At 63.3% G+C, this 52,376-nt stretch carries 59 protein-coding genes and 1 pseudogene (2 of these 60 only partly in view); 23 read left to right on the top strand and 37 right to left on the bottom strand.

Annotation, left to right across the window (positions count from 1 at the left end; all coding sequences use genetic code 11):
* From AC1DNK_RS04815 to AC1DNK_RS04775, 9 genes are all read right to left on the bottom strand, one after another.
* Positions 1 to 363: the 5' portion of a Ros/MucR family transcriptional regulator gene (locus tag AC1DNK_RS04815; protein ID WP_112389884.1), read on the bottom strand. Its footprint begins 69 nt before the window's first position; 363 of the gene's 432 nt are visible here — the first part of the coding sequence; its start codon is at positions 361 to 363; its stop codon lies beyond the left edge, outside the window.
* Positions 364 to 800: 437 nt separating this feature from the next.
* Positions 801 to 1,130, bottom strand: coding sequence for a monovalent cation/H(+) antiporter subunit G (gene mnhG / locus AC1DNK_RS04810; protein ID WP_477939626.1), 330 nt, complete (start codon positions 1,128 to 1,130; stop codon positions 801 to 803).
* Positions 1,130 to 1,507: a cation:proton antiporter gene (locus tag AC1DNK_RS04805; RefSeq protein ID WP_477939624.1), complete on the bottom strand. Its 378-nt coding sequence runs from the start codon at positions 1,505 to 1,507 to the stop codon at positions 1,130 to 1,132. Before AC1DNK_RS04805 ends, mnhG begins: the two co-directional genes overlap by 1 nt.
* On the bottom strand, positions 1,504 to 1,977 hold the full coding sequence (locus tag AC1DNK_RS04800; protein WP_477939622.1) for a Na+/H+ antiporter subunit E: 474 nt from the start codon (positions 1,975 to 1,977) through the stop codon (positions 1,504 to 1,506). The genes AC1DNK_RS04805 and AC1DNK_RS04800 overlap by 4 nt, the downstream gene beginning before the upstream one ends.
* Positions 1,974 to 3,527: a Na+/H+ antiporter subunit D gene (locus tag AC1DNK_RS04795; protein ID WP_477939620.1), complete on the bottom strand. Its 1,554-nt coding sequence runs from the start codon at positions 3,525 to 3,527 to the stop codon at positions 1,974 to 1,976. Before AC1DNK_RS04795 ends, AC1DNK_RS04800 begins: the two co-directional genes overlap by 4 nt.
* 213 nt (positions 3,528 to 3,740) lie before the next feature.
* The gene (locus AC1DNK_RS04790; protein ID WP_477939619.1) at positions 3,741 to 4,118 is read right to left on the bottom strand and encodes a Na+/H+ antiporter subunit C; all 378 of its coding nucleotides are present in this window, start codon (positions 4,116 to 4,118) and stop codon (positions 3,741 to 3,743) included.
* Positions 4,118 to 4,537 (bottom strand): Na+/H+ antiporter subunit B, encoded by a 420-nt coding sequence (locus tag AC1DNK_RS04785; protein WP_112389877.1) that lies wholly within the window; start codon positions 4,535 to 4,537, stop codon positions 4,118 to 4,120. The genes AC1DNK_RS04790 and AC1DNK_RS04785 overlap by 1 nt, the downstream gene beginning before the upstream one ends.
* Positions 4,538 to 4,739: 202 nt before the next feature.
* On the bottom strand, positions 4,740 to 7,094 hold the full coding sequence (locus AC1DNK_RS04780) for a putative monovalent cation/H+ antiporter subunit A (protein WP_477939617.1): 2,355 nt from the start codon (positions 7,092 to 7,094) through the stop codon (positions 4,740 to 4,742).
* A gap of 60 nt (positions 7,095 to 7,154) precedes the next feature.
* Complete coding sequence (locus AC1DNK_RS04775; RefSeq protein WP_477939615.1) at positions 7,155 to 7,394, bottom strand: hypothetical protein; 240 nt, start codon at positions 7,392 to 7,394, stop codon at positions 7,155 to 7,157.
* A 171-nt stretch (positions 7,395 to 7,565) separates the two neighbouring features.
* Here AC1DNK_RS04775 and msrB point away from each other — a divergent pair, with 171 nt between their 5' ends.
* The 3 genes from msrB (at position 7,566) to AC1DNK_RS04760 (ending at position 8,925) form a co-directional block, all read left to right on the top strand.
* Entirely contained in the window at positions 7,566 to 7,976 is a 411-nt protein-coding gene (msrB, locus tag AC1DNK_RS04770) for a peptide-methionine (R)-S-oxide reductase MsrB (RefSeq protein WP_477939613.1), read from the top strand.
* Between the two features lie 86 nt (positions 7,977 to 8,062).
* Positions 8,063 to 8,305 carry a hypothetical protein gene (locus AC1DNK_RS04765; protein WP_477939612.1) on the top strand — a complete coding sequence of 81 codons (243 nt, stop codon included), beginning with the start codon at positions 8,063 to 8,065 and terminating at the stop codon, positions 8,303 to 8,305.
* Positions 8,305 to 8,925 (top strand): Shedu anti-phage system protein SduA domain-containing protein, encoded by a 621-nt coding sequence (locus AC1DNK_RS04760; protein ID WP_477939610.1) that lies wholly within the window; start codon positions 8,305 to 8,307, stop codon positions 8,923 to 8,925. The genes AC1DNK_RS04765 and AC1DNK_RS04760 overlap by 1 nt, the downstream gene beginning before the upstream one ends.
* Before the next feature lie 16 nt (positions 8,926 to 8,941).
* Here AC1DNK_RS04760 and AC1DNK_RS04755 read toward each other — a convergent pair whose 3' ends face one another.
* Positions 8,942 to 9,448, bottom strand: a complete 507-nt coding sequence (locus tag AC1DNK_RS04755) for an N-acetyltransferase family protein (RefSeq protein ID WP_477939608.1) — start codon at positions 9,446 to 9,448, stop codon at positions 8,942 to 8,944.
* Positions 9,449 to 9,575: 127 nt separating this feature from the next.
* Between AC1DNK_RS04755 and AC1DNK_RS04750 the strand changes: the two genes are divergently transcribed.
* On the top strand, positions 9,576 to 10,052 hold the full coding sequence (locus tag AC1DNK_RS04750; protein ID WP_477939606.1) for a cytochrome c family protein: 477 nt from the start codon (positions 9,576 to 9,578) through the stop codon (positions 10,050 to 10,052).
* Here AC1DNK_RS04750 and trhA read toward each other — a convergent pair whose 3' ends face one another.
* Positions 10,053 to 10,721: a PAQR family membrane homeostasis protein TrhA gene (gene trhA / locus AC1DNK_RS04745; RefSeq protein ID WP_477939886.1), complete on the bottom strand. Its 669-nt coding sequence runs from the start codon at positions 10,719 to 10,721 to the stop codon at positions 10,053 to 10,055.
* A 223-nt stretch (positions 10,722 to 10,944) separates the two neighbouring features.
* Between trhA and AC1DNK_RS04740 the strand changes: the two genes are divergently transcribed.
* Entirely contained in the window at positions 10,945 to 11,742 is a 798-nt protein-coding gene (locus AC1DNK_RS04740) for a polysaccharide deacetylase family protein (RefSeq protein ID WP_477939604.1), read from the top strand.
* Between the two features lie 57 nt (positions 11,743 to 11,799).
* Here the strand turns inward: AC1DNK_RS04740 and AC1DNK_RS04735 are convergent, their stop codons facing one another.
* From AC1DNK_RS04735 to AC1DNK_RS04720, 4 genes are all read right to left on the bottom strand, one after another.
* Positions 11,800 to 13,092, bottom strand: coding sequence for an NAD(P)/FAD-dependent oxidoreductase (locus tag AC1DNK_RS04735; protein WP_477939884.1), 1,293 nt, complete (start codon positions 13,090 to 13,092; stop codon positions 11,800 to 11,802).
* Positions 13,093 to 13,105: 13 nt separating this feature from the next.
* Positions 13,106 to 14,272, bottom strand: a complete 1,167-nt coding sequence (locus tag AC1DNK_RS04730) for an AI-2E family transporter (protein WP_112389869.1) — start codon at positions 14,270 to 14,272, stop codon at positions 13,106 to 13,108.
* A 185-nt stretch (positions 14,273 to 14,457) separates the two neighbouring features.
* Entirely contained in the window at positions 14,458 to 14,802 is a 345-nt protein-coding gene (locus tag AC1DNK_RS04725) for a hypothetical protein (RefSeq protein WP_477939602.1), read from the bottom strand.
* Complete coding sequence (locus AC1DNK_RS04720) at positions 14,795 to 15,055, bottom strand: hypothetical protein (RefSeq protein WP_477939600.1); 261 nt, start codon at positions 15,053 to 15,055, stop codon at positions 14,795 to 14,797. The genes AC1DNK_RS04725 and AC1DNK_RS04720 overlap by 8 nt, the downstream gene beginning before the upstream one ends.
* 167 nt (positions 15,056 to 15,222) lie before the next feature.
* Here AC1DNK_RS04720 and AC1DNK_RS04715 point away from each other — a divergent pair, with 167 nt between their 5' ends.
* Positions 15,223 to 15,984, top strand: coding sequence for an alpha/beta hydrolase family protein (locus AC1DNK_RS04715; protein ID WP_477939598.1), 762 nt, complete (start codon positions 15,223 to 15,225; stop codon positions 15,982 to 15,984).
* A gap of 5 nt (positions 15,985 to 15,989) precedes the next feature.
* Here AC1DNK_RS04715 and AC1DNK_RS04710 read toward each other — a convergent pair whose 3' ends face one another.
* Complete coding sequence (locus tag AC1DNK_RS04710; RefSeq protein WP_477939597.1) at positions 15,990 to 16,529, bottom strand: P-loop NTPase family protein; 540 nt, start codon at positions 16,527 to 16,529, stop codon at positions 15,990 to 15,992.
* A gap of 121 nt (positions 16,530 to 16,650) precedes the next feature.
* Complete coding sequence (gene pdxR, locus AC1DNK_RS04705) at positions 16,651 to 18,162, bottom strand: MocR-like pyridoxine biosynthesis transcription factor PdxR (protein ID WP_477939595.1); 1,512 nt, start codon at positions 18,160 to 18,162, stop codon at positions 16,651 to 16,653.
* 81 nt (positions 18,163 to 18,243) lie between these two features.
* Here pdxR and AC1DNK_RS04700 point away from each other — a divergent pair, with 81 nt between their 5' ends.
* On the top strand, positions 18,244 to 19,407 hold the full coding sequence (locus AC1DNK_RS04700; protein WP_477939593.1) for an MFS transporter: 1,164 nt from the start codon (positions 18,244 to 18,246) through the stop codon (positions 19,405 to 19,407).
* A 6-nt stretch (positions 19,408 to 19,413) separates the two neighbouring features.
* Here AC1DNK_RS04700 and AC1DNK_RS04695 read toward each other — a convergent pair whose 3' ends face one another.
* On the bottom strand, positions 19,414 to 20,409 hold the full coding sequence (locus AC1DNK_RS04695; RefSeq protein WP_477939592.1) for an aldo/keto reductase: 996 nt from the start codon (positions 20,407 to 20,409) through the stop codon (positions 19,414 to 19,416).
* Between the two features lie 97 nt (positions 20,410 to 20,506).
* Here AC1DNK_RS04695 and AC1DNK_RS04690 point away from each other — a divergent pair, with 97 nt between their 5' ends.
* Positions 20,507 to 21,436 (top strand): AraC family transcriptional regulator, encoded by a 930-nt coding sequence (locus tag AC1DNK_RS04690; protein WP_477939590.1) that lies wholly within the window; start codon positions 20,507 to 20,509, stop codon positions 21,434 to 21,436.
* Positions 21,437 to 21,455: 19 nt separating this feature from the next.
* Here the strand turns inward: AC1DNK_RS04690 and AC1DNK_RS04685 are convergent, their stop codons facing one another.
* From AC1DNK_RS04685 to AC1DNK_RS04675, 3 genes are all read right to left on the bottom strand, one after another.
* On the bottom strand, positions 21,456 to 22,796 hold the full coding sequence (locus AC1DNK_RS04685) for an NAD(P)/FAD-dependent oxidoreductase (RefSeq protein WP_477939589.1): 1,341 nt from the start codon (positions 22,794 to 22,796) through the stop codon (positions 21,456 to 21,458).
* Between the two features lie 123 nt (positions 22,797 to 22,919).
* A complete protein-coding gene (locus tag AC1DNK_RS04680; protein ID WP_112389860.1) occupies positions 22,920 to 23,186 on the bottom strand; it encodes a DUF2277 domain-containing protein in 267 nt (88 codons plus the stop codon).
* A gap of 97 nt (positions 23,187 to 23,283) precedes the next feature.
* Positions 23,284 to 24,144, bottom strand: a complete 861-nt coding sequence (locus tag AC1DNK_RS04675) for a VOC family protein (protein ID WP_477939588.1) — start codon at positions 24,142 to 24,144, stop codon at positions 23,284 to 23,286.
* A 280-nt stretch (positions 24,145 to 24,424) separates the two neighbouring features.
* Here AC1DNK_RS04675 and AC1DNK_RS04670 point away from each other — a divergent pair, with 280 nt between their 5' ends.
* A complete protein-coding gene (locus AC1DNK_RS04670; RefSeq protein WP_477939587.1) occupies positions 24,425 to 24,835 on the top strand; it encodes a universal stress protein in 411 nt (136 codons plus the stop codon).
* A 6-nt stretch (positions 24,836 to 24,841) separates the two neighbouring features.
* Here the strand turns inward: AC1DNK_RS04670 and AC1DNK_RS04665 are convergent, their stop codons facing one another.
* Positions 24,842 to 25,813 (bottom strand): alpha/beta fold hydrolase, encoded by a 972-nt coding sequence (locus tag AC1DNK_RS04665; protein ID WP_477939586.1) that lies wholly within the window; start codon positions 25,811 to 25,813, stop codon positions 24,842 to 24,844.
* Between the two features lie 173 nt (positions 25,814 to 25,986).
* On the opposite strand from AC1DNK_RS04665, the gene AC1DNK_RS04660 reads away from it, so the two are divergent.
* Positions 25,987 to 26,430: an RrF2 family transcriptional regulator gene (locus AC1DNK_RS04660; protein ID WP_112389858.1), complete on the top strand. Its 444-nt coding sequence runs from the start codon at positions 25,987 to 25,989 to the stop codon at positions 26,428 to 26,430.
* Positions 26,431 to 26,453: 23 nt separating this feature from the next.
* Here AC1DNK_RS04660 and AC1DNK_RS04655 read toward each other — a convergent pair whose 3' ends face one another.
* Positions 26,454 to 26,843 (bottom strand): DUF930 domain-containing protein, encoded by a 390-nt coding sequence (locus AC1DNK_RS04655; RefSeq protein ID WP_112517227.1) that lies wholly within the window; start codon positions 26,841 to 26,843, stop codon positions 26,454 to 26,456.
* A gap of 522 nt (positions 26,844 to 27,365) precedes the next feature.
* On the opposite strand from AC1DNK_RS04655, the gene AC1DNK_RS04650 reads away from it, so the two are divergent.
* Together AC1DNK_RS04650 and AC1DNK_RS04645 are read left to right on the top strand one after the other, a co-directional pair.
* A complete protein-coding gene (locus AC1DNK_RS04650; RefSeq protein ID WP_477939584.1) occupies positions 27,366 to 29,474 on the top strand; it encodes a S9 family peptidase in 2,109 nt (702 codons plus the stop codon).
* Between the two features lie 227 nt (positions 29,475 to 29,701).
* Entirely contained in the window at positions 29,702 to 30,226 is a 525-nt protein-coding gene (locus AC1DNK_RS04645; protein ID WP_477939582.1) for a DUF1697 domain-containing protein, read from the top strand.
* 29 nt (positions 30,227 to 30,255) lie between these two features.
* Here the strand turns inward: AC1DNK_RS04645 and AC1DNK_RS04640 are convergent, their stop codons facing one another.
* The 3 genes from AC1DNK_RS04640 to AC1DNK_RS04630 all read right to left on the bottom strand — a co-directional run bounded on the left by AC1DNK_RS04640 (position 30,256) and on the right by AC1DNK_RS04630 (position 33,613).
* Positions 30,256 to 31,668 carry a DUF1254 domain-containing protein gene (locus AC1DNK_RS04640; protein ID WP_477939581.1) on the bottom strand — a complete coding sequence of 471 codons (1,413 nt, stop codon included), beginning with the start codon at positions 31,666 to 31,668 and terminating at the stop codon, positions 30,256 to 30,258.
* 28 nt (positions 31,669 to 31,696) lie between these two features.
* Positions 31,697 to 32,737 (bottom strand): DUF1254 domain-containing protein, encoded by a 1,041-nt coding sequence (locus tag AC1DNK_RS04635; RefSeq protein ID WP_477939580.1) that lies wholly within the window; start codon positions 32,735 to 32,737, stop codon positions 31,697 to 31,699.
* Between the two features lie 114 nt (positions 32,738 to 32,851).
* The gene (locus tag AC1DNK_RS04630; protein ID WP_477939579.1) at positions 32,852 to 33,613 is read right to left on the bottom strand and encodes a sulfite exporter TauE/SafE family protein; all 762 of its coding nucleotides are present in this window, start codon (positions 33,611 to 33,613) and stop codon (positions 32,852 to 32,854) included.
* Between the two features lie 138 nt (positions 33,614 to 33,751).
* Between AC1DNK_RS04630 and AC1DNK_RS04625 the strand changes: the two genes are divergently transcribed.
* Positions 33,752 to 34,330, top strand: coding sequence for a hypothetical protein (locus AC1DNK_RS04625; RefSeq protein ID WP_477939577.1), 579 nt, complete (start codon positions 33,752 to 33,754; stop codon positions 34,328 to 34,330).
* Here AC1DNK_RS04625 and AC1DNK_RS04620 read toward each other — a convergent pair whose 3' ends face one another.
* Together AC1DNK_RS04620 and AC1DNK_RS04615 are read right to left on the bottom strand one after the other, a co-directional pair.
* Positions 34,331 to 35,251, bottom strand: a complete 921-nt coding sequence (locus tag AC1DNK_RS04620) for an EamA family transporter (RefSeq protein ID WP_477939575.1) — start codon at positions 35,249 to 35,251, stop codon at positions 34,331 to 34,333.
* 80 nt (positions 35,252 to 35,331) lie between these two features.
* On the bottom strand, positions 35,332 to 35,964 hold the full coding sequence (locus tag AC1DNK_RS04615; protein WP_477939574.1) for a TetR/AcrR family transcriptional regulator: 633 nt from the start codon (positions 35,962 to 35,964) through the stop codon (positions 35,332 to 35,334).
* A 225-nt stretch (positions 35,965 to 36,189) separates the two neighbouring features.
* Between AC1DNK_RS04615 and AC1DNK_RS04610 the strand changes: the two genes are divergently transcribed.
* Positions 36,190 to 37,143 (top strand): homocysteine S-methyltransferase family protein, encoded by a 954-nt coding sequence (locus AC1DNK_RS04610; protein ID WP_477939573.1) that lies wholly within the window; start codon positions 36,190 to 36,192, stop codon positions 37,141 to 37,143.
* Between the two features lie 13 nt (positions 37,144 to 37,156).
* Positions 37,157 to 37,351, top strand: coding sequence for a hypothetical protein (locus tag AC1DNK_RS04605; RefSeq protein WP_477939571.1), 195 nt, complete (start codon positions 37,157 to 37,159; stop codon positions 37,349 to 37,351).
* Positions 37,352 to 37,390: 39 nt separating this feature from the next.
* Here the strand turns inward: AC1DNK_RS04605 and AC1DNK_RS04600 are convergent, their stop codons facing one another.
* The 3 genes from AC1DNK_RS04600 to AC1DNK_RS04590 form a co-directional block, all read right to left on the bottom strand.
* Positions 37,391 to 38,842 carry an MDR family MFS transporter gene (locus AC1DNK_RS04600; RefSeq protein ID WP_477939570.1) on the bottom strand — a complete coding sequence of 484 codons (1,452 nt, stop codon included), beginning with the start codon at positions 38,840 to 38,842 and terminating at the stop codon, positions 37,391 to 37,393.
* 162 nt (positions 38,843 to 39,004) lie between these two features.
* The gene (locus tag AC1DNK_RS04595) at positions 39,005 to 39,328 is read right to left on the bottom strand and encodes a type II toxin-antitoxin system RelE/ParE family toxin (RefSeq protein WP_477939569.1); all 324 of its coding nucleotides are present in this window, start codon (positions 39,326 to 39,328) and stop codon (positions 39,005 to 39,007) included.
* Positions 39,328 to 39,585 (bottom strand): ribbon-helix-helix protein, CopG family, encoded by a 258-nt coding sequence (locus AC1DNK_RS04590; RefSeq protein WP_162702792.1) that lies wholly within the window; start codon positions 39,583 to 39,585, stop codon positions 39,328 to 39,330. The genes AC1DNK_RS04595 and AC1DNK_RS04590 overlap by 1 nt, the downstream gene beginning before the upstream one ends.
* A 132-nt stretch (positions 39,586 to 39,717) precedes the next feature.
* Here AC1DNK_RS04590 and AC1DNK_RS04585 point away from each other — a divergent pair, with 132 nt between their 5' ends.
* Both AC1DNK_RS04585 and AC1DNK_RS04580 read left to right on the top strand, forming a co-directional pair.
* Positions 39,718 to 40,245, top strand: coding sequence for a dihydrofolate reductase family protein (locus tag AC1DNK_RS04585; RefSeq protein ID WP_477939568.1), 528 nt, complete (start codon positions 39,718 to 39,720; stop codon positions 40,243 to 40,245).
* 54 nt (positions 40,246 to 40,299) lie between these two features.
* Entirely contained in the window at positions 40,300 to 41,805 is a 1,506-nt protein-coding gene (locus tag AC1DNK_RS04580; RefSeq protein ID WP_477939566.1) for a protein adenylyltransferase SelO, read from the top strand.
* Between the two features lie 101 nt (positions 41,806 to 41,906).
* On the opposite strand, the gene AC1DNK_RS04575 is transcribed toward AC1DNK_RS04580, so the two are convergent.
* The 3 genes from AC1DNK_RS04575 to AC1DNK_RS04565 all read right to left on the bottom strand — a co-directional run bounded on the left by AC1DNK_RS04575 (position 41,907) and on the right by AC1DNK_RS04565 (position 44,299).
* Positions 41,907 to 42,425, bottom strand: a complete 519-nt coding sequence (locus AC1DNK_RS04575) for a copper uptake system-associated protein (protein WP_477939565.1) — start codon at positions 42,423 to 42,425, stop codon at positions 41,907 to 41,909.
* Positions 42,426 to 42,436: 11 nt separating this feature from the next.
* On the bottom strand, positions 42,437 to 43,810 hold the full coding sequence (locus tag AC1DNK_RS04570) for a PepSY-associated TM helix domain-containing protein (protein WP_477939563.1): 1,374 nt from the start codon (positions 43,808 to 43,810) through the stop codon (positions 42,437 to 42,439).
* Between the two features lie 81 nt (positions 43,811 to 43,891).
* Positions 43,892 to 44,299 carry a hypothetical protein gene (locus AC1DNK_RS04565; protein WP_477939562.1) on the bottom strand — a complete coding sequence of 136 codons (408 nt, stop codon included), beginning with the start codon at positions 44,297 to 44,299 and terminating at the stop codon, positions 43,892 to 43,894.
* A gap of 207 nt (positions 44,300 to 44,506) precedes the next feature.
* On the opposite strand from AC1DNK_RS04565, the gene AC1DNK_RS04560 reads away from it, so the two are divergent.
* The 3 genes from AC1DNK_RS04560 to AC1DNK_RS04550 all read left to right on the top strand — a co-directional run bounded on the left by AC1DNK_RS04560 (position 44,507) and on the right by AC1DNK_RS04550 (position 48,043).
* Positions 44,507 to 44,830 carry a hypothetical protein gene (locus tag AC1DNK_RS04560; RefSeq protein WP_477939559.1) on the top strand — a complete coding sequence of 108 codons (324 nt, stop codon included), beginning with the start codon at positions 44,507 to 44,509 and terminating at the stop codon, positions 44,828 to 44,830.
* Between the two features lie 231 nt (positions 44,831 to 45,061).
* Entirely contained in the window at positions 45,062 to 47,401 is a 2,340-nt protein-coding gene (locus AC1DNK_RS04555) for a glucose/quinate/shikimate family membrane-bound PQQ-dependent dehydrogenase (RefSeq protein ID WP_477939557.1), read from the top strand.
* Positions 47,402 to 47,548: 147 nt separating this feature from the next.
* Positions 47,549 to 48,043, top strand: coding sequence for a hypothetical protein (locus AC1DNK_RS04550; RefSeq protein WP_477939556.1), 495 nt, complete (start codon positions 47,549 to 47,551; stop codon positions 48,041 to 48,043).
* An 84-nt stretch (positions 48,044 to 48,127) separates the two neighbouring features.
* Here the strand turns inward: AC1DNK_RS04550 and bla are convergent, their stop codons facing one another.
* The 3 genes from bla to dmeR all read right to left on the bottom strand — a co-directional run bounded on the left by bla (position 48,128) and on the right by dmeR (position 50,350).
* Complete coding sequence (gene bla, locus AC1DNK_RS04545; RefSeq protein ID WP_477939554.1) at positions 48,128 to 49,015, bottom strand: class A beta-lactamase; 888 nt, start codon at positions 49,013 to 49,015, stop codon at positions 48,128 to 48,130.
* Positions 49,016 to 49,093: 78 nt separating this feature from the next.
* Positions 49,094 to 50,059: a CDF family Co(II)/Ni(II) efflux transporter DmeF gene (gene dmeF, locus AC1DNK_RS04540; protein ID WP_477939553.1), complete on the bottom strand. Its 966-nt coding sequence runs from the start codon at positions 50,057 to 50,059 to the stop codon at positions 49,094 to 49,096.
* Between the two features lie 18 nt (positions 50,060 to 50,077).
* Entirely contained in the window at positions 50,078 to 50,350 is a 273-nt protein-coding gene (gene dmeR, locus AC1DNK_RS04535; RefSeq protein WP_112517249.1) for a Ni(II)/Co(II)-sensing transcriptional repressor DmeR, read from the bottom strand.
* Positions 50,351 to 50,465: 115 nt separating this feature from the next.
* Here dmeR and AC1DNK_RS04530 point away from each other — a divergent pair, with 115 nt between their 5' ends.
* The 3 genes and pseudogenes from AC1DNK_RS04530 to AC1DNK_RS04520 all read left to right on the top strand — a co-directional run.
* Positions 50,466 to 51,110: a MarR family transcriptional regulator gene (locus tag AC1DNK_RS04530; protein ID WP_477939551.1), complete on the top strand. Its 645-nt coding sequence runs from the start codon at positions 50,466 to 50,468 to the stop codon at positions 51,108 to 51,110.
* Positions 51,111 to 51,152: 42 nt separating this feature from the next.
* Positions 51,153 to 51,869: a hypothetical protein gene (locus tag AC1DNK_RS04525; protein WP_477939548.1), complete on the top strand. Its 717-nt coding sequence runs from the start codon at positions 51,153 to 51,155 to the stop codon at positions 51,867 to 51,869.
* 151 nt (positions 51,870 to 52,020) lie between these two features.
* Positions 52,021 to 52,376, top strand: a pseudogene (locus AC1DNK_RS04520) (redoxin family protein) (its annotated part continues 118 nt past the right edge of the window); the annotation flags it as partial.

The following is a 52,376-nucleotide window of genomic DNA, read 5'->3' as shown; positions in this document are numbered from 1 at the left end:
ATAGGCGGGAGCGACCATCGGGTAGTCGGCGGGAAGATCCCACTTCTCGCGGTATTCTTCCGGCGAGAGACTGTGATGGGTCATCAGGTGGCGCTTCAGGGACTTGAAGTTGCCACCGCATTCCAGGCAGGTGATCTGCTCGTCCTGAACGGACTTGCGGACAGAAACAGCAGGCTTCTGCTTTTCTACGATCGCTGCGGCGGGCTGTGGTACGGACGTGTTGCTGAGGGCGGAATGCACGTCGGAAATCAGATTGGCCAAGTCGGTGACCGGGACTACATGATTGCTGACATAGGCCGCCACGATGTCGGCCGTCAGCTCTACCAGCAATTCCGGCCCAGTGCCGGTCGCGGTATCCGTCATATTTTATATCTCCTGTTCGCATGCGTGGATGATCTTTGTGCCAAAAAGCACAAGATCGCCTTCGTAGAGGCTAACAGTAGAAGTCCAGCTTACAGCAGCATGTCCTAAAACGCGAATCCACCCCTAGATTCTTGCCGCCGAAATCTGTCCCAATACTGCCTGAATCCGAATCATACGTCGCACTCTTCGACCGCAGCCTTAATTAGACATTGGATATCAACGTTAAGGATGGAAAAAGCGAAACGATTCTAATTCGAAATCAGAACTCTACTTGCAATTCAATTAGCATCGTTTGACCGAAAGTCCAATTCTTATTTGCGTGATCTCTACGTAAAAAATTGTCCGACATTAAGATTTTGCAAGCAAGCATCCGACTTTAGTCCATAAGCAGAGACAAAATTTGCGTAAAATTGCTTAAAGCCCTGTATTTTATACTCTCATCGTTTGCGCATATCGTCACGTACGGAAAATACCGACAAAGCATGTCCGGTGGCATGTGCGGCCCTTGCAAGCAGATGCGCAGCAACCGGAGCGGTCAGAAGCAGAAAGGCTATCCCGGCCACAGCTCGCGTAAAAATTGATAAATCCCCGGAATGGACCCCGGCAGCGAGCAGCAGGAGGCTGGCACCGACCGTGCCGGCCTTGGAGGCGGCATGCATGCGGCAATAGACATCAGGCAGCCGCAGAACGCCGATGGCCGCAGCCAGCGTGAAGAATGCGCCTGCCAGCACCAGGACGGCAACGATGATCGCAACGGCATAATCCATCACCGCACCCTCCCCGGTTTGGCGGCTTTCACTTTTGTCTTCGGTTTTGCGGCCTTGCCCTGCTTCGGAACCGCGTCCGGCTCCGGTTGCCCGGCCGGCAATCCCCGCGACAGTACGAAGCGGGCAAAGGCGACGGTCGCCAGGAAGCCGACGAGGCCGAGCGAGACGGCGATGTCGATGTAGAGCGCGAAACCGGTCTTGACCGCGACCACGGCGATGAAGCCGATGGCGATGCCGGTCAGCATGTCGAGACCGGCGATCCTGTCGGGCAAGGTCGGCCCGGCGGCGATGCGCCAGGCGGTGAGCAGCAACGACAGACCAAGCACGGCCAGTGCCGCATCGGCCGCAAGCTGGATGATGACGGCGGGCTCGATCACCGGAAGGCCTCCATGATCTTGCGCTCGAAGCCTTCGGCAATCGCCTTGCGGGCCGCCTTCGGATCGGAACAGTCGAGCGCATGGACATAGAGCGTCTTGCGGTCGTCGCTGACATCGACCGACAGCGTGCCGGGCGTCAGCGTGATCAGGTTGGCGAGCAGGGTGATCTCGAAATCGCGATCGACGGTCAGCGGGAAGGCGAAGATGCCGGGCTGTATCCGCATCTTCGGCCGCAGTACCGTCAGCGCCACCGCCGAGGCGGACAGTGCGAGCTCCCGCAGGAAGAGCAGAGCCAGCGACAGAACCAGCCGGAAGCGGCGCAGATAGCCGCTGCCGCCGAAGGGTTCGCGGACAACCGCGAGAACAGCAGCGCCGAGCACGAAGCCGAGCAGCAGATTGTGCAGCGAAGCGCTGCCCGATACGGCGGCCCAAGCAATGGCGAGCAGCAGGTTGAAGACGAAGGCGATCATGGTGTGCGAGCCTCCGGGAAGACCGAATGGATATAGGCGGTCGGATCGGCAAGGTTTTCGGCGGCCTGCTGCGTCAGCGACAGCAGCTGCTCCGGCAGCACGCCGAAGAGCGTGACGAGCGCCGTCAGCGCAATCAGCGGCGCGGCGGCGGTCCAGCCGACCGCCACTGGCGCAAGCGGAGCCGCCGCCGGACGCCAGTAGGCGAGCAGGAAGAGGCGGCCGAAGCAGATCGTCGACAGGAAGCCGCCGGTCAGCAAGACTGCCGCCAGCCACCAGGCGCCGACATCGAGCGAGGCCTTGACCAGCATCAGCTTCGGCCAGAAGCCGGAAAAGGGCGGCAGGCCGGAGGCGGCGAAGAACAGCATCAGCGAGACGGCTGCAAACCAGCCGTTTGCGCGGTAGAGGCCGCCGAGCGATACCAGCGAGAAGCCGCCGCCGAGGCGCCCGGCAATACCGGCTGCCAGATAGAGCGCGGTCATCAGCACGATCGACTGCAGCGCATAGAAGATCGCGCCGCTGACGCCCCCCGGCGTGCCGATCGAGATGCCGATCAGCATGCTGCCGATGCCGGAGATGACGGTATAGCCAAGCACGCGGCGGATATCGCTCTCGGCCAGCGCCCCCAGCGCGCCCGACAGGCCGGTGGCAGCGCCGAGGATGGCGATCAGCAGACTGAGCTCCTCGCGCTCGACCGGCATCAGCATGATCATCACGCGGATCAGCGCGTAGATGCCGACCTTGGTGAGCAGGCCGGCAAACAGCGCCGACACGACGGTTCGCGGCGTGTGATAGGAGGCGGGTAGCCAGAAATTGACCGGAAAGGCGGCGGCCTTCATGGCGAAGGCAAACAGGAAAAGAGCTGCCAGCGTCATCAGCGGCGCGCCGTCGCGCAGGCCGGCGGCCTTTTCGGCGATATCGGCCATGTTGAGCGTGCCGAAGATGGCATAGAGATAGCCGACGGCCACGAGGAACAGCGTGGTGGCGATGAGGTTCAGCACCGCATATTTCATCGCTCCGTCGATCTGCCTGCGCTCGGAACCCAGGACCAGCAGGCCGAAGGAGGAGATCAGCAGCACCTCGAACCAGACGTAGAGATTGAAGACATCGCCGGTCAGGAAGGCGCCGCTGACCCCGGCCATGAGCAGAAGCAGCAGCGGGAAGAAGCCGAAGCGGCGATGCCCGGCATCGGTATCGGACAGCGCATAGAGACTTGCCGCCAGCGCCGCGATCGCCCCCGCCAGCGCCATCAGCACGCCGAAGAGGTCGGCGGTGAAGGCAATGCCGAACGGCGGCAGCCAGCGGCCCATCACCATGGTGACCGGGCCTTCGGCGATGACCTTCTGCAGGAGCAGTGCATCGATGACGACGAGAGCCGTCAGGCCGGCGATGGCGATCGGGGCATGGAGATGGATGCGGGACCGTAGCGCAAGTAGCAGGGCGCCGAGCGCGATGCAGAGGGCGACGGGAAGGATGACCAGCCAATGGGCCGCCGGAACGGGGGCGGTGAGCATGGCGGTGGAGAGGTCGAGGGTGGTGGTGGGGGTGGCCATCTTAGGGGGTGGCTCCCTTGAGTGTCGAGGGTGAGATACCCCCCTCTGCCCTGCCGGGCATCTCCCCCACAGGTGGGGAGATTGGCTGGGCGCGCCCGCCCGCTCCACCTTTGATGATTAGCGAGAAGCGAACCACTGGTCGATCTCCCCCCTTTAGGGGGAGATGCCCGGCAGGGCAGAGGGGGGTAGCCACGCGCAGAACGCTCTCCATCCTCAATACCCCACAGGCGGAACCGGCTCGTCGCGCGGCTCGGCCAGCCGCATCTCGTCGGTATTGTCGGTGCCGGTGTCCTGGTAGGCGCGGCAGGTCAGCACCAGCAGGAAGGCGAGGAAGGAGAAGGAGATGACGATCGCCGTCAGGATGAGGGCCTGCGGCAGCGGATTGGCGGCGCCCGCAGGAAGGGTGTCGAGACCGGCAGGGATGATCGGCGGCACCTCGCGGGTCAGGCGGCCGGCGGTGAACAGCAAAAGGTTGACGCCGTTTCCGAGGATGGCGATGCCGAGCATGATGCGGATCGAGAATTTCGACAGCATCAGATAGATGGCGGCCGAGAAAAACAGGCCAGAGAGGATGGCGACAAGCGGCTCCATCAGTCGTCCTCCCTTTCTTCCAGCGCCAGGGCGATGGCGGTGATGGCGCCGAGCACGACGAAATAGACGCCGATATCGAAGAGCATGACCGAGGAGAGCGGCACTTCCAGACCGAGGATGGTGGGATAGATCCAGAGCCCGGTCATGAAGGGGACGGCGGCGGCGATGGATATCAGCCCGGCAGCCGTGGACATCAGCAGTCCGGCACCGGCGATTGCCAGCGGGTGGATACGGATGGCGCGGCGCACGGCCGGCACGCCATTGGCGATGCCGTAGATCGCCAGCGCGGAAGCCGCGATCAACCCGCCGATGAAACCGCCGCCGGGCTCGTTGTGGCCACGCAACAGGATGAAGACGGAAAAGAGCAGCATCAGGGCCGTGAGGAAGGGGGCGATGGTGCGGAAGATCAGGGTGTTCATGGGTGGGTGCCCTCGCCTTCCCTTCTCCCCCGCGGGGAGAAGGCGCCCGGCAGGTCAGGCGCAACTTGTTGCGCCGGGGATGAGGGGGCCGCGGGCTCGAAGCGATTGATGAAGCTGGGCAGGGCCTTACCGGGTAGCCCCCTCATCCGGCCCTTCGGGCCACCTTCTCCCCGAGGGGAGAAGGGGAAAACTAGCACCACCATCACTTCCCCCTCCCCGGCCGCTTCGGCTGTGGCCGGGCGCCGCCTGCCCGCATGCCGATCAGGGCGATGATCGCCAGGGCGGCGACGGCGACGACGGCGATTTCGCCCAGCGTGTCGGTGCCGCGGAAATCGACGATGATGACGTTCACGACATTGGCGCCGTGGGCGATGGTCTTCGAATAGGTGTTGAAGAAATCGGAGAGCGTTGCATCGAACGGCCCCGCGGTGGCGCGGATAAGCAGCAGCGTCAGCCCCGCACCGCAGGCGAGCGCGATCGCCGCATCGGCAAAACGCTGGCCGGGCGGGCGCCGGTCGGCGGGCGAGAGCCTGAGCCGGGTCATCACCAGCGCCAGGATGACCACACTCAATGTCTCGACCATGAACTGGGTGAAGGCGAGGTCGGGGGCGCCGAACAGCAGGAAGATCAGCGCCACGGAGAGGCCCTGGATGCCGAGCGCGGCAATCGCCGTCAGCCGGTCGCGCGCCACCAGCACGGCGCCGAGCCCCGCTGCAGCAAGAAGGAACACCGCCCATTCATAGAGGCGCACGTCGCGCGGCCAGACGATCGCCTGTGGCCATTCGCCATAGACATAGAGCGGCACCAGCAAGATCGCCGCCAGCAGCACGAAGGTAGTGGTGACGTAGATTTCGAGCTTTCCCGGCTGCAGCAGCCGGGTGACGCGATGCGAGAGGCGCACGAGGCCCGAGATGAAGAGATCGAAATACCAGTCCGGCCCCGGCCCGGCAGCGCGGAAGAAGGCATCCGTCCATCGGCGGCAGCGGTCGAGCTGCCAATAGATGGCGATGCCGAGCGCGATGGTGACCACCGACAAAAGCAGGGGCACGCCGATATGCGGCAGCAGCGAGATGGTGATTTCCACCGGCCGGTGCTCGATCGCCGAGGCCATGGGGATGGAGATGTAGCGATGAACGGCGGGCGCGAAGATGGCCGCGGCAAGGCCGAGCAGCGCCAGAAGCGCCGGGCCGAGCCAGAGCAGCAACGGCGCCTCATGGGCGATCTTCGGCGTGGCAACGGGCGTGCCGATGAACGGCTTGAGGCCGACGGCGAATGCAATCGCAAACATCAGCACATTGCCGAAGATCGCAACCGAGGTGAAGACAATGGAGCGCAGATCGCCGAGCGCCAGGGCGGCATAGATCTCTTCCTTGGCGAGGAAGCCGAAGAAGGGCGGCAGACCGGCCATCGAAATCGCGGCGGCAAGGGCTGCGGCGCAGGTGAGCGGCATGGCCGGTCCGAGACCGCTGAGGCGGGTGACATCGCGGGTGCCGGTCTCGTGATCGAGAATGCCGGCGACCATGAACAGCGCGCCCTTGAACAGCGAATGGGCGACCAGATAGAGCACCGCCGCCTCGATCGCATATTCCGAACCAAAACCGGTGAGCAGCACCAGGAGGCCAAGCGAGGCGACCGTCGTATAGGCGAGCTTCAGCTTCAGATCGGTCTGGCGGATGGCGAGCGCCGATCCGGTGACCAGCGTCATGCCGCCGAAGAACGGCAGCAGGATTTCCCAGGCGGGCGTTTCGCCCAGCAGCGGATGAAGGCGGAGCAGCAGATAGACGCCTGCCTTCACCATGGTTGCCGAGTGCAGGTAGGCAGAAACCGGGGTCGGCGCCTCCATGGCATTCGGCAGCCAGAAGTGAAAGGGAAACTGCGCCGACTTGGTGAAGGCGCCGCCGAGCACGAGGAGCAGCGTTGCCAGATAGAACGGGCTCTGGCGCATCAGATCGCCGGCTTCCATGATCAGCGACAGCTGGGTGACGCCGGTGATGTTCCAGATGAACAGGAGCCCCGCCAGCAGGCAGAGCCCGCCGCCGCCGGTGACGACGAGCGCCTGAAGCGCCGCGCGCCGGGCTGCCTCGCGCTCGTGGTCGAAGCCGATCAACAGGAACGAGGTGATCGAGGTCAGCTCCCAGAAGATGAAGAGCATCAGGAAGCTGTCGGACACGACGAGACCCAGCATCGAGCCCATGAACAGGAAGATGAAGGAAAAGAATCGGCCCTGATCTCTATGGCCCTTCAGGTACCCCCCGGCATAAAGCACGATCAGCGTGCCGATGCCTGTGATCAGCAGCGCGAAGGTGAGCGACAGGCCATCCAGGAACCAGGAGAAGCTCAGATTGTAGCTCGGCACCCAGACATAGCCGCCGGTCGCGACTTCGCCCGCGGCGATCTCCGGCAGGAAGCGGGTGAAATGCAGGAAGGAGAGCAGCGGAAAGAGCGCCAGGGGCCAGGCGGCTTTGGCGCCGAAGATGCGGACGGCAAGCGGTGCGGCGGCAGCGCCGATGAGCGGCAGGCACAAGGCAAGGAATGTCAAAGCCGTGACATCGCCCATGCGCCCTCCCCTTGCCAGAACCCTAGAAAATTCCGGAAAAACCGGGTGCGTCGCCAAGATTTAGGTCAATCGGCGGCGGGCCTCAAGCCTTTTCGGGATGGGTGCACAGGCAAAGCGCGGCCCGGCAGCGGCATGGATCAGCGGCAACAGAAGAACCAGCGGCCAGAACAGGCAGGCAGCCAGCCCGGCGATCCGCCAGGGGCCGAAGCGGTCATGGTTCACCCAGCCCTCCAGCGAGGTGGCGGCCATGCAGAGCGCAGCGGCAGCGGCATAGGCAATGACGAAGATAACGGTCAGCACCTCCAGATCCCCCTGTTGCGCCGTTACCCGACAGAATAGGCGCGGGAGCGGCCAGCCGCAAACCTGCAATAGGGACTAAGCTTTTCAGGCTACCCTTGATCCGGCCCGATTTCCGATCCACATTCCGCAGGTCGAAATTTGTCTTCTCCGGCGCCGAAGGAGCAAGCCCCCATGTCCGACACCGACAGTTTGAAGATCGATAAGACCGACGACGAATGGAAAGCGCAGCTGACGCCGGAGCAATACCGCATCACGCGGCAGCACGGCACCGAACGCGCCTTTACCGGCCCCTACTGGGACCGGTTCGAGACCGGCCTCTACCGCTGCATCTGCTGTAATGAGCCGCTGTTCCGCTCCGACACCAAATTCGACGCCGGATGCGGCTGGCCGAGCTATTTCGAGGCGGTTTCGCCTGAAGCGGTGAGCGAGTATCGCGATACGTCCTATGGCATGGTGCGCACCGAAATCCGCTGTTCCAATTGCGATGCCCATCTCGGCCACGTCTTCCCCGACGGCCCGCCACCGACAGGGCTGCGGTATTGCATCAATGGGCATGCGATGGTGTTCGAGCCGGAGGGGTGATCAGCGGCGGCGGCCGATAAAACATAGTGAAAAGCAGAGATCTTCGTTGTATAAAGATCGGCATGAGTACTGATGGGATTTCAAAAATGAAATTGCAGAAATTTCTGGTCTCTGCGACGGCCGAATTACAGGTCGCGGAATTGTCTCCTAGAGACAGGCTGGCACTTGAATCGCTGATGACTGACGAGCCTGCTCAATCGGATGCAACGAGAACGCCAAAGGGGCATTTCATGTCCCGGCTGTCGTCGGGCAAGCGCGTCCTTTGGGACAAGCCGGCAAACGGACAACCCAAAATCCTCAGCATCGTCGATCCGTCCTACACGAACTAATGAGCCTCTTCAGCGACTTTAAGCTCGACCTGGCGAAGGCGGAGCAGGAGCTCACATCGTTTAGAGCCTGGCTTGCCCAAGAGAGATGGGCGGCAGAGATGAGGATCGTCGCCGAGATCCGTTCCCGGCCCAACATGATTGGGCTGCTTGGGCCGACGGCAGCAATCCCGGCGCCCGACCTGATCCGCTGGGAACTGGAACTGGGTGGTGTTTTCCGCACCGATCTTGTTATCGGCAACAATGCGCACCGGGCATTCGGCCCGATCGAATTCGAAGGCGCGAACGAAACCAGCATCTTCAGCAAGAAGCGCACCGCACAGTACCGATACTGGTCGGCCGAAATCGAACATGGCTTCAGCCAAGTGATCGACTGGGCCTATTTCGAGGCCGACAAACCCGGAGATGCGGCCCTTCATGACAATTTTGGCGGGCCTATCAAGAAGAGCACCTATCTGGTGATCTGCGGACGCGACCATGGCATCGACGGCAAGCTGGAAGATGGACGTTTTAGCTTCCGGCGCCGGTATGTCCAAATTCAGGGCATACAGGCGTCGATCTACACCTACGATCAGATGGCAGCCGGGATGGCCGACAATCTGGAAGCTTGGAAAACCGTCTAATCGGTCTTTTTCGGACTCACTCCGGCACCCGCAACTCCATAAACGTCAAATCCAGCCAGCGGCCGAACTTCTTGCCGACTTCCCTGAAGGTGCCACCGTTGCGGAAGCCGAGCTTTTCGTGGAGGGCGATCGAGGCGGTGTTGTTGGCTTCGATCCCGGCAATCATCACGTGGATGCCGTTTTCGGAGGCGCGCTTGATCAGCGCCTGCATCAACAGCTTGCCGATGCCCGCGCCCTGGTTGTCCTTCTCGACATAGACGGAATGCTCGACGGTGTAGCGGAAACCGTCGAAGGCGCGCCAGTCGCCATAGGAGGCGTAGCCGGCGATCTTGCCGTTGCGTTCGGCGACCAGCACCGGAAAGCCCCTCGCCTTGCGGGCATTGAACCATTCGACGCGGTTTTCGAGATCGACGACCGTCTCGTTCCAGATCGCCGTCGTGTGCTCGACCGCGTGGTTGTAGATGTCGCGGATCGCAGCAAGGTCGGCTTCGGTGGCGTCGCGAAGGGTGACGGCGTCGGTCATATCATGTTCCATTCCGGCGGATATTGCAGGACCGATACGCTGGCATTCCGGGGATGTAAACCCGGAGATTTGCCGCGACTGGGATTGCGGTTTGCGCTAGTCTGCGGCGATCTCTGAGGGAGCCTTCATGCGCCTGTTCTTCGTTCTTCCGCTGCTGCTTGCAGCGGCGCCCGCCCTTGCCGACGGCTGGAAGCCCTATGCCAATCCGCGTTTCGGCTATGTCATCGATCTGCCCGGCGATTTCCGCACGGTCAGCGAGGCCGACAATGGCGATGGCATCACGCTGCAATCGAAGGATGGCAAGGCGACCCTGCTGGTGTTCGGCTCCACCGTGACCGAAGGCACGCTCGGCGAGGATGTCGCCAACCGGAAGCAATCGGAAAAGGACGAGGGCTGGACGATCACCTATGAGAAATCGGCCAAGGACTGGATGAGCTATTCAGGCACCCGCAAGGACCGCATCCTCTATGTGCGGGCGGTCTCGCTCTGCCAGGGCGCCGGCGGCTATTTCACGCTCGAATATCCGAAGGCGCAGGCGAAGCTCTACGACCCGACGGTTGCCCATCTGGTCAAGACGCTTTCGGGCCCGCCGCACTGCCGCTGATCAGAGATTGGAAGCGCTCATGCTAAAGCAGGTGAGCACGGCCGAGTAGTGTACGGCGGCCGCGGCAACGACGAAGCCGTGCCAGATGGCGTTCTGGAAGCGCAGCTTTTCCCAGACATGGAAGATGACGCCCGCCGAATAGATCAGGCCGCCGATGACGATCAGGAGCATCGAGGCGAAGGGAATGCGCGAGGCGACAGGTCCGGCAACCAGCACGCCGCTCCAGCCCATCGCCAGATAGAGCAGGATCGCCAGCCGGTCATAGCGCCCGGGAAAGACGCATTTCAGCACGATCCCGGCGATGGCGACCACCCAGATGCCGATCAGCATGGCAAAGAGCAGCGGATCGTCGGAGCCCTTTTCGAGAAACGGCGTGTAGGTGGCGGCGATCAGCACGAAGATCGACGAGTGATCGAAGCGGCGCAGGAACCATTTGGTGCGCGACACCGGCCAGGCATTGTAGGTGAAGGATATGCCGATGGTCATGACCAGACCGACGCCATAGACCCAGGCGGCAGCCAGCTCGCCATGGCTGCTCCACAGCGTCGCATAGAAGATCAGCACGGTGGCGCCGACCAGCGCCAGCGCCAGCCCGACACCGTGGACGATGCCGTCGGCGATCAATTCGTATTTGTCGTAAGCCCAGCGGATCCCGTTGAACTCGGCCATCATGCACACCCGTTTTTCATCGGCCGCAATGCTCGCATCGAACCGAGAGCGGCGCAACCGACACTAAGGCAGTAGGCGGTAAAACTTCGTGAAGCCGGGGATGGCAGGGCGCGGATTTCCGGCTATAGGCACGGCCGGAAGAGACGAGCGGCAAGAGGCCGCATCGCCGCCTTCTGCCCAAAGGCTTAGAATTCCTTCATCGATATCGTTGAAAACAGTTCCCATGATCCGCATTCTTCTCGCCGCTCCGCTGCTTGCAGCCTGTCTTTCCGTTGCCTTTGCGGCCGAGCTTCCGGCTCTGCCCGCCGCACCTGCCGCCGCCGCCCCCGTGGCGAAACCCAAGGGGCCGAAGCTTGTCGAACCGCAGCTGCATGTGGTGCGCTCAGGGGTTCCCGGGCGTCCGCGGATCGCGCTGACCTTCGATGCCTGCATGGGCAAGGCGGATGACCGGATCATCTCGACGCTGGTTTCCGAACGCATTCCGGCGACGATCTTCGTCACGGCACGCTGGCTTAAGCACAATCCGCAGGCGCTTTCGATCTTCCTGCAGAATCCCGATCTGTTCGAGCTCGAGAACCACGGCCAGAACCATATTCCGGCCGTCGACAAGCCGGCGTTGATCTATGGCATTGCCGCGGCCGGATCTCCTGAGGCGGTGCACCAGGAGGTGCAGGGTGGCGCCGACGCGATGCTGGCAGCAGGCATTGCCGCGCCACACTGGTTCCGCGGCTCCACGGCGAAATACGACCTCTCCGCAATCGCCCAGATCCGCGCCATGGGCTACAAGATCGCCGGCTACTCGGTAAATGGCGACGGCGGCTCGCTGCTGGGAACGGCGATTACTGAAAAGCGGATCAGCTCCGCCAAGGACGGCGACGTGGTGATCTCGCATATCAACCAGCCGACGCATGCCGCCGGTGCCGGGGTCGCCAAGGCGATCGTGGATTTGAAGGCGAAGGGCGTGGAGTTCGTGCGGCTGGAGGATGCCGAGGGACTTGGGGATGACAAGACGACGAATTAGTCGCTGAGGCCTTCCAACGGCGTTGTGCCCTGCAAGCCCCGACCACAACGCCCGCTCCTACCGCAGCACCGTCTCCACCGCACGCTCTCCAGCCCTGACACCCCGGAATCCCGGCCCGTCGCGGTCCAGCGCGTAGTCGTCGAACCAGTCGCGGTGGATGCCCGCTACCATGGCGCCGACCATCTGGGCGGCGAGGAAGGAGAAGGTGATGCCGTTGCCGCCGTAGCCGTAGGCGGCGTAGACATTCGGCATGCGGGGCACCGGGCCGATCAGCGGCAGGCCATCGGCGGTCTCACCGAAGGTGCCGCACCAGGCGGTGGCGATTTCCGCATTGGCCTGCGGCCAGAGCCGCTTCATCTTCTCGCGGATCGCCTGCGCCTTTGCAGCGAGCTTGGCATCACGCCTGTCGGGATCGGTGGTGGCGTCGTCCTCGCCGCCGGCGACGATACGGTGGTCCGCCGTGGTGCGCATGTAGAGATAGGGGTCGGCATCCTCCCAGATCAGCGTTTCTCCACGCCAGAGGGTTGCCGGATCCTGCGGCACGGTGGAGATCGCAAAGCTGGAGGTGGAGCGATGCAGCTTCGGCATGTCGATGCCAGGCATCGTATAACCCGTCGCCAGCACCGCGGTATCGGCCTCGATGACGAAGGGGCCGTCGAGCTCGGCCGTCACCTTGCCGCCTTCGCTATGCAGCCGCTCCACGGTGCCCTTCACCAGCATGGCGCCGCGGGCGATGGCGATATCGAGGAGGCTCCAGGCCAGCAGCAGCGGGTCGGCCTCGGCGGAGCCCGGTGACAAGATCGCCCCATCGCGGTCGAGTTCGAACTGGGTCAGGAGATCGCAATGTTCCAGATAGACGCCCGGCAGACCGGCGCGGCGGCGCAGCTGGCGCTCCTCGTAGAGATCGCGGGCGCTCTCATGGTTCTGCGCCAGAAACAGCGTCTGCCTCGGCTGGAACTGGCAGGGTAGCGCATGGGTGGCGACGAGCTTGGCAAGGCCGGAGACGGCAGCGGCGCTGCGGCGGTACATGCCAGCGGCCCGCTCGAAACCGTAATAGTGCTCGAGTTCCGAAAGCGTGCTGTCGATTTCCCATTGCAGCATGGCGGTACTTGCCGCCGTGGAGCCTAGGCCTGGCTCTTCCTTGTCGATGACGACGACCGACAGGCCGCGGGCCGTCAGATGCTCGGCCGCCAGCGCGCCGGTGATGCCGCCGCCGATGACCAGCGCATCGGCTTTGAAACTCTGTGTCAGCGGCTCAAAGGCCGGGCGGCGCCCGCCCCTGCCCCACGGGCTGCGGCCGCTGCGCAGATCGTCCTGGCTTGCAGGGTCGAATTCGATGCCGTTTGCCATCATCGTCTCCCCTTCACTTCGGCAGCTGCGGCGTGACGCGCTCTTCGATGAACAGTTCATCGACGATGGTCATGACGATCAGCGACAGCGGCAGCGCCAGCATGGCGCCGACCGCTCCCCACATCCAGGTCCAGAAGATGATGGCGAGGAAGACGACGAAGGGATTGATCTCGAGGCGGCGGCCCATGACCGCCGGGAAGATCAGATTTTCCATCAACAGGTGGACGATGAAGAAGGCGGCCGCCGGCAGCAGCGCGAACAGCATGCTGTCATGGGTCAGGATACCAGCAACGGCGATGGCGAAGGTCATCATGGTTATGCCGAGATAGGGAATGAAGCTGGAGAGGAAGGCGAAGAAGCCCCAGAGGATGGGGACCGACAGCCCGCCCGCCCAGGCGATCACCGTCATGATAACCCCGAGGCCGGCATAGATGATGGCGGCGGTGGCGAAATAGAAGCCGAGCACCTGCTCGACCGAGCTGATGACGCGGATGGCCGCCAAGCGCTGCGGCCGGCTGCGAAAGGTCATGATGATCGTCTTGCGCAGGTTGACGCGGCCGACGAGGAAGAGCAGCAGCGCGGCGAAGAAGATCAGCCCCTGCACCAGCGCGGGCGTCAGGTTCGCGGTGACGACATGCAGGACGTTTCCGGTGTTTTCGAGCAGCTTGTCGGCCGACATCGGGCCGCTCTGGAAGGTCTCGGGCGTGATATGCAGCCAGCGGACTTTCTCGAGATAGGGCATCAGCCTGTCGATGGTCTTCTCGACGAAGGCGGGCCCTTCGTTCATCAGGGTGCCGACCGGCCCGGCCAGTGCATTGGCGACCAGGAAGATGACAAGCGCCACCGCACTCGACAGGATCACCGCATTGGTGATGCGGGGCACGCCGAGCTTGCTCAGCTTTTCGGCCAGCATGCCGAGGATCATGCCGACGACAATGGCGAGCGTCAGCGGGATCAGGATCAGCGACATCTGGTAGACGGCGGCAAGCCCGAGAATGCCGAAGATGCCGATGATCGCCCAGGCCATGCTGACATCGAGACCATCCTTCTCGACGCGGCGCACCGGCGCCTGCTGCATCTCTTCGGTCGCGGCCGAAAGCTTTTCGGCCCAGGCGCTGGTGCGCCGCTCGCCGATGGCGATCTTCTTCGCATGCTTCTTGATGCCGTTGGCGATGCCCATATCCCATGTTCCCCGAAAGCCCAGCGCTTCGCGACGACAACGCGGATTGGGGGATTCGGTTCCTTGGGGGAGAAGGGTGGGTGCGCGGGTGTGGCTGAGCGGACACGCTAACGGGGCTCTGCGCCCACGGCGGGGAGCAAACGCCAACCTTGCGGGCACCGCCGCGGCCTTCGAGAAACCCGATCTTATGGGAACAGAATGGCTTTGATTGCAGCCCAATTGTTGACCAGCGCGATTGCCGCGACAAAGACAGCGAGCAGCGAAGCGAGCTTTGCGGTCGTCGGCAGACTATCCACGCGGCCTCTCAATTGCCCGAACTCATATGCGGACGGAAGACTGTCGATCTTGCCCTTGATCTCCGCAGACGATTTCAGCAGAGATTTGAGGTCACCCTTCATCTCCGTCATGTCGCCTTCAAGCCGTGTTACGCGAGCTTCCATGCCGTCAAATGTGCCATCGCCGCCGCCGGACTTCAAGCCTGACGGATGATGATGAGCGATTTCGGCGTTCAGACGGATAATATCAGCCATTGACCTCGCTCCATTTGCTGATGGTGTGGCGATAGAAGAGTTTTATGTATCCGCAGTTCTTGCACAGCAAAGCCGCAACAGCCGTCGCCTGATCGCCGCCGCCGAAGGGAATGAACAGCTTCTCGATCGGGGCATCCGGCATATCGCCATTGGCGGCGGTGCTCCAAGAATTGATGCCACATTCCGGACATGGCTTCTCGGGAGCCTTGGCTCTCAGAAATCTGTTGAATTGTAGATTGGTGATCTCTTCCATACGCCCCATCCTTAGCGTTAAAGTTGCAGAAAGAATCGCGCAAGTCGAGTCTGAAAGTTTGGCAATATCGGCAGCACCATCGCCTCGCCTGTCATGTTGCCGATGCGCTGACAGCGATATTTCCTGAAGAAGAAATTTTGAACGTATCTGGCAGGACAGGTGAAGGGATGGCGGCGGTAGAGCGGCATGTGATCGATCGCGGCGACGGCGCCTCCGTCGAGCTTTTCCAGGCGGGAAGAACGGGTGGCGCGCCGATGGGAGCCATCCTTTTCGTCCACGGCAATCAGGGCGGAATGCTGCTGGGGGCCAAGGAGGCTGCCGACAACGGAACGCTGCTGCGATTCTCCTCACGCCTGAACGTGACGGCGGCGTCCGTATCGCAGCCGGGTTTCGGCGCATCGGACGGACCGGCGGATTTCTGCGGACCGGCCACCCAGCGGGCGATTATCGCCGCCCTCGACTTCCTCAAGGCGCAACCGACCGTCGATCCGGCCCGCATCGTCCTCTATGGCAACAGCCGCGGCGCTGTTGCGTCAGCGATGGTCGCCGCGCAGGTGGCCGACCTGAGGGCGCTCATCCTGTCGGGCGGCGTCTACGATCTCAAAGAAGCCTACCAAAACAGCGCTCCGGGCCTGCAGCAGGCGATCATCCGGGAGGCTGGCACTTCGGACGAGGCATTCCTGGAGCGCTCCGCGCTTTATCACGCACACGCGATTCATGCGGAAACATTGCTTCTGCATGGCCAATACGACGACCGGGCGCCGATCGAGCAGGCCGAGACGTTCGCGGCCGCGCTTTCGCAGGCGCGGGTGCCCGTGGCGCTGCACCGGTTCGAATGTGGGCATCAGATCCCCCGCGAACAGCTGACCCCGGTTCTCCGGGATTTTCTGACGAGTGTACTTGCCCCTGCCGCTGCGACATACCACTGAGCGGCCTAGCGGCGCGGGGGCAGATCCCACTGGCGGTAAAGATCACTAAGCGCTCCGGCGGTGCGGCATTCGATCACCGGCAGGCTCGATGTCTCGAGCATTCTTGAATATCGCGCGCCGCTATCGCGGGTCTTGACCAGAATCCAATGAACCATTTCCCATTTGAGGCTGTCCTTCGCGCCTTCAAGATGGCCAGCGCGCCCGGCGCGATTGACAAGCGTGCGCCTGAGGTAGCGGGCGAAGCGGCGCCAGTGGTTCGAGGTGATCAGGATGGCGCCGGTGGCGCGTGCAAAGCGCTGCGGCATGAGGCGCGTATAATTGCCCTCCATGATCCAGCGCTCCCCAAGAATTGCCGCATCGTGCAGCGCGGCGAATTCCGGCTCCGGGCGCGGCTGCCAATCGGTGTTCGGTAGATGATGAAGCTGGTCGAGGTGAATGGCGGGGATGCCGAGTTTTGCTGACAGGGCAACCGCCAGAGTTGATTTTCCCGCGTTGGAGGGGCCGAGCACAACGATGCGCTCGCCAAGAGAATGCAAGGGCAGCATGAAAACACCGGTTGAACTTTGAGGTGCTCTTCACTCGCCCGGAGCGCTGTGCCTTGTCAACGCGAAAGAGAGTTGACGCCTTGCTGTCGAGCCCGGCTGCCAACGCGAAATGCTGCTAATTTTACCCCGTCACCCTCTCCAACACCCTCCCCAGCCTGCCCACCGCCATATCCGCCTCCTCCGCCGTCAGCCCCGAAAAGCCCAGCAGCAGCCGCGGTTCCGGCGAGGCGGAGATGTGCATCGGCGAAACGGGGATGACGACCACGCCACCCTTCAGGGCGGCCTCGGCCAGCGCGCGGTCATCGCGCCATGTGCCGGTGCTGGAGACGGTGAAGTGGATGCCCTGTTCGGGGACCGGGGCGATCAGGTGGTCGGAGAGCCGCGCCTTCAGCAGGAACGCGAGATTGTCGCGGGCGGCGCGGTGGCTTTCGCGCAGGCGGCGCAGATGCGCCGGGAAATAGCCCTCGTTGAGGAAATCGGCGACGACCAGCTGGTGGAGCGGCGCGGGGAAGCGGTCGATGATCGGGCGGACGGCCCGGAAGGCGGCGACGAGATCGCCCGGCACGATCAGATAGCCGACGCGGAAGCCCGGCAGCAGCGCCTTGCTGAAGGTGCCGGCGTAGATCACCCGGCGCGTCGCATCGAGGCCCTGCAGCGAGGCGATCGGGTGGCCGTCATAGCGGAATTCGCTGTCGTAGTCGTCCTCGATGATCCAGCTGCCGCGAGCCTGGGCGAAGGCCAGCAATTCCAGCCGCCTCGCCAGCGGCAGGGCCGAGCCCGAGGGATATTGATGCGACGGGGTGACGTAGATCGCCGCCGGCGGCGGGCCATCGTAAAGGGATAGCTCACCGGTGATCACGCCCTCGCCATCGACGGGCATGCCTGAGATCGCCGCACCGTTCAACAGGAAAGCAAGCCTTGCCGGCGGATAGCAGGGATCCTCGATCATCACGGTCTCGCCGGGCGAGACGAGTACGCGGATGGCGAAATCCAGCGCCTGCTGGGTGCCTGAGGTGATGAAGATCTGGCCGGGGTGGCAGCGCACGCCGCGCGAGGCGGTGAGATGGGCCGACACCGCCTGTCGCAACGAAAGCTCGCCCTGCGGATCGCGGTAGCGGTCGGTGGAATAGTCGATATGGCGATGGGCGAGCCGCTTCAGCAGACCGGCAGTGCGCGCGTCGTGGATCACCCGGCCGGTGGCGAAGGCGACCTGGGCGGGCGGCGCCAGATCGGTGCGCATCGCCATCCGCGCGGCGGTGGAGATGCCGCGCCGGGCGCTGTTATCGGCCATCTCGCGGGCGCGGCCGCTGCCTGAGGGCATCGGCGGCAGGCCAGAGGCGACATAGGTGCCGGAGCCATGCCGCCCCTCGGCATAGCCTTCGGCGATCAGCATCTCATAGGCCTCGGCGATCAGCCCGCGCGACAGCGACCATTCCAAGGATGCGGTCCGCGTCGAGGGCAGCCGGTGGTCCGGTTGAAGCGTGCCCGCGACGATGGCATCGCGCAGCTGCAGGTAAAGCTGGCGGACTGCCGGAACCGGCGAGGACGCATCGATATCGGGCAGGAAACCGGCCGCGGCACTTTCGCGGCGGAGTGTGCGGGCGCTGGTCTGGCGGGGCGAAGTGGCTTGCATGGCTGACTCAAAGTGGCTCTGGATATGTTTGCCATTATTCCTTTTTATCGGACCACTTTCAACCACTGTCCGGACATGCCGATGCGCCCTTCCGCCGCCCCTTTTCTCTTCACCGGCACCATGCTTGCTGCGGCAGGCTATGGCGCCACCTTCCTGTTTTCGGCCTACTACCGCGCCCATGGCGGCAGCGATGTCGATACCGGGCTGACGCTGGGTGCGGCGATGGCCGGCACTTTTACCGGCGTGCCGCTGGTCGGCTGGCTGTCGGGGCGGATCGATGCCGCGCGGATGAGCGCGATTGCCACCTGCTCCGTCGCCTTCGGCTTCCTGCTGCTCGCCTTTGCGGCGGGCGGCGGTCTTGGTCTGCCACTGGTCTCAGGCTTCTTCATCGGGCTTGGCTGGGGAATGTTTTATATCGGCGCGCCGATGGCACTATCCGAGCGGGTCACGGATGCCGATCGCGGCTTCTGGTTTACCCGCTTCGGCGCCTTCCAGATGGCCGGCATCGGCGGCGGCCCGGTCATTCTCAATCTCATGCTGCGGCAGGTCGGGCTCTCGGTCGAGGCGACCTTCATGCTGGTGGGTGCTGCCTGCCTTGCGGCTTCCGTGCTGCTCTGGGTCTTCGGCTCGATGGCGCCGGGCGGGCCGCGAACAGCGGGACTTCGCCCTTGGGTACGCGATATCGGCGTGATCGGCCGCAGCGCTTCCGTCCGGCCGATCCTGATGGTGGCGCTCGGTGCCTGCGTCTTTTCCGGTCTGCTGACCTTCCAGTCGTCGCTGGTGGAAGGAACCTCCGCCGATGCGGCAACCTTCTTTGCCGTCTACGCCGTCACCGTGGTTGCCGCCCGGCTGCTGCTTGCCCGCTTGCTGGCGGCGCTGCCGCAGGCGCAGCTTGCAACGGCGCTGCTGACCTCGATGTGCCTCGGCGTCGTCGCCATGTTCGGCACCGGCATCCACCCGGCCTTCCAGATTCTCTCAGCCATCCTCACCGGCATCGGCTATGGCCTGGTCTATTCGGTGATCCAGACCTGGGCGGTGAACAACACCGAACCGCGCTACCGCCATGCGGCGCTCACCTGGTTCGTGATGTCCTATTTCACCGGCATCTTCGGCTTCCCTGTCATCGGCGGCTGGGTGCTCGTCAATCTCGGACGCGACGTCTTCCTCGGCATCCTGCTTGCCGCTGCGATCGCCGAACTGGCGATCGCAGCAAGCATCGGCCTCAGAAAGGTTCAGGCCGCGTGAGCGCGCTTACCGATCGACCGTCGCCATGATCCACGAGGCGTAGCGCTCGCCGGAGACCTTTTCCGGCGCGAGTGCAGCGTCGAGGCTTGCGAGGTCTGCTGCGCTGAGGGCAATGGCGGCGGCGCCGACATTTTCCTCCAGATAGCTCTGGCGCTTGGTGCCGGGGATCGGCACGACGTCGTCGCCCTGGTGCAGCAGCCAGGCGAGCGCGATCTGGCCGGGCGTCGCATTGTGATCGCGGGCGACGGCATGGACGATCTCGGCGGCCTTGACGTTCTCGTCGAAGTTGGCGCCCTGATAGCGCGGGTCGTTGCGGCGGTGGTCATTCTCCGGATATTCCTCGGCGCGCATCACCTTGCCGGTGAGGAAGCCGCGGCCGAGCGGCGAGAAAGGCACGAGGCCGATGCCGAGTTCGCGCAGCACCGGGATGATCTCCGGCTCCAGATTGCGCTCCCAAAGCGAGTATTCGCTCTGCAGCGCGGAAACCGGGAACACCGCATGCGCCTTGCGGATATTGGCGATACCGGCTTCCGACAGGCCGAAATACTTGACCTTGCCTTCCTTCACCAGCTCGCCGACGGTCCCTGCCACATCTTCCATCGGCACGCTGCGGTCGACACGGTGCTGGTAGAGGAGATCGATATAGTCAGTCTGCAGCCGCTTCAGCGATCCCTCGACCGCCTTGCGGATGTCTTCCGGACGGCTGGTGGTTTCCGCGCCCCGCTGCTTGCCCTCGACGATCTTGAAGCCGAACTTGGTGCCGATCGTCACCTCGCTGCGGCGGCCCTTGAAGGCGCGGCCGAGCAGGTCTTCATTGGTGTGCGGACCATAGACTTCGGCGGTGTCGAAAAAGGTGCAGCCGAGGTCGATCGAGCGGTGCAGCGTGCGGATCGCCTCGTCTTGATCGGCCGGTCCATAGGACTGGCTCATCGGCATGCAGCCGAGGCCGATTGCCGAGACTTCGAGGCCCTGAGTGCCGAGTTTACGTGTCTTGAGGCTCATGATGCATTCTCCATTCGTGATTACCTCCGGAGACTGCGCCCGGCGCGCCGAATTTCAAATACTTGTAAATTCCGATTACATGCGCCAAAATTCGGAAATGTCGCACGATCCCTTTTCCGACCTCCTCACCCTCACCAATGCCCAGTCCGTGATATCAGGCGGCTTCACCATCGGCGGCGAGTGGTCGCTGCAGTTCCGGCCGCAGCAGATCAAGTTCTACGCGGTGCTGAAGGGAAGCTGCTGGCTGGATGTCGAGGGCGGCGCCGGGCCAGTGCGGCTGGAAGCGGGCGACACGTTCCTGGTCACCACCCGCGACTTCGTGCTCAGCACCGATCTGTCTCTGCCCCCTGTCGAGGCCAAGCCGCTGTTTGCCACCTATATCGGCCGGGTCAAGCATATTGGCGACGTCAAGGAAGTGGAGATCGTCGGCGGCCATGCCGGTCTCGATCCGGAACGCGGCGCGCTTTTGACCGATGTCATGCCGCCCTTCATCCATGCGAAAGCCGGATCGCCGCAGGCAGCCGTGCTGCAATGGGTGGTGGCGCAGATCGTCTCGGAGCAGACCGCCGATCTGCCGGGCGGCTCGGTCGCCTCCGCGCAGCTGGCACAGCTGATGTTCGTGCAGCTGCTCCGCGCCCATCTGGATGACGGTGGCCCGCTGGCCTCGGGCCTTCTGCGCGCCGTCAGCGACCGCCGCATCGCCCCGGCCGTGCGGCTGATGCATGCCGAGCCCGGCCGCGCGTGGCAGCTGGAAGAGCTTGCCGCGGCCGCTGCCATGTCGCGCACCACCTTCGCCGTCTATTTCAAGCAGGTGGCCGGCATCGCGCCGCTCGCCTATCTCACCGAATGGCGCATGCGCCTCGCCGAACGCTCACTCAGGGAAGACGACGTGCAGGTGGCAACACTTGCCCGCTCGCTCGGCTACACCTCGGAAAGCGCCTTCTCCAACGCCTTCAAGCGCGTGACCGGCCGGGCGCCGAAGTTTTACCGCAACGACACGCGGGCGATGGCGGTGGCGGCGGAATAGGCGCGCAAGGCGCGCGGCCTCAGATCGCCGGTCCCAGCCGGATCGGGCTGCCGTCGGAGAAGCGTGACAGGCGGAAGCGGTTGAGGCTGTGGCCCGTCGCGTTGCCCTGGATCAGGTCCGACATGACGCGCCCGATGCCCGGGCCGATGCCGAAGCCGTGGCCGCTCATGCCGGTGGCGACGAAGAGACCGGCGATGGCGCTGACGCGGTCGACGATCGGGACGACGTCAGGCATGGCGTCTATCATGCCTGCCCATGCGGTTTTCAGGCGCAATTCTCCAAGCTGCGGGAAGAGGTTTTCGAAGCCGCGCCTGATCGAGGCCAAATCGGATTGACCGGGCGCCGGGTTGAGGACGCGCATGCGCTCGAATGGGCTGGTGGTCTCGGGCGTCCAATCACGCGGCGTCGACCAGCTGTCGGGGAAACCGGAGGGTGCTGCCGGGAGATAGCGGGTGCCGAGGGGATGGTCGATCAGCGCCGGGAGATATTTGGTGGCGTTGCGGAAGGCGTCGGGGCCGACAAACAGCAGATTGCTGCCGCCCGGGGCCAGCGTATAGCCGCCATCCTGCCTGCGGCGGAAGGCGATGTCCTTTTCGATGGCGGCACCGGCGTGGAATTCCGGCAAGGGTTCGGTTGCGGCAACCGTGGCGCGGACGCTGAGCTGGGGGATGGAGACGCCGTGCTTGCGAAGAAACAGCGACGACCAGGCACCGCCGGCCATCAGCACGTTCGTCGTCGCGATCTTGCCGCCTTCGGTCCAGACGCCCGCAACCCGGCCGGCGGCGATATCGAGCGCGCGAACCGCGCAATTCTCGATGATCCTGACACCCTTGCGGGCGGCCAGACGCGCCAGCGCAGGCACCGCAAGCCAGGGCTCGGCGCGCATATCCGATGGCGTCGTCATAGCTCCGGCATAGGTGCGCGCCATGCCGCCGATCCTGGCCGCGACCTCTGCGCCATCGAGAAGGCGGGTATCGAGATCGTGGGCGGCGGCGAGCTGCATGAACCGCGCAAATTTCGCCATGTCCTTGTCGGTGCGGGCCAGATAGGTGACGCCGGTCTGGCGGAGGCCGATATCCTCGCCGCATTCTTCCGCCAGCTGCTGCCAGAGACGGCAGGCTTCCATGACGATCGGCAACTCGTCGGCATCGCGCCCCTGCTTGCGGATCCAGCCCCAGTTGCGCGACGATTGCTCTCCGGCGACGCGCCCCTTTTCCAGAAGCGTCACCTGGATATTGCGCGCGGCGAGGAAAAGCGCCGTCGAAACGCCGATCACCCCGCCACCGACGATGACCACCTCCGAGCTTTCAGGCACGGGGCTCGCATGGCGGATCGGGTCGGCTTCTGAAAAGGGAAACATGAGGGAGGGTCTTGCTGCATGAGGAACGTCAACCGATCCCTAGCGTTGCGTTAGCATGTGTTCAAGCATGGTTATGCTGCAGCAAGCCAGCGCCTGGAACGATCTTTCCAGAGCGGCAGTTCCTCAGGCAAACCTGAGCGCCGAGCGGGCCTTCGCCTTGGCCGCTTCTTCCTCGCGGTCGCGGGGCGGCTGCGAGGTCTCCAGCGACGTCAGCAATTCCGCCGCACATTTGGCGATCGCCAGGACCGCGTGATCGAAGGCGGCCTCGTTGCGTTTGGAAGGTTTGTTGGTGCCGCTCAGCTTGCGCACGAACTGCAGCGCCGCATCATGGATTTCCGCCTCCGTTGCCGGCGGGTCGAAGTTGAACAGGGGTTTGATATTGCGGCACATGGGTCGCTTCCTCCTCGGCTCGGCGCCGCGGAAGAGCGCGGCGCAAGGGGAAAGCTAGTCGTATCGGCGGCAATTGCAACGGATTGGACGTGTCCGCTCACGCCGTCAGCGTCAGTCCAATCCCCCAGGGGTCCCTCAGGAACACGCCGCCGTCGCGGGCTTCGGTCTTAATCTCGAGCTTTTCCAGCGCGGTCTTGGCTGTTTCCAGCGCGGCCTTGTCGTTGAAATGCAGCGAATAGTCGGACAGGCCGGTCATGCTGGCGCTGCGGGTGCCGGCGCCGCGGCTGTTCCAGATGTTGGCGGCAACATGGTGGTGGTAGCCGCCGGTGGCGAAGAAGCTGGCGCCGGGATAGCGGGCCATGATCTTCAGGCCGAGAACGTCGCGGTAGAATGTGTCGGCTTCCGGGATATTGCCGACCTGCAGATGGATGTGGCCGATCGCGGTGCCGTCTGCCATGCCGTTCCAGGTGTCCTGAGGGGCGCTCTCATAGAGCGCCTGGAGGTCGAGGCGGTTGGTCGCCATTTCCACCTGGCCGTCTTGGTGGAATTTCCAGACGTCATGCGGGCGATCGGCATAGATTTCGATGCCGTTGCCTTCGGGGTCGGAAAGATAGATCGCCTCGCTGACGAGGTGGTCGGACGCGCCTTCGAGGACGACATTGTTATGCGCGGCATGGCGCAGCCAGCGGGCAAGCTCGGTGCGGTCAGGCATCAGGAAAGCGGTGTGGAACAGGCCGGCGGCGTTGCGGGGCGCCGTTTGCGCGTTGCCGTCCGTCGTCAGTGTCAGGAGCGGCAGGCCCGATACGCCGAGCACTTCGCCGCTGGCGGTCTTTTCGATGACCTTGAGGCCGAGCATCGACTGGTAGAAGCCGGAAACGGCGGCTAGGTCCTTCACGACCAGATGCGAATGGCCGACATGGGCAGGGCGCGTCAGCGCGTAGGAAGTCTCTGTTGTCATCGATCTGTCTCCTGCCATCAGTTGCGAAGTTGCACCGGCGGTGGCGGCGAAAACGCCGCCTGTGGCAAGCTCGAGGAATGTTCGCCGGTTCATGATCTCATGGTCCCCTCGGCCACCGTACTTGCATTCTATATGGCGCATTCCGATTGTTCGCAGAAGATGCGTTCTTGCGGATAAATCGTTCAGCATCTGTTGACGCTGGAGATGCGGTGCTTGATCCGCGTCAAAGCGCCTTATGTTTCCTCCGATAGGTTGGATGCATCTCATAAGGACGAAAGACATGTACAAGAAAATCCTGGTTCCCATCGAAATCGGCGCCATCGACCGCGGCGAGAAGTCGTTTCGCAAGGCTGCGACGTTGCTCGACGAGGGCGGCGAGATCATCCTGCTCAATGTCGTCGAGGACATCCCGACCTATGTGGCGATCGATCTGCCGGTCGAGCTGGTCGAGAACGCCATCAAGGACGGCAAGACGCGGCTGGAAGCGCTGCGGCTGAAGACCGGCATTCCGGCCAGCGTCGAGATCGGCCGCGGGCCGCCCGCCAACGGCATTCTCGCCGCCGCCGAGACCCACAGCGCCGACCTGATCATCGTCGCCTCGCACATCCCCGATTTCTCCAACTATTTCATCGGCGCGACGGCGGACCGCGTGGTGCGGCATGCGAAGTGCTCGGTGCTGGTGGATCGGTAGGGGCGTTCAGAGCTGCTGCAGGAAGGCGATCATCCGTTCCGAGACCTCGGCCGGGCGCTCCTGCTGAAGCCAATGACCGGCGCCGGGAATAATATGCGAGCCGCGCAGCTGCAGCACCAGCGCCGGCATGGCGGATATGATCTTGTCCATACCGGGAATGGCGAGACCGGGGTCGCGTTCGCCGGTCATGAACAGCGCTGGGATGGTGACGGTCTGGCCGGCATTGGCCTGCTGGAGTTCCCAGTTGCGGTCGAGATTGCGGTAGTAGTTGAGGCCGCCGGTGAAGCCTGATGCCTTGAAGTCGGCGACCAGTCTTTCGAAATCTGTGGGCGGCAGCCAGGCGGGAAGCTCCGCGGGGTCGGGCAAATCGGCGAGCAGACCGGTGCTGCGGCTGACCATCGAAAAGGGATTGGGCGTGCCGTCGCCGGACTTTCTGGGACCCGCCTCGCCGCTTGCCGCATGGATGATCTCGCGCAGTGTCAGCGCGGGGTCCCGGCCGAATTCGGCATCCGCCACACCCGGCTGCTGGAAATAGAGCGTGTAGAACAGCGCCTCGTCATTCTCCGGAAAGATCTTTGAGGGCGGCACCGGCGGCAGGCCCATCATCGGCACGCTGAGGGCGACGACGGCCCTGAACCTGTCGGGGCGCAGCAGGGCCGCCTGCCAGGCGATCGTCGCACCCCAATCGTGACCGGCGATCACCGCCTTCTCTTCGCCGAGCGCATCCATCAGCGCGATCAGATCGCCGACCGCGTGGAAGACGGTATACTGATCGGCGTGGCCGGGTGCCGCGGTCTTGCCGTAGCCGCGCATATCTGGTGCCACGGCGCGATACCCGGCCTCCGCAAGCGCGGCGACCTGATGGCGCCAGGCATGCTTGGTTTCCGGAAACCCGTGGCATAGCAGCACGAGCGGTCCGGAGCCCGCTTCGAGGATACCCATGCTGATCGTCCTGGTGTCGATGAGTGTGTCATTCATGATGGGCTCCTGATTTGTTGCCTTGGCGCCGGAAACTGAGGTAACCAAGGCCGGTGCGCCGAGTAGAAACTGGCGGCGCAGCATGCGTGCTCCTTTTATCCGTAACAATATCTGTTACAGATAACCGGCACCGTCAAGATAGCGTAACAATAATTGTTGCGGAAAGGTTCGCGATGAAGACCGATGGCCGGCTTGCCCGGATGCTGCATGTGCTGGTGCATATGGGCCTGCTTGGCGGCCGGGAGACGTCGGAACGGATCAGCCAGATGCTGAACACCAATCCCGTCGTCGTGCGCCGGACGCTCGGGGCGCTGCGCGACCATGGAATCGTGGAATCGGAAGGCGGGCGCGGCGGCGGCTGGAAGCTGGTCAGGTCACTCGACGAGGTGACGGTGCTGGATATCCAGCGGGCGCTGAACGAGGGCGCGATCCTGCCTGCGCCGCTCTCGCGCGATCACCCCTCCTGCCCTGTCGAGCGGGCATCGAATTCCGTGCTGCAGATGGCGCATGCGGCGGCCGAGAAAGAGCTTCTGGAGAGATATGCAGCGACGACGCTGCGGCAGATCGCCGAGATGGCGATCATCGATCAGGGCAAGGTGCCGCCGAAGCTCGCGTGATCAACCAATGAAGCCGAGAGGCCTCAATCGTAGAGGTAATACTTCGTCCAGCTCTCCTTCGGCACCTTTTCGCCGATCTCGTACTGAAGTTCGCGGACGTTGATATGCTGCGGGCCGGTGATGCAGGTGTAGGAGAGATGGTACCAGACGCCCTTGCTGCGGAAGACGGCGCCAGGTGCCACCAGGCGATCGTCGCTCGGCACCGGATCCTTGAAGGTGTATGCGATCACCTTGTCCGGGTTGAAGCCGGTCTTGTCCTTGTTGATGCGGCTCATCGCCTCAGTATCGCAGCTCTGTTCGAGGCGGGTGGCCGGATCGAGCTTTTCAAGCTGCTTCTTGATGGCGGGATCGACGGCATAGGCGGAGGAGGCAAGGCTGAGAAGCGATACGGACAGGACCAGGCATTTCGGCATGTAGGAATAATCCCTCTATCTGCTCAATCCGGAACAAGCCTCAGCCAGACGCCCCCGTCATCTCCATCTGGCAAGGCGCAGGTTCCGCGCGATGTAAGAGCCTTTCCGGGTTCTATTGCATCATTCTGCCGGAGCAGGTTTTCGACAGGGCAAAGGCGATTGGCGAAGGGCATACCCCTAGGTACGTCCGAGCCGATCGCCTTTGATCCTGGCGGAAGGATGCCCGGCCCTCCGGGTTGGCTGAAACGGGCCGCCTGATCGGCCGGCTGGCTTGGCCGTAGGACTGGGCTACGACGCGCGCCAGCCGGCCGACCATCCGACTCCGTTTGAGCCAACAGAATGATGCAATAGAACCCGGAAAGGCTCTCCCGGACTTTCTTAAACAATGTGGTGACATCAAGGCAACGTGAGGAACACTTCGATTTAGCCGCAGCTTATCCACGACGGCTTGCGCGGCGCTTGATTGCGTCCCGCAGCACCTCTATCTCTTCCCCACCGCAATACCGATCCGGAGCTTTTCATTTGTCCGTTTTCAAGAACCTGCCGACCCCGCCCGCTGCCGCCAAGAAGCCGCTTTCCGATACGCGCCACGGCATCACCAGGACAGACGATTATGCCTGGCTGCGCGCCGATAACTGGCAGGCGATGTTCAAGGATCCCAGTATCCTCGACCCCGAGATCCGCAAGCATCTGGAGGCCGAAAACGCCTATATGAACGCGGCGATGGAAGATACCAAGCCGTTGCAGAAGGTGCTATTTGGCGAGATGCGCGGCCGCATCAAGGAAGACGACAGCTCGGTGCCGACGAAGGACGGCGCCTATGCCTATGGCACCTTCTTCGTCACCGGCGGCGAGCAGCCGCGCTATTTCCGCATCCCGCGCGACGGCGACACCAAGGACGAGACGATCCGCACCGTGCTGCTCGACGGCGACAAGGAAGCGGCGGGCAAGAGCTATTTCCGCCTCGGCGGGCTCGACCACTCCACCGATCACAATCGCGGCATCTGGGGCTATGACGACAAGGGTTCGGAGTTCTTCACGCTGAAGGTGCGCGATCTCGCGACCGGCGAAGACCTGACCGACGTGATCGAGAATACCGGCGGCGGCGGTGTCTGGGCGCCGGATGGCAAGAGCTTCTTCTATTCGGCGCTGGACGAAAACCACCGCCCCTCGAAGGTCTATCACCATATCATCGGCACGACGCAGAGCGACGACCGGCTGGTTTACGAAGAGCCGGATGCTGGCTTCTTCATGGGCGTCGGCGGCTCGTTGCTCGACGATTTCATCTATATCGACATCCACGACCACGAGACATCCGAATACCGGCTGCTGTCCACCAAGGACCTGACGGCGGAGCCTGTGATCGTCGCCGAGCGCGAGGAAGGCATCGAATATACGCTGACCGAGGGCGGCGACGTCTTCTACATCCTGACCAATGACGGCGACGCCAAGGATTTCAAGATCGTCGAGGCGCCTGTGAATGCGCCAGGCAAGGACAACTGGCGCGAAGTGGTGCCGCACAAGCCCGGCACGCTCATCATCAACCACATGGCCTATGCCCGCCATCTGCTCTGGCTGGAGCGCAAGGACGGCCTGCCGCAGATCATGATCCGCGATCGGGCGACCGGCGAGGAACACGCGATCGCCTTTGCCGAGGAGGCCTATTCGCTCGGCCTGTCGGGCGCCGCCGAATATGACACCGACGTCATCCGCTTCTCCTATTCGTCGATGACGACGCCGAGCCAGCTCTACGACTACAACATGGTGACGCGCGAGCGCACACTGCTCAAGACCCAGGAAGTGCCGTCGGGCCACAACCCCGATGACTACGTCACCCGCCGCGTCTTCGCTCCCGCGTGGGACGGCGAGAGCGTGCCTGTGACCCTGCTCTACCGCAAGGACACTGTGCTCGATGGCTCGGCGCCCTGTCTGCTCTATGGCTATGGCGCCTACGGCATCACCATTCCGGCCGGGTTCAACACCAATTGCCTGTCGCTCGCCGACCGCGGCTTCGTCTATGCCATCGCCCATATCCGCGGCGGCAAGGACAAGGGCTTTGCCTGGTACGAAGACGGCAAGATGGAAAAGAAGACCAATACGTTCAAGGACTTCATCGCCGCCGCCGACTATCTGAATCAACAGAAGTTCACGTCCTACACGAACATCATCGCCGAGGGCGGATCGGCGGGCGGCATGCTGATGGGGGCAATCGCCAACATGGCGCCGGAAAAATTCGCCGGCATCATCGCCGCCGTTCCCTTTGTCGATGTGCTGAACACCATGCTCGACGACACCCTGCCGCTGACGCCGCCGGAATGGCCGGAATGGGGCAACCCGATCGACAGCCAGGAAGAATACGAGCAGATCGCCGCCTATTCGCCCTACGACAATGTCGGCGAGAAAGCCTACCCGCCGCTGCTGGCACTCGGCGGGTTGACGGACCCGCGGGTGACCTATTGGGAACCGGCGAAATGGGTGGCGAAGCTGCGTGAGAAGACCACGGGCGACGCGCCGATCCTGATGAAGACGAATATGGATGCCGGGCATGGCGGTGCGTCCGGACGCTTCCAGCGGCTGGAAGAGATCGCGTTCGAATATGCGTTTGCGATCAAGGTTGCGGGGAAGATGTAGGCTTCGGAGGGTGGGTTACCGCCCTCTGCCCTGCCGAGCATCTCCCCCTCAAGGGGGGGAGATCGGCTAGCGGCTCGCTCCCCGCGTCACGATCAACGTTGCGACTCGCTGTAGGCCTATAAGTCGAGCGAGCGGCCGCCCCCAGCCAATCTCCCCACCTGTGGTGGAGATGCCCGGCAGGGCAGAGGGGGCCGGCCGGGCCGCAGCATTCACGAGGGAGAAAGCCCATGCCCGTCTACATCGCCCTTCTCCGCGCCATCAATGTCGGCGGCACCGGCGCCTTGCCGATGGCGGAGCTGAAGGCGATCTGTGAGGGGCTCGGGTTCCAGGATGTGAAAACCTATATCCAGAGCGGCAATGTCGTGTTCCGCTCCGGTGACAGCGAAAAGGCCGCGGGCGAGAAACTCGACGAGGCGCTGGGAAAGCGGCTCGGCAAGAAACCCGGCGTGATGATCCGCAGCAGCAAGGAAATGGCAGCGATCGCCGGGAACGCGCCCTTCCCGGATGCCAAGCCGAGCTTCGTGCTGGTGCATTTCCTTGCCGAAGCCGCACCCAAAAACGCGCTCGATGCGATGGTGGCGCCCGACGGCGAGGAGGCGGTGATCTCCGGCCACGAGATCTATGTCCACTACCCCATCGGATCAGGGAAATCCAAGCTCAAGCTTCCGGCGCTGAAGGCGGGAACCTCGCGCAATATCAATACCGTGCGCAAGCTCTTGGAGATGGCGGCTGAGATGGACGATCGGGGCTAAGCCTCGAATGCCTGAACCGCCACCCGCGCTTAGGTCACCTTGGTCATCGGCGGCTGTTTCCACTTTCCATCCAGCGCTTCCGGCTTCGGCCAATAGAGCCGTGTCGCGATCACGAAAGGCCCCTTGGGGGCCGGCAGCCAGTTCGGTTCCTTGTCCTTGCCGGGGGATTCGGTCTGGACGTAGAAGGTCAGCCCGCCATCGGCATCCTTGACGAAATCCGGCAGCATCGGCGAATTCAACAGGTAGCGGTTGATCGGATTGGCGACGAGCAGGCTCTCGGGCAGCTTGTACATGGTCAGCGACCAGAAGGCGTTGACTGGCGGCAGTTCGCCTTTGGCGAAACGCACGGTGTATTTGTTGGCGCCGTCGAGCTTGTTGCCTTCGGCATCGACGGCGTAGGCCGGGTAGATGGCTTCCTGTTTGGAGTTGCCGTAGATGCCGAGAACAGCTGCCGTCATCCGGTAGAGATAGTTGTTCTTCAGGTAGGCGCGGGTGCCGAACACATCACCCGAGGTGACTTCGCCGGTATCGAAGCGTTTGCGCAAGCCCTCGAGATCGGCCCAGGCATCGGCCCTGCCCTGCTCGAAGGCCGTCTTCATGTCCGGCGTCAGATTTGCCGGGTCGAACGGCTTGCCGCCGCCGATGCCGATGCTTGCAAAACGCTTCATCAGCGCCGTTTCGGAGGGATCGGGCGGGCAGAACTGCAGGATGAAATTGAGGATGGTGAAGAACTCGAGCGAGGTCTTTTCGCCATCGGGGGTGAGCGGCTTGGCGAAGTCGATCGCCGGTGCTGCGGCGGGTGCCGGTTTGCCGAGGAATTTCGACAGCGGCTCCGCCTTGTAGGCGGCCTGTATCTTCTTGACGTTGTCGAGATCACCGGGATTGAACAACTGCGTGCGGTAGACGGCCAGCAGCAGCTGGGTTTCCGAGCGCATCACCTTGTCGATGCCCTTCGGCGTCTCGCCCTTCCAGTCCGGCCCGGCGATCAGGAAGCTGCCGCCGCCATTTCCGGTGGCGCGGCTACCGATATAGTCGAAATTGAAGGTATAGGCATCGATCAGCTGGATGCTGAAATAGCGGTCCTTTTCGATCGGCGGCACGGTCAGCACCACCGGCTCGGCGCGAAGGTCCAGGCCGAGCATCGAATAGGGCGTATCGGAATTCGGCGTCTGCACCGCGGTGTCGGCAGGGGTGTAGACCCGCGGGATATTGACCAGATGATTCCACGGCCCCTTGTATTCCGGATTTTGAGTATCGACGAAATAGGCGTGCTGGATGCGGTAGCTGTCGACCATCGGGAAGCCGTAGATATAGGCCTCCTTGGCGATGGCGCGGGCTTCGGCGGCGCTCACTTCGGCGGCAAACGCAACGGCCGGTCCGAGACCCGCCAGCCCTGCGGCGGCAACCATGCCCTTGGTGAATTCACGTTTTGTCACATGCATGACACCCTCCCCTTTTTTTGCGGACCAGTCACTTCACCGGCTGCGGCTCGGGAAATTTCCAGGAGCCATCAAGGATCGCCTGTTGCGGGCGGTAGAGGCGGACGGTGTAGTTCCAGCCTGGCGTCGTCGGCAGGCAGTTTTCGATCTTGCCGTCGCAGCCGCCGAACTGGATGGCGATCGAACCGTCGGCACTCTTCTTCGCGGTGACGTCGTTCAGCGCATAGGCGCCGTATTTGTTCTTCTTGTAGTAGCCCTTGGCGTCATAGAGGCTGACCGACCAGAAGCCGTCGACGGGAACGTCCTTGACGGTGAGTTTGTAGACGGTCTTGCCGTCATTCTTCGGCGGCGTGATGTTGAGATAGGTGGCGTCCTTGTCGGGATTACCGCCCCAGGCAGCGGCGCTGGCCACCAGATGGCGGATGGGATCGACCGCGTCCTTGGCGCCGAACGCCTTGTTGAAATTGGGCATTGTCGATGCCAGCACCAGCAGCGCGTCGCGCACCTTCTTCTGGCTCACCGGATCCCATTGCGGGATCGAGAACTTGCCGGGGCCGCCCGGCTGCTCGGCCTTGATCGCATCCTGCAGCGCGTGGACAGCTTCGACATCCTTGGGGTCGGCCGGATTGACGAAGGTCCGGATGCCGGCGATCACATAGCGGGTGCCGACCTGCTCCTTGGTGAAGGTGCTGGCGCCCTGATAGGACACAACCGGGATATAGTGATCTTCGCTGACGGCAAAGAGCGACATGAACCGCCCGCCGGCATCCGGCAGGGTGATGGTCACCGGCCCGGCGTCGAGATCGAAGACTGCCGAGGTATAGAGCGTATCGCGGTTCAGACGGATGACCGTCTGCTTGTCGATATCGGCCGGTTCGCGGCGGTGGATCAGCTTGCCGAAACCGCCATCCTTGACGATGTTATTGAAATAGAGGTCGCTTTCGGCCCTGACGAAATTGTCCACCGTGACGGCTTCGGCGGCAAAGGCCGGATGCGGCACGGTCACGACGGCCAGTGCCACGGCGGCGGCAGACACAAACGGTCTCAATTGCAGGAAGGTTTGTCCAGGCATCGCGCATCTCCTGAATGGTGGAAATGCACCCTTCCGCAAAGCCGGTGCGGCGGTAAGTACGTTACAGTAACACGGGCGTAAATGGAGCGGTATTTACGGCGATGAGCGAGCCGCTTACATCCAGTATTTCACGGCGTAGACCACCGTCATGACGGCGCCGGTGACGATCACGAACCACCGGACAACGGATCCCGGCAAGATGCGGACCAGGTAGCCGCCGAGATAGCCGCCGAACAACGCGCCAAAGAGCATCGTCAGTGTCTGCGGCCAGCGGACGGCGCCTTGCAGGATGAAGATCGTCACAGCGGCGATGCTGACGGCGGTAGCGAGCAGGTTCTTCAGCGCCTTGACGCGGCGGATATCGTTGGGGTCGGCGATCGCCAGCACTGCCGTCAGGATGACGCCGAGGCCGGCGCCGAAGAAGCCGCCATAGATCGACGCGAATGCCAGCACCGTGGAGCTTGCGAGTTGTGATGGCTCGTTGCCGCCGCGGCGCCTTTCGGCCCAGGCTGCGATGCGTGGCGAAAACAGAAAAAGCAGCGTGGCGGCGCCGATCAGCGCGGGCACCGGCAGCACGAAGAGCCGCTCCGGCAGCGCCAGCAGCAGCAGCGCGCCAAGGATGCCGCCGATGAGGCAGACCAGAACCGAGAGGCCGAGCTTGAGATCGAGCGGCTGCAGCTTCCGGTGATCGGCAAGCACCGCAAGCAGATGGCCGGGGACGATGGCCACCGCATTCGAGGCGTTGGCGGTGACCGGCGGCAGGCCCGCGGCCAGCATTGCCGGAAAGGTCAAGAGTGTGGCGCCGCCCGCAAGCGCATTGATGACGCCACCGGCAATGCCTGCGGCAAACAACAGAATTGCGATTTCCAGGCTCATCGGCGGCTCCCCCATCCCCCTGCCCTTGCTAGCCGCCTCCGGCTCCGGCGCCAAGCCGTCCTTGACGCCAGGCGGTTCGCCCCGACGATGATTTTGAGATTTGCCGCGTCAATGCGATACTCAGCGCAGGAGAGAGCGATGGGGCGTCACTGGCGAATCCTGGCTGCGCTGCTTTCACTGGCGCTTGTCAGCGCCGGTCCGGCCGACGACGGCCGCTGGTATGCCGGCGACTTCTCCTTTTCAGACGAGCTCGGCGGCTTCCGAATCCTGTCGATCAAGGGAAAGGGCACACGCGCCGATCCGATCGAGATCACCGAGGCGCTCATTTCGACCGAGCCGGTGACGCTGGTGATCCGCGCCGCCAATGCCGCCAGTCTCGATACGCTGCGGCAGAACTCGTTTCACATGAAGATCTCGGCGGTGAACCAGAGCAAGCTTGCCTGGATCGGCTTCGAATTCGAACTCGAGGAGATCCGCGGCAAGCCGAGCGATTTCTATGACGGCCTGTCCTTCGGCCAGACCAATCCCAATCCGGATTTCTTCTCCTCCGACCGCTACGCGCATTTCCAGAACCAGTTCGAAAGCTTCGACCGTCTGCGCTTCGATGACGGCCATTCCGACCCCGGCGTGACGACCAGCTTCGGCTTCTTTGTCACCGACGTGACGCCGGTGGCGGAATTCTATCTGGTGGAGGATCCGCTGATACCGGATTCGTGACTATCCGAGGCTCACGAGCGCCGTCCCGGCGATCGCCATGGCGGCCCCCGCCCAGGCATAGGCATGCGGCATCTTTCCGCTTCGAAGCCACACCATCGGCAGGATGACGATCGGCGTCATCGACGACAGCGTTGAGACGATACCGACGCTGCCGGTCTTCAGGGCTGCGAGCAGCAGCGACATGCCGAGCGCGGTGCCGAAGAAGGCGGAAACAACAGCGAGGGACACATCCTTCCTGCGCAGCGCGCCGGACCGGCGGCGAATGGCCGGCAACGACAGCAACGCCCCGAAGAAGATGACGGCGATGCCTGCGCGCACGGCCATGGCCGCAAAGGGCTCGACGCCGGCTGCCATGGCCGGACGAGCGAAAAGACTGCCGAGCGCCTGGCCGAAGGCAGTGACGACACCAAGCACGATGCCTGTCAGTGACGTGCGCTCCTGCAGTGCTGGTGCCTCGATTGGCTCACTATCGGCCAGCGGAATCATCGGCGGCGGCCGCCGGCGGCGCGCGGCGATGGCGATCAAGATGCCGGTCAGGATAAGCACGTCGCCAGTTGCCTGCAGCAGGCTGATCGTTTCGCCGAGCGCGACATATCCCATGGCGAGCGCAAAGGGCGAGGTCAGCGAAAACAGCAGCGCCGTCACCCGTGGACCGGCGGTATAGATGGCCGCGAAATAGGTGGTGCTGGCAATCGCGATGCCGAAAACGCCGGATGCGGTAAGCGCCATGAACTGCCAGCCGCCCAGCGTCGCCCAGCCACCGGCGACCGTGGCTGCTGTTGCCGTCATCAGGAACGCGGCGGTCAACTGCCAGCGGGCGAGCTGCATCAGCGGCACCTGGCCGTTCAGCTCGTTGATGAACATCGAGCTCAGCGCGATACACGTCGCGGAACCAAGGGCAAGGGCTTCGGAAATCAGCATCAATAGCTCCGGGAGAGAGCGCATCCTTGGCTGGCGGGCGGTGCGCTGTCAATGGACCGGGAGACGGCTTGCCTACAGCATCACTGCCGGTAGATAGCGCCTGCCTGCGGCTGGAACAGCAACTTGACGAAGGAGCGCAGTACGAGGATCTGTTCGGCGAGGCTGTTCGGCTCCTTGAGCGCCTTGGACAGCACAATGCCGCCTTCCAGCACGGTGGAAACCATGTCGGCCAGCTGGTCGACTTCCAGCGGTTCGCGGGGCGTATAGACCGCCATGATCTCTGCAAACATCTGACCGAAGCGGCGGCGCCAGGCGAGCACGGCGTTGCGGTTGGTCTCCTGTATCTCGCGGTCGAAGATGCGCTCGTAATAGCAGACGGTGGCGACCAGACAGCCGGGATGACCGTTCGGCAGATCGGCCAGCAGTTCGGAGAGCAGCTTCAGGCCGAGCAGGAAGGACTGCAGCGGATCCTCGGTGAGGTCACGGGCGCGGCTGAAAATCTCGTCATAGATGCGCTCGTCGTTTTCGATGTAGCGGTTGAGCAGCGCCTTCGCCAGCTCGTTCTTGTCGCGGAAATGGTAGAAGAAACCGCTCTTGGTGATGCCGGTCTCGGCGATCAGCTCCTCGATCGAGGTGCCGCCGAAACCCTTCTGCAGCACGGCGGCTTCAGCGACATCGAGAATGCGCGTGCGTGTTTCGGCGCCCTTTTTCATGCTCCCTCCTGTACCGCCGGTACAGTTTTCAGTTGCCGAAGCCATCTCGCGGCTGCGGCCGCGCCTTCAAAAGCGCAAGCAAGATCATGATTTCAATAGGCAATATTCCCGGCCCGCAGGAAGTATACCGCAAGTCGTCTAGTTTCGCATGCGATTAAGCGCGAGAAATCTATCGGCCGGACACCCGATCAGGTGGCGACGGGCTGTGTAGGGGTGGGTTTTTCAATGGCACAGTACAGACGGAAATTGCCGCAGCTTGGCGGCGGTGCCTACATTACCGATGGCGGGCTGGAGACGATGCTGATCTTCCACGAGGGCGTGGAGCTGCCGCATTTTGCAGCCTTCGTGCTCCTGGAGACCGAGGCCGGCCGCAGCAAGCTGCGCCACTATTACAGGCGCTATCTCGATCTTGCCCGGCGCCATGGCACCGGCTTCGTGCTCGACAGCGCGACATGGCGTGCGAATCGCGACTGGGGCGGGAAGCTCGGCTATTCCAGCGCCGGGCTGAAAGCCGCCAACGAGGCGGCGATGGCGCTGATCGTTGCGTTGCGCAAGGACTACCAGCGGCCAAACCTGCCTGTCGTGCTCAGCGGCTCGATCGGCCCGCGCGGCGACGGCTACAAGGCCGGCGCGATGACCGCCGCCGAAGCGGAGGATTATCACAGCGAGCAGATTTCGGCTTTCGCCGGAACCGAGGCCGACATGGTGAGCGCCTTCACGCTGAACAATATCGACGAGGCGATCGGCATCATCCGGGCCGCCAAGGCACACGGGATGCCGTCGGCGATCTCCTTCACCGTCGAGACCGACGGGCGGCTGGTGACCGGAAAGAGCATTCAGGAGGCGATCGAAACGGCCGATGCGGCAACCGATGGGGCACCGGCCTATTACATGATCAACTGCGCCCATCCCCTGCATTTCGAGGCGGCGCTCGATCCCGGCAGCGCCTGGGCAAAGCGGATCGGCGGCATCCGCGCCAATGCCTCCACCATGAGCCACGCGGAACTCGATGGCAGCGAAACGCTGGATGCCGGCGATCCCGCCGATCTCGGGCGGCGCTACCGGCAGCTACTGTCTGCCATGCCGCAGCTGAAGGTGCTCGGCGGCTGCTGCGGCACCGATCACCGGCATGTCGCGGCGATCTGCGAGGCCTGCCTGCCGCAGGCAATGAGTGCGTAAGGAGGGTAACGCGATGACGACGCTGCGCAAGAAGCTGCGGCCGAAGCGGCTGCTGCGGATGATCCTGCACCACCCCGTCTGGCCGAAAACCAGGAGCAAGGCACGGCAATTCGCCGATGCCGGGCTGACGCCCTTCGAGGCGTTCGACAGCCACCTGCTCCGCGATATCGGCATCGGCCCGCATGGGCGGCGGTCGAGTTGCGAATGACGGAACGAGACTCCGGGTGCGGATGGCACCCGGAATTGCCTAGTGCTCGGCAGCCGCCACCGCATCCTTGCAGCGGTGACCGCTGATCTCCGAACCGGCATTCGGCGTGAAGCGCAGGTTCCAGATCGTGGCGGCCAGCGAGATGATGGTGACGACGATGAAGGCGGCGGAGAAATCGTGCAGTTTCGGCTGCTCGCTGCCTGTCGCGGTCATCGAGGCATGCAGCGCCAGCGCGCCGATGCAGATGCCGAGCGACAGCATCAGCTGCTGGAAGGTGGTGTAGAAGCTGGTGGCCGAGCTCATGCGCTCATGGCTGATCTCGTCATAGGCGATCGTGTTATAGGCCATGAACTGGAACGACAGGAAGAAGGCGCTGAGCGTCAGCACCGCAAACATGACGCCGACAGGCCAGGCCGGGCTGAAGGCGGCACAGAGGCCATAGCCCAATGTGCCGAGCAGGCCGTTGATGATCAGACTGTTGCGGAAGCCGAGGCGGCGGAAGACCGGGCCCGACAGCGGCTTCATCGCCATCGAACCGATCGCGGTGGCGATGACGATCTGGCCGGCGGTGGCCGCCGACATGCCGAAACCGACCTGGAAGAGCAGCGGCAGCAGGAAGGGCTGCGCCCCTTGCGTGATGCGCGTCAGCGAACCGGCAATGACCGAGGTGCCGAAGGTCGGCACCTTCATCAGCGAGAAATCCATGATCGGCGACGGGTGCTTGCGGGCATGGCGGAGATAGCCGATGCCGAACAGCAGGCCGATGGCAATCAGGAACACCGCCATTGAGGCCTCGCCCTCGCGGCTCGACATTTCGAAACCGAAGAGCAGCGAGCCGAGCGAGATCCCTGACAGGATGAAGCCAACCGTATCGAAGGGGCCGATCGCCTTGCCCTTCACCTCGTCGATAAAGATCGACACGAGGATGAAGCCGACGATGCCGATCGGCACGTTGATGTAGAAGATCCAGCGCCAGTCGAGATAGGTAACGATGAAACCGCCGAGCGGCGGACCGACGATCGGGCCGATCAGCGCCGGGATCAACAGCCACGACATGGCATTGACCATGTCCTTGCGGGCGACGCTACGCATCAAGACCAGACGCCCGACCGGCATCATCATGGCGCCGCCGGCGCCCTGAATGAGCCGGGCAACGACCAGCAGGAAGAGGTTCGGCGCCAGCGCGCAGGCGATCGACCCGGCAACGAAGACGGCGATCGCCGAGCGGAAGACGGTGCGCGAGCCGAAGCGGTCGGCCATGCGGCCGCTGGCGGGGATGAAGATGGCGAGGCTGAGCAGATAGGAGGTGAGCGCGATACTCATCGACGGCGCATCGACGCCGAAATCGCGCGCCATGGTCGGCAGCGCCGTTGCCAGCACCGTGGCATCGACGTTTTCCATCAGCATGGCGCTCGCGACGATCAAGGCGATCGTGCGAAAATTCGGGGCAGCCCGCTCGGTGCGAACGGGGTGGAATATCTGATCCGGCATCAGCAGGGATCACTCGCAAAGACGCGGCGAAGCCATGAAAGGACGACAGGGCCGCAGATGTGAAATGGCATGATGCCACAAGGGAGATAACACCGTGTATACGCCCGCAAATGTGGCAAAGGCATGCATTTTAGACAATGCTGGCATGAAGTAACCGAATGGCTACTTGGGAGGGTGCAAGAGGGTGGCGTAATCGCGGGTGCCGGAGAGGATGTTCACGATCCTCACAGTATCTCTCTCGACCGCATAGAGGATGACAATGCGCCGTTCGAAAACCGCCATGCGCAAGCCCGGTCCAATGTCAGGCCGTGCCACGCCTGCGAAAGGAGCATCGCCAATCTTGTCACAACGATCTCTCAGTCTTCTTAGATAGTTGGTGGCTGTCTGGCGGTTCTGGCTGACTTCGACGATGGCACGGTAGATCACCAAGAGATCATCTTGTGCCGAATTTCGATAGCTAACACGATAGCGCTTCATGCTCGCCATCAATGCGATTCAGAGGCCAGCCGTTCTATCCATGCGCCGACCTCTTCGCTGCTCAGATCCGGACGAGGATCATCGAGCGACGCTTTGACCCGCGCGCGAATGGAGTCCATCCGCTGCTCATAATCGTCCTCATCGTCGAGCCAACGACGCAACGCAACTTCGACAATCTCACTGGAAGACGAAAAACGTCCCTCTTCGATTTTGGCTCGAAGTGCGTCGTCCAGATCTTCGGGAATCATGATGCTAAGCGGCTTCATGGTCTGCAACCTTGAGTTCATGATCGCAGAATAAGGGAAAACCGCACGAGCTACAAGCGAGGTAGAGAAGCCCTGCTCATTCCACCCACCGCCCTTTCCCGCTACACTCCACCCCAGGTGGAGGTTTTCAGCATGGCGAAGCTTGTCTTTGAAATGAACCAGTCGCTGGATGGCTATGTCGATCATGATCGGATGGCGCCGGAGCCGTTGTTTCAGCATTGGGTGGAGAGGACCGAGGGGCTGAGCGCCACCGTCTATGGGCGGACGATGTATGGGCTGATGCGCTACTGGGACGATGATCAGGAAGGCTGGGATGATGCGCACCGGGCGTTTGCGGCGGCGTGGCGCAAGCTGCCGAAATGGGTGGTGTCGCGGACGCTGACGGAGGTCGGGCCGAATGCCACTTTGGTCAGCGGCGATGTCGAGGCGACGATTGCCGGGCTGAAGGCGGAGCGTGAGGGGGAGATGACGATCGCCGGGCCGGTGCTCGCGGGTAATCTTGCGGCAAGCGGGCTGATCGATGAATACCGGCTCTACGTGCATCCGGCCGTGCTCGGGCATGGGCGGCCGTTCTTTACCGGGGCGCGGCCACCGTTGAAGCTTGTGGCGCATGAGCGGATTGCAGGCGATGTGGTGCGGCTCACCTATGTTCCGGCCTAGAGTGAACAATAGAAGCAGCTTGCGCCTCCCCCGGCCCGGCCCTACCTATTGAGCATGAGCTCCGCACCTTCAAAGACCGCGCCCGATGGCGCCGCATTCCCGTTCGACAACAGCTATGCCCGGCTGCCCTCACATTTCTTTGCGCGGCAGATGCCCTCACAGGCCGCCGAGCCCTGGCTGATCAAGCTCAACGAGCCCCTGGCGGCGGAACTCGGGCTTGATGTCGAAGTCTTGAAGCGGGATGGGGCGGCGATCTTTTCGGGCAACCTGATACCTGACGGCGCCGATCCCCTGGCGATGGCCTATTCCGGGCATCAGTTCGGCCAGTTCAACCCACAGCTCGGCGACGGGCGGGCGATCCTCCTTGGCGAGGTTGTCGACCGCGACGGCAAGCGCCGCGACATCCAGCTGAAGGGCGCGGGGCAGACGCCGTTTTCGCGCCGCGGCGATGGCCGCGCAGCGATCGGCCCGGTGCTGCGCGAATATATCGTCAGCGAGGCGATGTTTGCGCTCGGCATTCCGGCGACGCGGGCGCTGGCCGCGGTCTCGACCGGCGAGCCCGTCTATCGCGAGCGGGTACTGCCGGGTGCGGTGTTTACCCGGGTAGCGGCGAGCCATATCCGCGTCGGCACCTTCCAGTTCTTCGCCACCCGCGGCGATACCGATGGCGTCAGGGCGCTTTCCGACCATGTGATCGAGCGGCACTATCCGGAGGTGGCCGGCGCGGACAATCGCTATCTGGCACTGTTCGAAGCGATTGCCGAGCGGCAGGCGGGGCTGATTGCCCGCTGGCTGCATGTCGGCTTCATTCATGGGGTGATGAATACCGACAACATGACGGTTTCGGGCGAGACGATCGATTTCGGCCCCTGCGCCTTCATGGATGCCTATGATCCCGGCACGGTGTTTTCCTCGATCGACCAGCAGGGCCGCTATGCCTATGCCAACCAGCCGGGCATCGGCCAGTGGAACCTGGCGCGGCTCGGCGAGACGTTGATCCCGCTCTTCCACGAGGATCAGGACAAGGCGGTGGATCTCGCCAATACCGTGATCAAGGGTTACGGCGCGCGGTTCCAGGCGCATTGGCTTGATGGCATGCGCAAGAAGATCGGGCTTGTGTCCGAGGAGGACGGCGATCTGACGCTGGTTCAGGCGCTCTTGGCAGCGATGCAGGCCGGACAGGCGGATTTCACGCTGGCCTTCCGGCGGCTGTCGGCGCTTGCCGGTGACGATGCCGAGGAAGGCGAATTTCTATCGACATTCGACGGGATCGGCGAGGCACTGGGCTGGCTGGCGGGCTGGCGCGAAAGGCTGGCCCGCGATCCGCAGACAGCGGATGCCCGGCGCGCTGCGATGCTTGCGGTCAACCCGGCCTTCATTCCGCGCAATCACCGGATCGAGCAGGCGATCAATGCCGCCATGGACGATGGGGATTTCTCGCTGTTCGAGGCGCTGATTCAGGTGCTGGCGAAGCCGTATGAGGATCAGCCGGCATTTGCGGCCTATATGGCGCCGCCGAAGCTGGAAGAGCGGGTGCTGCAGACGTTTTGCGGGACTTGATGTTGGGAGCGAGCGCTGCGGCTTGGAGCCCCCTCATCCGCCCTTCGGGCACCTTCTCCCCGCTGGGGAGAAGGGACGTCGCGTTTTAAGCTGCTGACACGCTACTTTCCGTGACCTTCGTGACCTGAATGTGCGGCCGCGGCAGTGGTCGCACCGAGTGTCACCGTTCCCTCGAAACTGGCAAAGGCCTGTAAAATCTTCGGATCTGCTTGTGCTTCGGCATCTCTAAGAGCAGCCGCCAACGCCGGCGCCACGTCGGCGGGAACGCCGGCCTTTTCGAGACCGGCCGCATCGCGGATCGCATCGCCGCTGCAGAGGATCGGACGCCAGCCGTGCTCGCCGTTCTGCAGCAGGATGCGGCCGCCGCGGCCGTCCTGTTGCCAGCCGGCGATCGCCCAGAGGCCGTGGACGGCGACCGGGCCGATGGCGAGCGGTTTGTCCGGGGTTTCGAACATGGTTTTGAGCACATCGGGAATCAGCTGCTGCGGATCGCCGGATGGCGGTTGATCCATCGGCATGTCCATCGTCGTGCCGTCGGGCATCTGCATCGTCGCAGCGCCAGACGCCATAGGCGCGGACAGGGAGAGAGCGGCGGTGATCAGGATCAAGACTGGCTTCATGATGATCTCCCTCACGAAAAGGCGCGCCGGAGCGGCGGCACGACGCGGATGACGAGCTGGTCGAAGGCGATCATCGAAAGGATCGCGAGGCCGGTTAGCGGGAAGGCGATGCCGAAGATGACGGCGATGACCCAAAGGCCGATATAGACCGAGCGCTGCGGCGGCAGCGGCGGCACGCCGACGCGGCCGGCGGGGCGGCGCTTCCACCACATGATGACGGCGGTGACGCAGGAGAGGATGATCGCGAGACACGTGGCGAGCATCAGCAACTGGTTGAAGCGACCCCACTCCTGCCCCTGATGGACGTTGATGCCCCATTCGATCGCCTTGCCGAGGAAGGGATAGGCGCCATAGCTGATATCGACCAGCGGCTTGCCGGAATATTGGTCGATATGGAGGGTGCGCTCGCGGGAGAGATCGTCGGGGAAGATGGCGGCGGTATAGACGCCCGCCTCGGTCGAGGGGATCGCCATGTCGAAGCCCGGCGTCATGCCTGCGGCCTTGGCGATCTCGACGGCGCGGTCGAGACCGATCGGCGGCTTCGACTGCGCGGCGGCGATATCCGACAACGGCACCGGCGCCTTCTCGACGGTCCAGCCGACCTTCGGCAGGATATCCTCGGTCACCTTCGCCGACTTCGGCACGTCGTCCCAGAGCTGGGCCGGATAGCCCATCCCGTGGCTGCCGAGGAAGGACTGGACATTGGCGCCCCAATAGCCAGACCAGGGCATGCCGGTTGCTGCCAGGAAGAAGATCAGCAGCCCGGCGAAGGCGCCGGTCACCGCATGCAGGTCGCGCCAGAAGACCCGGCGCGAAGGCGTGCCGCGGACGCTGACCACCCCGCCCGTCTGGCGGCGCGGCCACCAAAGATAGATGCCTGTCAGCACGAGCACCATGGCAAAGCCGCCGGCGATCTCGACCAACCGGTTCGCCGCACCGCCGAAATAGGCCAGGCTGTGGATGTGCTTGACGACGGTGTTGAACTCTTCGGTCGTGCCGACCTTATCCAGCACTTTGCCGTCATAGGGATTGACGAAGACCAGCGTCGACTGATCGCCCGCTGCGACGGTGACAATGGCTGAGCGCTCGGGCGTGGCCGGGTCGCGATAGGTGGTTGCTATCGAACCGGGCACGGAGGCGGCCGCAATATCGCTCAGCGCCTGCGGCGAAAGCGGCTGGCCCGCGGGCGTGACGTCATAGCGATAGGCGAAGACCCTACCGTTGATCTCGTCCTTGAACAGATAGAGCGAACCGGTGATCGCCAGATTGAGCATGAAGGGAACGGCGAGCAGGCCGGCGAAGAAATGCCAGCGCCAGATGGCACGATAGAGCGAGACGCCTGAAACGGCGCTCTCCACCGTTTCAGTGGAGGTGATTGAAGACATGAAACAGTTCCAGATCGATGGCTGGCGTCAGCGGCGCAGCCGAAAGCGAAGCACGCCTGGCTGCACAGCCGGGGCGCGGGTTCAGGCAGTCGCTGGATCTGCGGGCGGGGCTCTCGGCCCGGTATTCGGCGGGAACGGATCGCGGTGGAATACGGCGGCGCGCAGCGGCGTGGCTTCGGCAACGGCATAGCCGAGCGGCGCACCCGACAGATCGGCCGGAGACGGCAGCATCGCCGTGGCGCTGATGCGGCAGGCCTCGCAGCGATGATTGTGATCGGCGCCATGCTGGCTCTTGCCGGTCTCATCGGTAACCGTGACGCAGAGCGTCGGCAGGCTTCCATCCGGCAGCGCATAGGCGGAATAGTCGGCGGGGCCGGACGGCGAGGCAGCCGCGGCAGGCACCTGATGGGCAAAGCCGACGGACACGATCGCGATGGCGCATAGAATGCGCACCGCCCACTGCTCGAATCTGCGACCAAGATATTTCATATGACCCCTGCCCTCAGGCTTGGTCCTGATAGCGGCACGATTTGGAAATCGCAATGCGACATTGACGCCTATAGGTGTCGCCGCGGCAGGGAAAAGCGCGCCTCTATTAATCATCCCTTACTAAATCTGCCACGACTGGTTGCGTCTTTCGGCAAGACTGCCATAAGCAGACGGATCTATCTTCGATCGTGCTGTCGGGAAGCGGCAATGAGACAGTTCTGGATGTGGTTTTTGTGGTCGGCCCACATCCTGCTATGGGCGTCTTTGGCGATCGCCGCCTATCTCACAGCCGGTCCCTACAAGTTCGCGAATTGCTGGCAGATTTTCCCGATTTACATCCCGCCGCTGGGATGGATCATGATGCTGCTTGCAGGCTACGGACTGATCGTCGTTCCGGCAGCGATCTTTCTTCCGGCCTTTCGGCAAAGCAGATATTTCGCAGCCTCCTGCCATGTGACGATACTCACCCTCGGATGGATCGCCTGCACTTTGGCTGCCTATCAGGCAGTCGGTCAGGTGAGCTGCCTTTAACGACGCCTTTGCAGCACGCCGCCAGCAGCCCGTTTGACGCATGGCTGCCCTGCGCAGACTGCGGCAATTGTGGCGGTTGAAAGGCAAAGACCTCGCTCTATGTGGTTGAGAATGCTTGTGGCGGCGCCCTTGGGAGCGGGCCGCAAGCGCTTTCTCATTCGACCCGAGCCCCCTCGGGAACCTGCCCGCGCTCCGCCCCCCCGGACGCGGCTTTCAGCGGGAGACCACTTCATGGCGATTGCCATAACCTCCATCCTCTTCCTTCTCATTGGCCTCGCGCTTGGCGGCGGCGGGCTCTGGCTCGTCATCCTCGGCGGCAGCATCTTCTATCTGTTCGCCGGAGCGATGTTCATCATCACTGCCGTGCTGCTCCTCATGCGCAAGCCGGTGGCGCTCTGGGTCTATGCGGCGCTCGTCGTTGCGGCGCTGATCTGGGCGGTCTGGGAGGTCGGCTTCGACTGGTGGCAGCTCGGGCCGCGCGGCGGGCTGATCATTCTGCTCGGTCTGTGGCTGCTGACGCCGTGGATCCGCCGTCCGCTCGGCTTCAAGAGCCCTACCGGCGCCGTCTACAGCACCAATCCCTGGCCGCTCGGCGTGCCTGTTATCATCGCCATCCTGGTGGCCGGTTACTCGATGACCACGGATCCGCATGATCTCTCGGGCGACCTGCCGAAGGATGTCGTCGCCGCTGCCCCGCCCTTCGGAGGCGATGTGCCTGACGGCGAATGGCATCAATATGGCCGCACGCCGTTCGGCCAGCGCTATTCGCCGCTCGACCAGATCAACGCCACCAACGTCAAGGACCTGAAGGAGGTCTGGCGCTACCAGACCGGCGACGTGAAGCGGCCTGACGATGTCGGCGAGACCACCTATCAGGTGACGCCGCTGAAAGTGGGCGACACGCTCTATCTCTGCACGCCGCATAACTGGGCGATCGCGCTCGACGCCAAGACCGGCAAGGAGAAATGGAAGTTCGACGCCAACTCCGGCATGAACCCGGATCGGCAGCACCAGACCTGCCGCGGCGTCACCTATTATCACGACAATGCCACGGCATCAGGCCAGCCCTGCGCCGACCGCGTCTATCTGCCGACCTCCGATGCCCGGCTGATCGCGCTCGATGCCGCCAACGGCAAGGTCTGCGAGAGCTTTGCCGACAAGGGCACGCTGCATCTGCAGACCGGCATGAAATACAATCCGGCCGGCTATTACTACTCGACGTCGCCGCCCGTTGCCGTCGGCAACAAGCTGATCATCGGCGGGGCGGTGAATGACAATTACTCGACGCAGGAACAGTCGGGCGTCATCCGCGCCTTCGACATCAATACCGGCGCGCTGCTCTGGAACTGGGATTCCGGCAATCCTGACGTCACCACGCCGCTACCGGAGGGGCAGACCTATACGACCAATTCGCCGAACAGCTGGTCGGTGCTCTCGGTCGATGAAGGTCTCGGCATGGTCTACATCCCGCTCGGCAACCAGGTGCCCGACCAGCTCGGCATGGGCAGAAGTGCCAATGTCGAGAAATTCTCCTCCTCGGTGGTGGCGCTCGACATCAATAGCGGGCAGCTGAAATGGGTGCAGCAGTTCGTCCATCACGATCTCTGGGACATGGACGTTCCGGCCCAGCCGGTGCTCTTCGACATGACGAAGCCTGACGGTTCGGTCGTGCCGGCGCTGGTGGCGCCGACCAAGCAGGGCGATCTCTATGTGCTCGACCGGCGCACCGGCGAGGCGATCATTCCCTTCAAGGAAATCCCGGCGCCGGGCGGGGCAATCCCCGAAGACAAGACGGCGCCGACGCAGCCGATTTCCGATCTGACCTTCTCGCCCGATCCGCTGCAGGAAAAGAACATGTGGGGCGTCTCGCTGTTCGATCAGCTCGCCTGCAGGATCGAGTTCCACCGCTACAAATACGAGGGCCGCTACACGCCGCCGTCGTTACAGGGCACGATCGTCTATCCCGGCAATTTCGGCACGTTCAACTGGGGCTCGGTCGCCATCGACCCGGAACGGCAGATCCTGTTCGGCATGCCGACCTATCTGGCCTTCACCTCCAGGCTGGTTCCGGCCGCCGACATTCCGCCGAAGGGGCAGGACGAGAAGGGCAGCGAACAGGGCCTGAACCGCAATGACGGCGCGCCCTACGGCGTGTTCATGGGACCGTTCCTCGGACCGCTCGGCATCCCCTGCCAGGCGCCGCCATGGGGCTATGTCGCCGGCGTGGATCTGCGCACCGGCAAGATCGCCTACATGCACAAGAACGGCACCGTCCACGACATGACGCCGCTGCCGCTCCCCTTCAAGCTCGGCGTCCCCGGCATCGGCGGCCCGATGATGACCAAGGGCGGCGTCGCGTTCCTCGGAGCCGCCGTCGATAACTACCTGCGCGCCTATGACGTCACCAGCGGGGCACAACTGTGGCAGGCCCGCCTGCCTGCCGGTGGCCAAGCAACGCCGATGACCTACACCACGTCTGATAACAAGCAGTATGTGGTGATGGTTGCCGGCGGGCATGGCTCGGTGGGGACCAAGCCCGGGGATTATGTGATTGGGTATACGTTGCCGTAACAGACGGAACGAGGGGCACTCTTTGGTGTCCCTCGTTATATATTCTTCAGCATCCTCACTCCTTCAGCACAACCTTAAATAAGCAGATCCAGCTTCGCGCAGGCTTCGGCACCGATGGTTCCCGCAATATTCAAGGGAGTCCTTTTCATGGAAATTGGTGGCAGTGTTCTAAGCCTTTTCAATCCCTATAATCTTTCGAGCGACCAGCGTACCAGGCAGCAACAGGGCGCGCCGCTGCAGGTGGAAAGCAGCGGGCGGGAGACCGGGGGCGGGATGGCGCCGAGCTATACGGCGCCGTCGATCTCCAGCGTCATGTGGTCGATGCAGAGCGCGCCGGATACGACGATCAAGGAAGAGAGCCAGGCCGATATCGAGGCCAAGCAGAAGCACGATGCGCTGCTTAAGGAATTTCACGATTACGCCGACATGACGCCGGCGGAGAAGATCCGCAAGAGCGTTCTCGATCAGATGGGCCTCAGCGAGGAAAGCCTCAAGGGGATGGATCCGGATGCGCGGGCGGCGATCGAAAAGCAGATCGCCGATGCGATCAAGCAGCAGCTGACGGGCATCGACGACGATGGCAAGACGGCGGTGGCCGACGTGCCACAGGGCGCCTCCGAGAGCGGTTCCGAGACCCAGTAAGCGCCGCTTTCAGACTTCAGATTCTGATTCAAAGAGATCGGGCGGAGATTCACATCTCCGCCCGATCTCTTTGATGGGATTTGATTATTGCAGCATGCCTGCGGCGAGCTTGGCCACCTCGGCAAAGACATCATTGAGCTCAGAGACCGGAACGTTCGCCTCGGCGACATAGACGGCGACGAGGATCGGCGAGGCGCTTTCCTCAGGCCAGATGATGGCGATATCGGCGGCGGAGCCGTTGCTGCCGGTACCGGTCTTGTCGCCCACTTTCCACTCCTCCGGCAGGCCGGCGCGCAGGCGGGCAGCGCCCGTGGTGTTGGCGATCATCCAGTCGATCAGCTGTTGGCGCGAGGGCTCCGACAGAACCGTGCCAAGCGCCAAGTTGCCCAGCGTATCGAGCATCGCATCCGGCGTCGTCGTGTCGCGCGGATCATCCTTCTTCGCTTCGTTGAGCTCGGTCTCGATGCGGTCCAGACGGCTCGACGTGTCGCCGATCGAGCGCAGCCATTTGGTGAGCGCCTCGGGACCGCCGAGACTGTCGAGCAGCAGGTTGCCGGCGGTGTTGTCGCTGAGCGTGATCGCCACCTTACAGAGTTCGCCGACCGTCATGCCTTCGGCGCCGACATGCTTTTCCGTCTCGGGCGAATAGGTGACGAGCTTGTCCCGATCGTAGGTGACACGGCGCTCCAGGTTTTCGTCGCCGCCGTCAACCCGGGCGAGCACCATGCCCGCGGCCAGAACCTTGAAGGTGCTGAGCAGCGGGAACCGTTCGGTCTCCCGGTTGGTGAAGCTGACATTGGTGCCGGTGTCCATGACCGAGACGCCGAGACGGCCGCCGGTGCGCTTTTCCAGTGCCGCCAGCTGCTGATCGACATCGTCGTCATCGGCACGCGCAGGCAGCGTCAGCATGAGCGAGGGATAGAGAAGCGCAGAGCTGACGAGCAGGCTCCGGCGGGACAGGGCAATGGGCATGAAATCCTCCGGCAGAATCACCGGAGGACAGAATTAAGGAGCGATTGTGGCGCGATCCCGCCGCGCCCAAAAAGTTCCTTAGGCCGCAACCCTTGCACAGCTGACCTCGACGGTCACATGCGACAATTCGCCGAGCGCCTGAAGCTTCGCCTTGTAGGTTTCCGGCGGCTGCGGATCGGGGCTGACGAGGGCGACGATTGCCGCGTGGTGGCCGGGACCGACCTGCCAGACATGCAGGTCGGTGATGCGGTCGCCGCCGGTTTCGATCAGCTTGCGTATATCGCCGGGCAGATCCTCGTTCTCTTCCATCGCATCGAGCAGCACGCGGCCGGAGGATTTCATCAGGCCGAAGGACCATTGCGCAATGATCACGCCGCCGACGATGCCCATCAGCGGATCGAGCCACAGCCAGCCATAGACGCTGCCAAGCGCGAGTGCGGCAATGGCAAGCACCGAGGTCAGCGCATCGGCGATGACGTGGATATAGGCGGCGCGCATATTGTTGTCGGCGCCATGACCACAATGACCGTGATGGGCGTGATCGCCGTGGTGATGGTGACCGTGATCATGGCCATGGCTATGGCCGTGATGATGGCCCTCGCCTCTCAGAAGCCAGGCGCTGACGAGATTGACGCCGAGACCGGCGACGGCGACGCCGATTGCCTGCGAGAAGCTGATCGGCACCGGATGGGTGATGCGCAGAAAGCTCTCCCAGGCCATTAGCAGGGCAATGATGGCGAGGATGATGGCGCTGGCGAAGCCGGCGAGATCGCCGAGCTTGCCGGTGCCGAAAGTGAAGCGCGGATTATGCGCCTGCCTGCGGGCGTAGAGATAGGCGCAGGCGGAGATCAGGAGCGCGCTGGCATGGGTGGACATGTGCCAGCCATCGGCGACCAGCGCCATCGAGCCGTAATAGGTCCCCGCCCCGATCTCGACGGCCATCATGACGGCCGTCAGCGCGATCACCAGCCAGATGCGGCGTTCGTTGCGGTCGTGATCGGCTCCCAGGAAAACGTGGTCATGTTCAAGCGTGTTCGCAGTCATTGCGCAGTCCTCAGGTCTCTAGCGGATATAGGTCCGCAGCACTTCCGAAATTTCTTCGACAGCTTCCGCCCGCGCCTTCTCATCGGCGGCGTGCAGGACGTGTTCGTGCAGGTGATCGTCCAGCACTTCGCCGGTCAGCCCGTTCAGCGCGCCGCGGATCGAGGCCAGCAGTTGCAGGATATCGCCGCAGGGCCGCTCGGCCTCCAATGCCCGCTCGACGGCATCGAGCTGGCCCTTCAGGCGGCTGATACGGGCGATGAGCTTTTTCTTGTGGTGCTGGGTGTGGGACATCTCTGCTCTCGATTTAATATAGGGGGCTACCCTATCATTGCGTGAGCTTTCACGAAAGAGCCAAGCAGACGCAGGTAGATCTTGAATTTATATAGGACTCCTATATATAAGCGCCATGGAAACGCCTCTGGACCCGACCCCGATCTCACATCGCATCAGCGAAGGGCTTGCGCGCCTGGCCGTGGCGATGCGCAGCGACGAGTGGACGCGCGCCGAAGCGACCGGCCTGAAGCCGACGCAGCTGGCGATCCTCGATTACCTCGCCGGGCGCGACCAGCCGGTACGGGTCAAGGAGATCGCCGTCCATCTCGGCGTCTCGCAGCCGACGGCGACGGATTCGATCGCGGCGCTGGAGCGCAAGGGCTATGCCGAAAAGGCGGCAGCGGCCGGAGACAAGCGTGCGGCCGCAGTGGCGGTGACAGCCGCGGGACGCGCGATCCTGGCCGAGGCGAGTGCGGCCGAGGGATCGGCCACGGCGGCGGCACGCGCCCTGCCCGCTGAGGAACAGGAAGATTTGCTGATGTCGATCGTCAAGATGATCCGGCATCTCCAGGAGGCCGAGGCGATACCGGTGCAGCGCATGTGCGCCACCTGCCGCTATTTCCGGCCCTACCAGCACGATGACGCGGCCAAGCCGCATCATTGCGACTTCGTGAATGCGGCCTTCGGTCAGCGCGATTTCCGCGTCGATTGCCGCGAACATGAAACTGCCGATCCGGCAACCCGGGCTGCCACCTGGGACGCCTTTCAAAAAGGATAGGCAGACCTCTCCAGGCAAACAGGAACAGAAAAGGAAACGACCATGTTCAGGCCTATACTAACCGGCGCGCTGATCGCCGGAACGCTGGCGCTTGCGCCGAATTTCGCCACAGCCCATTCCGTCGATGCAAAGCCCGACGGCAAGGTGAAGGCCGCGTTCGACATCGTCGAAACGCGGATCACCACCACCGGGGATAGCGCCGTCTTCTCGACCCGGGTGCGCGGCGAGGCAGGCAGCGAGAAACCCGCCGCAACGGGCAAGTTCGAAGGATCCGGCGTCTATGCCTATGTCTGGCCGACCTCGCTCAACAGCGGCGATATCGGCTTCGACAAGGACAAGGGCATCGTCGCGCTCGCCGTCACCTTTCATCCGGATTTCGACGATGCCGCCTATGGCAAGCAGAACCGCTCCGTCTGGCATCCGCATTGGGTGGTGCTGAACGAGGACAAGGCCTGCGCCGGCGGGCTGAAGGTCAGTGACATTCCTGAAGGCAGCAAGCCGAAGCTGCCGGCCACCTGGCCCGGCGTGCCGCTTCTGATCGACAGCCCGGACTATCCGACCGCGCTCAAGGGCGATGCCGTCGATGTCACCATCCCGCTGTCGCTGATCGGCGGCATCAAGGGCGCATCCTATGACGGCGTCACCGCCGGGTTGAAGATCAATGGCAACCTGCATTCGCCGCTGCTTTGCGTCGACAATGTCTTCAAGGTCGCCTCGGGCAATCTCAGCCTTCCCGGCAAGGTGATGCCCGCCAAGTAAACGGGGGCGCCGGTCCGCCAACTGCCATCGGCGGACCGGCATGTTCCTCTCTCCAGGCAAATGGAAAAGAGAAAGCCGCCCAGCCTTACTCCCCTCAATGCGCCGTTTGCAACCGCGCCGGGGCCGGCCGGCTCACGAAAGGATCAATGCAATGCCGAACGAAACCGCCATCAAGGCGCCGGAACTCGCCGTCAGCCAGTGGTTCAATACCGAAACGCCGCTCACCCTTGAAAGCCTGCGCGGCAGGGTGATCTATCTCCACAGCTTCCAACTGCTCTGCCCGGGATGCGTGGCCGAAAGCCTGCCGCAGGTGCGCCGCATCGAACGGCGCTTCGGCCACACAGATCTGCAGGTCATCGGCCTGCATACGGTCTTCGAGCATCACGAAGCGATGCCCCCGGTGACGCTGAAAGCATTTATCCACGAGTACCGCCTGACCTCGCCGATCGGCGTCGACTTGGCGGATGGCCAATCGGACATTCCGGTGACGATGCGCCGCTACGGATT

It is taken from the genome of Rhizobium sp. 01N424 (assembly GCF_056399485.1).
This window is presented reverse-complemented; position numbering and strand designations above follow the sequence as displayed.

Excerpts from the sequence above, each read along its gene's own strand:
- mnhG (WP_477939626.1), bottom strand. The coding sequence starts at position 1,130 with ATGGATTATGCCGTTGCGATCATCGTTGCCGTCCTGGTGCTGGCAGGC.
- AC1DNK_RS04800 (WP_477939622.1), bottom strand. The coding sequence starts at position 1,977 with ATGATCGCCTTCGTCTTCAACCTGCTGCTCGCCATTGCTTGGGCCGCC.
- AC1DNK_RS04795 (WP_477939620.1), bottom strand. The coding sequence starts at position 3,527 with ATGGCCACCCCCACCACCACCCTCGACCTCTCCACCGCCATGCTCACC.
- AC1DNK_RS04790 (WP_477939619.1), bottom strand. The coding sequence starts at position 4,118 with ATGGAGCCGCTTGTCGCCATCCTCTCTGGCCTGTTTTTCTCGGCCGCC.
- AC1DNK_RS04785 (WP_112389877.1), bottom strand. The coding sequence starts at position 4,537 with ATGAACACCCTGATCTTCCGCACCATCGCCCCCTTCCTCACGGCCCTG.
- AC1DNK_RS04780 (WP_477939617.1), bottom strand. The coding sequence starts at position 7,094 with ATGGGCGATGTCACGGCTTTGACATTCCTTGCCTTGTGCCTGCCGCTC.
- msrB (WP_477939613.1), top strand. The coding sequence starts at position 7,566 with ATGTCCGACACCGACAGTTTGAAGATCGATAAGACCGACGACGAATGG.
- AC1DNK_RS04765 (WP_477939612.1), top strand. The coding sequence starts at position 8,063 with ATGAAATTGCAGAAATTTCTGGTCTCTGCGACGGCCGAATTACAGGTC.
- AC1DNK_RS04760 (WP_477939610.1), top strand. The coding sequence starts at position 8,305 with ATGAGCCTCTTCAGCGACTTTAAGCTCGACCTGGCGAAGGCGGAGCAG.
- AC1DNK_RS04755 (WP_477939608.1), bottom strand. The coding sequence starts at position 9,448 with ATGACCGACGCCGTCACCCTTCGCGACGCCACCGAAGCCGACCTTGCT.
- AC1DNK_RS04750 (WP_477939606.1), top strand. The coding sequence starts at position 9,576 with ATGCGCCTGTTCTTCGTTCTTCCGCTGCTGCTTGCAGCGGCGCCCGCC.
- trhA (WP_477939886.1), bottom strand. The coding sequence starts at position 10,721 with ATGGCCGAGTTCAACGGGATCCGCTGGGCTTACGACAAATACGAATTG.
- AC1DNK_RS04740 (WP_477939604.1), top strand. The coding sequence starts at position 10,945 with ATGATCCGCATTCTTCTCGCCGCTCCGCTGCTTGCAGCCTGTCTTTCC.
- AC1DNK_RS04735 (WP_477939884.1), bottom strand. The coding sequence starts at position 13,092 with ATGGCAAACGGCATCGAATTCGACCCTGCAAGCCAGGACGATCTGCGC.
- AC1DNK_RS04730 (WP_112389869.1), bottom strand. The coding sequence starts at position 14,272 with ATGGGCATCGCCAACGGCATCAAGAAGCATGCGAAGAAGATCGCCATC.
- AC1DNK_RS04725 (WP_477939602.1), bottom strand. The coding sequence starts at position 14,802 with ATGGCTGATATTATCCGTCTGAACGCCGAAATCGCTCATCATCATCCG.
- AC1DNK_RS04720 (WP_477939600.1), bottom strand. The coding sequence starts at position 15,055 with ATGGAAGAGATCACCAATCTACAATTCAACAGATTTCTGAGAGCCAAG.
- AC1DNK_RS04715 (WP_477939598.1), top strand. The coding sequence starts at position 15,223 with ATGGCGGCGGTAGAGCGGCATGTGATCGATCGCGGCGACGGCGCCTCC.
- AC1DNK_RS04710 (WP_477939597.1), bottom strand. The coding sequence starts at position 16,529 with ATGCTGCCCTTGCATTCTCTTGGCGAGCGCATCGTTGTGCTCGGCCCC.
- pdxR (WP_477939595.1), bottom strand. The coding sequence starts at position 18,162 with ATGCAAGCCACTTCGCCCCGCCAGACCAGCGCCCGCACACTCCGCCGC.
- AC1DNK_RS04700 (WP_477939593.1), top strand. The coding sequence starts at position 18,244 with ATGCGCCCTTCCGCCGCCCCTTTTCTCTTCACCGGCACCATGCTTGCT.
- AC1DNK_RS04695 (WP_477939592.1), bottom strand. The coding sequence starts at position 20,409 with ATGAGCCTCAAGACACGTAAACTCGGCACTCAGGGCCTCGAAGTCTCG.
- AC1DNK_RS04690 (WP_477939590.1), top strand. The coding sequence starts at position 20,507 with ATGTCGCACGATCCCTTTTCCGACCTCCTCACCCTCACCAATGCCCAG.
- AC1DNK_RS04685 (WP_477939589.1), bottom strand. The coding sequence starts at position 22,796 with ATGTTTCCCTTTTCAGAAGCCGACCCGATCCGCCATGCGAGCCCCGTG.
- AC1DNK_RS04680 (WP_112389860.1), bottom strand. The coding sequence starts at position 23,186 with ATGTGCCGCAATATCAAACCCCTGTTCAACTTCGACCCGCCGGCAACG.
- AC1DNK_RS04675 (WP_477939588.1), bottom strand. The coding sequence starts at position 24,144 with ATGACAACAGAGACTTCCTACGCGCTGACGCGCCCTGCCCATGTCGGC.
- AC1DNK_RS04670 (WP_477939587.1), top strand. The coding sequence starts at position 24,425 with ATGTACAAGAAAATCCTGGTTCCCATCGAAATCGGCGCCATCGACCGC.
- AC1DNK_RS04665 (WP_477939586.1), bottom strand. The coding sequence starts at position 25,813 with ATGAATGACACACTCATCGACACCAGGACGATCAGCATGGGTATCCTC.
- AC1DNK_RS04660 (WP_112389858.1), top strand. The coding sequence starts at position 25,987 with ATGAAGACCGATGGCCGGCTTGCCCGGATGCTGCATGTGCTGGTGCAT.
- AC1DNK_RS04655 (WP_112517227.1), bottom strand. The coding sequence starts at position 26,843 with ATGCCGAAATGCCTGGTCCTGTCCGTATCGCTTCTCAGCCTTGCCTCC.
- AC1DNK_RS04645 (WP_477939582.1), top strand. The coding sequence starts at position 29,702 with ATGCCCGTCTACATCGCCCTTCTCCGCGCCATCAATGTCGGCGGCACC.
- AC1DNK_RS04640 (WP_477939581.1), bottom strand. The coding sequence starts at position 31,668 with ATGCATGTGACAAAACGTGAATTCACCAAGGGCATGGTTGCCGCCGCA.
- AC1DNK_RS04635 (WP_477939580.1), bottom strand. The coding sequence starts at position 32,737 with ATGCCTGGACAAACCTTCCTGCAATTGAGACCGTTTGTGTCTGCCGCC.
- AC1DNK_RS04630 (WP_477939579.1), bottom strand. The coding sequence starts at position 33,613 with ATGAGCCTGGAAATCGCAATTCTGTTGTTTGCCGCAGGCATTGCCGGT.
- AC1DNK_RS04625 (WP_477939577.1), top strand. The coding sequence starts at position 33,752 with ATGGGGCGTCACTGGCGAATCCTGGCTGCGCTGCTTTCACTGGCGCTT.
- AC1DNK_RS04620 (WP_477939575.1), bottom strand. The coding sequence starts at position 35,251 with ATGCTGATTTCCGAAGCCCTTGCCCTTGGTTCCGCGACGTGTATCGCG.
- AC1DNK_RS04615 (WP_477939574.1), bottom strand. The coding sequence starts at position 35,964 with ATGAAAAAGGGCGCCGAAACACGCACGCGCATTCTCGATGTCGCTGAA.
- AC1DNK_RS04610 (WP_477939573.1), top strand. The coding sequence starts at position 36,190 with ATGGCACAGTACAGACGGAAATTGCCGCAGCTTGGCGGCGGTGCCTAC.
- AC1DNK_RS04605 (WP_477939571.1), top strand. The coding sequence starts at position 37,157 with ATGACGACGCTGCGCAAGAAGCTGCGGCCGAAGCGGCTGCTGCGGATG.
- AC1DNK_RS04600 (WP_477939570.1), bottom strand. The coding sequence starts at position 38,842 with ATGCCGGATCAGATATTCCACCCCGTTCGCACCGAGCGGGCTGCCCCG.
- AC1DNK_RS04595 (WP_477939569.1), bottom strand. The coding sequence starts at position 39,328 with ATGGCGAGCATGAAGCGCTATCGTGTTAGCTATCGAAATTCGGCACAA.
- AC1DNK_RS04590 (WP_162702792.1), bottom strand. The coding sequence starts at position 39,585 with ATGAAGCCGCTTAGCATCATGATTCCCGAAGATCTGGACGACGCACTT.
- AC1DNK_RS04585 (WP_477939568.1), top strand. The coding sequence starts at position 39,718 with ATGGCGAAGCTTGTCTTTGAAATGAACCAGTCGCTGGATGGCTATGTC.
- AC1DNK_RS04580 (WP_477939566.1), top strand. The coding sequence starts at position 40,300 with ATGAGCTCCGCACCTTCAAAGACCGCGCCCGATGGCGCCGCATTCCCG.
- AC1DNK_RS04575 (WP_477939565.1), bottom strand. The coding sequence starts at position 42,425 with ATGAAGCCAGTCTTGATCCTGATCACCGCCGCTCTCTCCCTGTCCGCG.
- AC1DNK_RS04570 (WP_477939563.1), bottom strand. The coding sequence starts at position 43,810 with ATGTCTTCAATCACCTCCACTGAAACGGTGGAGAGCGCCGTTTCAGGC.
- AC1DNK_RS04565 (WP_477939562.1), bottom strand. The coding sequence starts at position 44,299 with ATGAAATATCTTGGTCGCAGATTCGAGCAGTGGGCGGTGCGCATTCTA.
- AC1DNK_RS04560 (WP_477939559.1), top strand. The coding sequence starts at position 44,507 with ATGAGACAGTTCTGGATGTGGTTTTTGTGGTCGGCCCACATCCTGCTA.
- AC1DNK_RS04555 (WP_477939557.1), top strand. The coding sequence starts at position 45,062 with ATGGCGATTGCCATAACCTCCATCCTCTTCCTTCTCATTGGCCTCGCG.
- AC1DNK_RS04550 (WP_477939556.1), top strand. The coding sequence starts at position 47,549 with ATGGAAATTGGTGGCAGTGTTCTAAGCCTTTTCAATCCCTATAATCTT.
- bla (WP_477939554.1), bottom strand. The coding sequence starts at position 49,015 with ATGCCCATTGCCCTGTCCCGCCGGAGCCTGCTCGTCAGCTCTGCGCTT.
- dmeF (WP_477939553.1), bottom strand. The coding sequence starts at position 50,059 with ATGACTGCGAACACGCTTGAACATGACCACGTTTTCCTGGGAGCCGAT.
- dmeR (WP_112517249.1), bottom strand. The coding sequence starts at position 50,350 with ATGTCCCACACCCAGCACCACAAGAAAAAGCTCATCGCCCGTATCAGC.
- AC1DNK_RS04530 (WP_477939551.1), top strand. The coding sequence starts at position 50,466 with ATGGAAACGCCTCTGGACCCGACCCCGATCTCACATCGCATCAGCGAA.
- AC1DNK_RS04525 (WP_477939548.1), top strand. The coding sequence starts at position 51,153 with ATGTTCAGGCCTATACTAACCGGCGCGCTGATCGCCGGAACGCTGGCG.